General features: G+C 60.3%; 39 protein-coding genes and 4 pseudogenes. 23 read left to right on the top strand and 20 right to left on the bottom strand.

The window, feature by feature from the left end:
• Nucleotide 1 precedes the first annotated feature (1 nt).
• The 12 genes and pseudogenes from DMB86_RS20200 to DMB86_RS20145 form a co-directional block, all read left to right on the top strand.
• Nucleotides 2-214, top strand: a pseudogene (locus DMB86_RS20200) (2-oxo acid dehydrogenase subunit E2); the annotation flags it as partial.
• A 467-nt stretch (nt 215-681) separates the two neighbouring features.
• Nucleotides 682-957 (top strand): annotated as a pseudogene (locus DMB86_RS21720) (acyl-CoA dehydrogenase family protein); the annotation flags it as partial.
• The gene (locus DMB86_RS20195) at nt 949-1,767 is read left to right on the top strand and encodes an acyl-CoA dehydrogenase family protein (protein ID WP_418202343.1); all 819 of its coding nucleotides are present in this window, start codon (nt 949-951) and stop codon (nt 1,765-1,767) included. The pseudogene DMB86_RS21720 and the gene DMB86_RS20195, both read left to right, overlap by 9 nt.
• An 87-nt stretch (nt 1,768-1,854) precedes the next feature.
• The gene (locus tag DMB86_RS20190; protein ID WP_113719722.1) at nt 1,855-2,610 is read left to right on the top strand and encodes an SDR family NAD(P)-dependent oxidoreductase; all 756 of its coding nucleotides are present in this window, start codon (nt 1,855-1,857) and stop codon (nt 2,608-2,610) included.
• A 35-nt stretch (nt 2,611-2,645) separates the two neighbouring features.
• The gene (locus DMB86_RS20185; protein ID WP_113719721.1) at nt 2,646-3,863 is read left to right on the top strand and encodes an acetyl-CoA C-acetyltransferase; all 1,218 of its coding nucleotides are present in this window, start codon (nt 2,646-2,648) and stop codon (nt 3,861-3,863) included.
• 85 nt (nt 3,864-3,948) lie between these two features.
• On the top strand, nt 3,949-5,469 hold the full coding sequence (locus DMB86_RS20180) for an MmgE/PrpD family protein (protein ID WP_113719720.1): 1,521 nt from the start codon (nt 3,949-3,951) through the stop codon (nt 5,467-5,469).
• Complete coding sequence (gene prpB, locus DMB86_RS20175) at nt 5,470-6,375, top strand: methylisocitrate lyase (RefSeq protein ID WP_113719719.1); 906 nt, start codon at nt 5,470-5,472, stop codon at nt 6,373-6,375.
• A 28-nt stretch (nt 6,376-6,403) separates the two neighbouring features.
• A complete protein-coding gene (locus DMB86_RS20170) occupies nt 6,404-7,564 on the top strand; it encodes a bifunctional 2-methylcitrate synthase/citrate synthase (protein ID WP_113719718.1) in 1,161 nt (386 codons plus the stop codon).
• Between the two features lie 31 nt (nt 7,565-7,595).
• On the top strand, nt 7,596-8,369 hold the full coding sequence (locus DMB86_RS20165) for an enoyl-CoA hydratase (protein ID WP_227878808.1): 774 nt from the start codon (nt 7,596-7,598) through the stop codon (nt 8,367-8,369).
• 1,796 nt (nt 8,370-10,165) lie between these two features.
• Entirely contained in the window at nt 10,166-10,444 is a 279-nt protein-coding gene (locus DMB86_RS21300; protein ID WP_227878807.1) for a hypothetical protein, read from the top strand.
• Nucleotides 10,441-11,523 (top strand): transposase, encoded by a 1,083-nt coding sequence (locus tag DMB86_RS21295; protein ID WP_227878806.1) that lies wholly within the window; start codon nt 10,441-10,443, stop codon nt 11,521-11,523. Before DMB86_RS21300 ends, DMB86_RS21295 begins: the two co-directional genes overlap by 4 nt.
• A 304-nt stretch (nt 11,524-11,827) precedes the next feature.
• Nucleotides 11,828-13,120, top strand: a complete 1,293-nt coding sequence (locus DMB86_RS20145; RefSeq protein ID WP_113719816.1) for an ISL3 family transposase — start codon at nt 11,828-11,830, stop codon at nt 13,118-13,120.
• Between the two features lie 249 nt (nt 13,121-13,369).
• Here the strand turns inward: DMB86_RS20145 and DMB86_RS20140 are convergent, their stop codons facing one another.
• The 4 genes from DMB86_RS20140 to DMB86_RS20125 form a co-directional block, all read right to left on the bottom strand.
• On the bottom strand, nt 13,370-14,713 hold the full coding sequence (locus tag DMB86_RS20140) for an MFS transporter (protein ID WP_113719815.1): 1,344 nt from the start codon (nt 14,711-14,713) through the stop codon (nt 13,370-13,372).
• 76 nt (nt 14,714-14,789) lie between these two features.
• Nucleotides 14,790-15,731: a hydroxymethylglutaryl-CoA lyase gene (locus DMB86_RS20135; RefSeq protein ID WP_113719806.1), complete on the bottom strand. Its 942-nt coding sequence runs from the start codon at nt 15,729-15,731 to the stop codon at nt 14,790-14,792.
• Entirely contained in the window at nt 15,731-16,645 is a 915-nt protein-coding gene (locus DMB86_RS20130) for an SMP-30/gluconolactonase/LRE family protein (RefSeq protein ID WP_113719814.1), read from the bottom strand. Before DMB86_RS20130 ends, DMB86_RS20135 begins: the two co-directional genes overlap by 1 nt.
• The gene (locus DMB86_RS20125; RefSeq protein WP_171814630.1) at nt 16,642-18,300 is read right to left on the bottom strand and encodes an AMP-binding protein; all 1,659 of its coding nucleotides are present in this window, start codon (nt 18,298-18,300) and stop codon (nt 16,642-16,644) included. The genes DMB86_RS20130 and DMB86_RS20125 overlap by 4 nt, the downstream gene beginning before the upstream one ends.
• Nucleotides 18,301-18,789: 489 nt before the next feature.
• Between DMB86_RS20125 and istA the strand changes: the two genes are divergently transcribed.
• The 5 genes from istA to DMB86_RS20100 are packed head-to-tail and all read left to right on the top strand — an operon-like array spanning nt 18,790 to nt 24,899.
• Nucleotides 18,790-19,899 carry an IS21 family transposase gene (istA, locus tag DMB86_RS20120; protein WP_129545617.1) on the top strand — a complete coding sequence of 370 codons (1,110 nt, stop codon included), beginning with the start codon at nt 18,790-18,792 and terminating at the stop codon, nt 19,897-19,899.
• Nucleotides 19,883-21,046: a tyrosine-type recombinase/integrase gene (locus DMB86_RS20115; RefSeq protein ID WP_113716834.1), complete on the top strand. Its 1,164-nt coding sequence runs from the start codon at nt 19,883-19,885 to the stop codon at nt 21,044-21,046. The genes istA and DMB86_RS20115 overlap by 17 nt, the downstream gene beginning before the upstream one ends.
• Complete coding sequence (locus DMB86_RS20110; RefSeq protein WP_227878548.1) at nt 21,043-23,502, top strand: tyrosine-type recombinase/integrase; 2,460 nt, start codon at nt 21,043-21,045, stop codon at nt 23,500-23,502. The genes DMB86_RS20115 and DMB86_RS20110 overlap by 4 nt, the downstream gene beginning before the upstream one ends.
• Nucleotides 23,454-24,125: a Mu transposase domain-containing protein gene (locus DMB86_RS20105; RefSeq protein ID WP_418202342.1), complete on the top strand. Its 672-nt coding sequence runs from the start codon at nt 23,454-23,456 to the stop codon at nt 24,123-24,125. The genes DMB86_RS20110 and DMB86_RS20105 overlap by 49 nt, the downstream gene beginning before the upstream one ends.
• 6 nt (nt 24,126-24,131) lie before the next feature.
• The gene (locus tag DMB86_RS20100) at nt 24,132-24,899 is read left to right on the top strand and encodes an ATP-binding protein (RefSeq protein WP_113719810.1); all 768 of its coding nucleotides are present in this window, start codon (nt 24,132-24,134) and stop codon (nt 24,897-24,899) included.
• Nucleotides 24,900-25,217: 318 nt separating this feature from the next.
• On the opposite strand, the gene DMB86_RS20095 is transcribed toward DMB86_RS20100, so the two are convergent.
• From DMB86_RS20095 to ltrA, 5 genes are all read right to left on the bottom strand, one after another.
• Nucleotides 25,218-26,750, bottom strand: coding sequence for a tripartite tricarboxylate transporter permease (locus DMB86_RS20095; protein WP_113719809.1), 1,533 nt, complete (start codon nt 26,748-26,750; stop codon nt 25,218-25,220).
• Nucleotides 26,751-27,314, bottom strand: a complete 564-nt coding sequence (locus DMB86_RS20090) for a tripartite tricarboxylate transporter TctB family protein (RefSeq protein ID WP_113719808.1) — start codon at nt 27,312-27,314, stop codon at nt 26,751-26,753. It abuts the gene before it with no gap.
• On the bottom strand, nt 27,311-28,228 hold the full coding sequence (locus DMB86_RS20085) for a tripartite tricarboxylate transporter substrate binding protein (RefSeq protein ID WP_113719807.1): 918 nt from the start codon (nt 28,226-28,228) through the stop codon (nt 27,311-27,313). Before DMB86_RS20085 ends, DMB86_RS20090 begins: the two co-directional genes overlap by 4 nt.
• Nucleotides 28,229-28,325: 97 nt before the next feature.
• The gene (locus tag DMB86_RS20080) at nt 28,326-29,759 is read right to left on the bottom strand and encodes an IS1380 family transposase (RefSeq protein ID WP_113719834.1); all 1,434 of its coding nucleotides are present in this window, start codon (nt 29,757-29,759) and stop codon (nt 28,326-28,328) included.
• A gap of 55 nt (nt 29,760-29,814) precedes the next feature.
• Nucleotides 29,815-31,620, bottom strand: a complete 1,806-nt coding sequence (gene ltrA, locus DMB86_RS20075; RefSeq protein WP_335645041.1) for a group II intron reverse transcriptase/maturase — start codon at nt 31,618-31,620, stop codon at nt 29,815-29,817.
• A 1,098-nt stretch (nt 31,621-32,718) separates the two neighbouring features.
• On the opposite strand from ltrA, the gene DMB86_RS20070 reads away from it, so the two are divergent.
• Nucleotides 32,719-33,562 (top strand): IS5 family transposase gene (locus DMB86_RS20070; protein ID WP_418202341.1). Its coding sequence is split into 2 segments (ribosomal slippage): nt 32,719-33,045 and nt 33,047-33,562, totalling 843 coding nucleotides; the frame shifts between segments, so codons are not numbered across the junction.
• A gap of 134 nt (nt 33,563-33,696) precedes the next feature.
• On the opposite strand, the gene DMB86_RS20065 is transcribed toward DMB86_RS20070, so the two are convergent.
• The 4 genes from DMB86_RS20065 to DMB86_RS20050 form a co-directional block, all read right to left on the bottom strand.
• Nucleotides 33,697-34,638 (bottom strand): hydroxymethylglutaryl-CoA lyase, encoded by a 942-nt coding sequence (locus DMB86_RS20065; RefSeq protein ID WP_113719806.1) that lies wholly within the window; start codon nt 34,636-34,638, stop codon nt 33,697-33,699.
• Entirely contained in the window at nt 34,638-36,065 is a 1,428-nt protein-coding gene (locus DMB86_RS20060) for an MFS transporter (protein WP_113719805.1), read from the bottom strand. Before DMB86_RS20060 ends, DMB86_RS20065 begins: the two co-directional genes overlap by 1 nt.
• A gap of 389 nt (nt 36,066-36,454) precedes the next feature.
• Nucleotides 36,455-37,270 carry an enoyl-CoA hydratase/isomerase family protein gene (locus DMB86_RS20055; RefSeq protein ID WP_113719804.1) on the bottom strand — a complete coding sequence of 272 codons (816 nt, stop codon included), beginning with the start codon at nt 37,268-37,270 and terminating at the stop codon, nt 36,455-36,457.
• Entirely contained in the window at nt 37,270-38,460 is a 1,191-nt protein-coding gene (locus DMB86_RS20050) for a CaiB/BaiF CoA transferase family protein (protein ID WP_113719803.1), read from the bottom strand. The genes DMB86_RS20055 and DMB86_RS20050 overlap by 1 nt, the downstream gene beginning before the upstream one ends.
• A 1,400-nt stretch (nt 38,461-39,860) precedes the next feature.
• Between DMB86_RS20050 and DMB86_RS20045 the strand changes: the two genes are divergently transcribed.
• From DMB86_RS20045 to DMB86_RS20035, 3 genes and pseudogenes are all read left to right on the top strand, one after another.
• Complete coding sequence (locus DMB86_RS20045) at nt 39,861-40,943, top strand: thiamine pyrophosphate-dependent dehydrogenase E1 component subunit alpha (protein WP_113719802.1); 1,083 nt, start codon at nt 39,861-39,863, stop codon at nt 40,941-40,943.
• Nucleotides 40,940-41,925: pseudogene (locus DMB86_RS20040) on the top strand (alpha-ketoacid dehydrogenase subunit beta). The gene DMB86_RS20045 and the pseudogene DMB86_RS20040 overlap by 4 nt, the downstream one beginning before the upstream one ends.
• Before the next feature lie 119 nt (nt 41,926-42,044).
• Nucleotides 42,045-43,469, top strand: coding sequence for an IS1380 family transposase (locus tag DMB86_RS20035; protein WP_113719801.1), 1,425 nt, complete (start codon nt 42,045-42,047; stop codon nt 43,467-43,469).
• 538 nt (nt 43,470-44,007) lie between these two features.
• Here DMB86_RS20035 and DMB86_RS20030 read toward each other — a convergent pair.
• The 6 genes from DMB86_RS20030 to DMB86_RS20000 form a co-directional block, all read right to left on the bottom strand.
• A protein-coding gene (locus DMB86_RS20030; RefSeq protein ID WP_418202341.1) for an IS5 family transposase occupies nt 44,008-44,851 on the bottom strand; the annotation gives its coding sequence in 2 pieces (ribosomal slippage) (nt 44,008-44,523 and nt 44,525-44,851; 843 coding nt in all).
• An 848-nt stretch (nt 44,852-45,699) separates the two neighbouring features.
• Nucleotides 45,700-47,655: an MFS transporter gene (locus DMB86_RS20020; protein WP_113719799.1), complete on the bottom strand. Its 1,956-nt coding sequence runs from the start codon at nt 47,653-47,655 to the stop codon at nt 45,700-45,702.
• A 157-nt stretch (nt 47,656-47,812) separates the two neighbouring features.
• Nucleotides 47,813-48,238, bottom strand: a complete 426-nt coding sequence (panD, locus tag DMB86_RS20015) for an aspartate 1-decarboxylase (protein ID WP_171814628.1) — start codon at nt 48,236-48,238, stop codon at nt 47,813-47,815.
• Between the two features lie 574 nt (nt 48,239-48,812).
• Nucleotides 48,813-49,238, bottom strand: coding sequence for a GlcG/HbpS family heme-binding protein (locus DMB86_RS20010; protein WP_113719797.1), 426 nt, complete (start codon nt 49,236-49,238; stop codon nt 48,813-48,815).
• A gap of 15 nt (nt 49,239-49,253) precedes the next feature.
• A complete protein-coding gene (locus tag DMB86_RS20005) occupies nt 49,254-51,458 on the bottom strand; it encodes a malate synthase G (RefSeq protein WP_418202339.1) in 2,205 nt (734 codons plus the stop codon).
• Nucleotides 51,455-52,936: an FAD-binding oxidoreductase gene (locus tag DMB86_RS20000; protein WP_113719796.1), complete on the bottom strand. Its 1,482-nt coding sequence runs from the start codon at nt 52,934-52,936 to the stop codon at nt 51,455-51,457. The genes DMB86_RS20005 and DMB86_RS20000 overlap by 4 nt, the downstream gene beginning before the upstream one ends.
• Before the next feature lie 749 nt (nt 52,937-53,685).
• Between DMB86_RS20000 and DMB86_RS19995 the strand changes: the two genes are divergently transcribed.
• Both DMB86_RS19995 and DMB86_RS19990 read left to right on the top strand, forming a co-directional pair.
• Nucleotides 53,686-54,243, top strand: coding sequence for a gamma carbonic anhydrase family protein (locus DMB86_RS19995; protein ID WP_113719795.1), 558 nt, complete (start codon nt 53,686-53,688; stop codon nt 54,241-54,243).
• 140 nt (nt 54,244-54,383) lie between these two features.
• Complete coding sequence (locus DMB86_RS19990) at nt 54,384-55,139, top strand: IclR family transcriptional regulator (protein WP_113719794.1); 756 nt, start codon at nt 54,384-54,386, stop codon at nt 55,137-55,139.
• A 36-nt stretch (nt 55,140-55,175) separates the two neighbouring features.
• Here the strand turns inward: DMB86_RS19990 and DMB86_RS21290 are convergent.
• Nucleotides 55,176-55,375, bottom strand: a pseudogene (locus DMB86_RS21290) (recombinase family protein); the annotation flags it as partial.
• Between the last annotated feature and the right edge of the window lie 915 nt (nt 55,376-56,290).

Raw genomic sequence — 56,290 nt, 5'->3', positions numbered from 1 at the left:
CTTGAACCCAGGGGAGGCCGCGATCCTGGCGGTAGGAACAGTTCGTCGGGCCCCCTGGGTCGTAGAGGACGAAAAAGGCGAAAGAATCGAGCCGCGATCCGTCCTCCAGCTGGCACTGTCCTTTGACCACCGGATCATGGATGGACAGCAGGGCTCACAGCTATTAGCAGACACAGCCGCGCTCCTCAGAGAACCCGGCCTGGCGCTGCTCTAAACCACCACAGGTAACAACCTAAATCCCGAGTACGGCCGCCATGATAAGGCCGCTCCCTAGTGGCAGATGACCGGCCATCCCGATCGGATCGTGGGTTGAAGTCAGCCAACATCGGCCCTCCCTCCAAAGGGGTGTGACAGCGGGCCAAATAGTGTTGCCGACGGCAGCATCCGTTGGCTCCCAAGGCGAAGGACTCAGCCGGCAGCTCGTAAACCAAGATTCGGGCTAGAAGCGCTTCATCCCATCGAACTTTCAAGTCCATAGGCAAGCTCCCCATAAACGTGGCCGGGCTTGAACCAGACCGTCAAACAACAAACCGAACGTCAGAGAAGAGGAACCATGCCGGTGCTCCAGAAAGGGCCGGGGCCTGCATCCGCAGCGCCAGAAGTTCAGGATGACTTGCCGCCTACCCCGAGGCCGATCTTCTTTACCTTTCGGGCCTTCTCACCGCAGCCGAGCAGACCCAGCTCGCCCAGGCCCGCAACTTCTTCCAGCAAGAAGTACGTCCAATCGCCGTTGATTTTTGGAATCGAGCGGAATTCCCATTTGAGCTCCTACCCAAACTGGGCAAGCAGCAACTGACCGGATTGAATAGCCGTGGGCATCTGTTGGCCGGTCTGATTCAGATGGAATTCGCACGCGCGGATACCTCTGTGTCCACGTTTTTTGGCGTCCATGACGAACTGTTCACCACAGCAATCCGCGAATTGGGCTCCGATGAGCATCGTCAGACCATGCTTCCAGACCTGCTATCGCTCAAGAAAGTAGGAGCCTTCGCCCTTACGGAGCCCCTGCACGGGTCCGACATTTCCAGGCAGATGGAAACCACCGCAACCCGAAGCGGAGATGAATGGATTCTGAATGGCCACAAACGATGGATCGGCAACGGTACCTTCGCGGATTACGTCCTGGTCTGGGCCCGCGATACAGCCGACGACCAGATCAAAGGGTTCATCGTCGAGAAAGGCACCGAGGGCTTCCGCACTGAAGCCATATCGAACAAGACAGCTGTCCGCATCATTCAGAACGCCAATATCACCCTGAATAACGTCAGAATCCCGTTCACCAACTGGCTGCCAGGAACACGAACGTTCCGGGATGCCAACTCCCTCCTCCTGCACTCAAGGGTGTGGGTCAGCTGGCAGGCCGTAGGCCAGCAGTTTGCAGCATTCGACGTTGCGAGGGCATACGCACTCCAGCGCAAGCAATTCGGCAAACCAATCGCTTCCTTCCAGCTCATTCAGGACCAACTGGCGCGAATGATCGGAAACGCCACGATGTCCCTTTCCCTGATGATCCAACTCGCACGCCTAACAGAGTCGGGCCTTCTCACCATGGACCATGCTGCGCTGGCAAAAGCAAGCTGCACAGAGCGGATGCGCAAGACCGTGGCGCTCGGCAGGTCAATCGTCGGAGGCAATGGAATCAGCACCGACTTCGAGATGGCGAAAATTTTCGCGGACGCAGAAGCGATCTACTCCTATGAGGGCAGCTACGAAATAAACGCTCTCTTAGTCGGGCGGGCACTGACCGGGATCTCGGCGTTCGCCTGATTCAATGCCGCTGCCATCCACACCAATAACGGCCGCATCATCACATGCACTGTCACGGGACCAAACGCCCCACGGAGGAGCAATCAAATGGAGCTCAGCAATACTGCAGCAATCGTTACCGGTGGCGCGTCAGGCCTTGGCGCAGCCACCGCCCGGGTTCTCGCCGAACAGGGCGCATACGTGTTTGCCGTCGACCTCGGCGACTCCATCGGACAGAGTCAGCCGGTAAACGGCGTGGAGTACCTCGAGGCCGATGTAACCGACGTTGCCCAGATCCGTGACGTCGTCCTAAAAGCCTCGGCCGACAAGCCCCTGCGGACAGTAATCAATTGCGCAGGGATTCTCCCGACGATGCGAATCCTCGGCAAAAGAGGTGTGCATGACCTCTCACTCTTCGCAAAGGTCATCGAAGTCAACCTCGTCGGATCCTTCAACGTTCTCGCCTCCGCGGCTGAAGCCATCTCGCGCACGGCCGCGGATGAACACGGTCAACGCGGTGTAATTATTAACACCGCCTCCATCGCTGCCTTCGAAGGCCAGATCGGCCAAGCCGCCTACGCCTCGTCAAAAGCCGGCATAGTAGGCCTCACCCTTCCTGCCGCCAGGGACCTAGCCCAGTATGGAATACGGGTAAATGCCATTGCACCGGGCATTGTGGAGACCCCCATGATGGCCTCCGTGAGCGACGAAGTCCGCCGAGGACTTGCCGCCGGCGTCACATTCCCCAAACGCCTAGCCCGTCCCGGGGAATTCGCTCAACTGGCACTGTCGATCATCGAACACGACTATCTCAACGGGGAAATCATCCGAATGGATGGGGCGCTGCGAATGGCCTCCCGGTAGCCCCGCAGATCAGCACTGATTTCAAAGGACAAAGCATGCACAACAATCCAGCACATGAAATTCCCTCCCATCCGGAGGATGTAGTGATTATCGGTGGTGCCCGAACTCCCCAGGGCAAGCTCAACGGCCAGTTGGCGGGATTGACCGCGGTAGAACTCGGTGCAGCAGCAGTAAGCGGAGCACTTGAAAAGGCCGGCATCGATCCGGGCCTGGTAGATGCCGTCGTGATCGGCCAGGTCGTGCAGGCGGGCTCCGGACAGAATCCGGCCCGCCAGACCGCACTAAAAGCCGGAATCAGCGGGACGGTACCTGCGACCACAATAAACAAAGTCTGCCTGTCCGGGCTTACCGCCGTCATAGATGCTGCCCGCCTCATCCGCGCCGGTGATGCGGAAGTAGTTGTTGCCGGGGGGCAGGAATCCATGAGTCATAGTCCGCACCTGCTGCCTGGCTCGCGCCAAGGATGGCTATACGGCGGCGGCAACATGATCGATTCACTCGTCAGCGACGGACTCAGCGACGCGCAAGAAGGTGTCTCTATGGGCCTTCTGACTGAACGAGGCAACCAGGTGCACAGCATAGGGAGACGCCAACAGGACGAGGTGGCAGCAGCGTCCCATCGGCGAGCTGCTCAGGCAGCCGACGAAGGAGTGTTCAAGGACGAAATCGTACCCATCACTGTTCACGGTAGGAAGGGACAGTCCCTGGTTCTTGACAGGGACGAACAAATAAGACCGGGCACGGACCTCGAGGTCCTGTCCCAATTACGTCCCGCATTTGCCGCGGATGGCAGCATCACGGCAGGAAACGCCTCGCCCCTCTCCGATGGAGCTGCAGCCCTTGTCCTCACTAGCCGCGCCAACGCCGAACGACTCCAACTTGAGATACTTGCCGTCGTCAGCGCCCCGGGCCAAGTAGCTGGTCCCGACAATTCACTGCATTCACAGCCCTCGAACGCTACCCGTGCGGCGCTGGCACGGGCCGGGTGGACCGCAGAAGATCTCGACTTCATCGAGATCAATGAGGCTTTCGGCGCCGTCGCGGTTCAGTCGTTGAACGAGTTGGGAATCCCCTTGGACCGCTGCAACATACACGGCGGGGCCATCGCTTTGGGCCATCCCATCGGAGCTTCCGGTGCGCGCCTAGCACTTCATGCCGCCAACGAACTGCTCCGCCGGGGAGCGGGCCGCGCGGCGGTCGCCCTCTGCGGGGGCGGTGGACAGGGCGAAGCGCTGCTGCTCTACCGGAACTAGCTCCACCTCCTCCTCAACCACATCGCGAAGTGTCACACCTGCGCGGTCCATAAGCCGTCATCCGCAATCCTTTGAAAGAATCAACGTGAAAAATAAACATTCCGTCCGTGTCTACAAGAGCGAAGAGAACCTCGCCCGTGAAGACCAGCTGGCCCACAAGATCGCAGCAGTGGCCGCCGACGCCGTCGAGGTCACACCGGACGTTACCGAGATGGTCATCAACCGGGTCATCGACAACGCTTCGGTTGCCATCGCTTCCCTGAACCGCGGGCCCATTGTCGCCGCCCGCGCCCAGGCTCTGACCCATGCACCGACCACTAACGGCAAGGGTGCCGGTGTTTTTGGCATCACCGACAGGGTTTCGCCTGAATGGGCTGCCTGGGCCAACGGCGTAGCGGTCCGCGAACTCGATTACCACGACACGTTCCTCGCGGCGGACTACTCGCACCCCGGGGACAACATTCCGCCTATCCTGGCAGTCGCGCAGCACGTTGGCGCCAGCGGCAAGGACCTGATCCGCGGCATCGCTACCGGCTACGAAATCCAGGTCAACCTGGTCAAGGCCATCTGCCTGCACAAGCACAAGATTGACCACGTGGCGCACCTCGGCCCGTCCGCCGCAGCCGGCATCGGCACGCTCCTCGGCTTGGATGTGGAGACGATCTTCCAGTCCGTTGGCCAGGCGCTGCACACCACCACCGCCACCCGCCAGTCGCGCAAGGGCGAGATTTCCACCTGGAAGGCCCACGCTCCGGCGTTCGCTGGCAAGATGGCCGTTGAGGCCGTGGACCGCTCCATGCGCGGCCAGACCTCTCCGGTGCCGATCTACGAAGGCGAAGACGGCGTCATTGCCTGGATGCTGGATGGCCCCGAGGCCTCGTACGAGGTTCCGCTGCCCGAAGCGGGCGAGGCAAAGCGCGCCATCATGGACACGTACACCAAGGAACACTCCGCCGAGTACCAGGCCCAGGCCTGGATCGATCTGGCCCGCAAGCTGCACAAGGAGCACCCGGAAGCCACCGACTCCGCGAACGTGAAGTCGGTCCTGATCAAAACGAGCCACCACACGCACTACGTCATCGGTTCCGGGGCCAACGATCCGCAGAAGTACAGCCCCACGGCCAGCCGCGAAACTCTGGACCACTCCATCCCGTACATCTTCACCGTCGCCCTGCAGGACGGCTCCTGGCACCACGTTGATTCCTACGCCCCGGAGCGTGCCGGCCGGGCCGACACCGTCGAGCTGTGGAACAAGGTCAGCACCGTTGAGGATGCCGAATGGACCCGCCGCTACCACTCGCTGGACATCGCCGAAAAGGCCTTCGGCGGCTCCGTGGAGATCACCCTGAACGATGGCACAGTCATCACCGATGAGATCTCCGTGGCCGACGCCCACCCCCTCGGCGCCCGGCCCTTCGCCCGCCAGCAGTACATCAACAAGTTCCGCACCCTCGCCGCCGGACTCGTCGCCGAGCAGGAAATCGAACGTTTCCTCGCCGCCGCCGAAAGCCTCCCGGACCTGGGCCCGGGCGAGCTTGACCAGCTGAACATCACCGCCGCCCCCGGCGTCATCGACCTCGATGCCGCCCCACAGGGACTGTTCTAAATGCTGTATTCAAGAACAACGCCCGAGTGGAAACGCGTTAAACTGCGGGAAATCCTGTCCTCGGGAACCATCGTCCAGTTCCCCGGCGCTTTCAGCCCGCTCTCGGCGCGGCTGATCGAGGAAAAAGGCTTCGCCGGCGTGTACATCTCCGGTGCCGTGCTGGCCAATGACCTTGGCCTGCCGGACATCGGCCTGACCACCCTCACCGAAGTTGCCACCCGTGCCGGGCAGATCGCCCGCATGACTGACCTGCCCTGCCTGATGGACGCCGACACCGGATTCGGCGAACCCATGAACGTGGCCCGCACCGTCCAGGAACTCGAAAACGCCGGCGTGGCCGGCTGCCACATCGAGGACCAGTTCAACCCCAAGCGCTGCGGCCACCTGGACGGCAAGAACGTAGTGGACCTGGACACAGCCACCAAACGCATCCGTGCTGCAGCGGATGCGCGCCGGGACCCGAACTTCCTCATCATGGCCCGCACCGACATCCGGGCCGTGGACGGACTCCAAGCCGCCAAAGACCGGGCAAAGGAACTGGTCGACGCCGGGGCTGACGCCATCTTCCCCGAAGCCATGCGTGACCTGCACGAGTTCCGGGCCATCCGTGACGCCGTCGACGTGCCCATCCTCGCCAACATGACCGAGTTCGGCAAAAGCGACCTGTTCACCGTGGACCAACTGCAGAACGTGGGCGTCAACATGGTGATCTACCCGGTGACCCTACTCCGCAGCGCCCTGGGCGCCGCTGAACGGGTCCTGGACACGCTCAGGAGCCTCGGAACACAGCAAGTGAGCGTGCCCGAAATGCTCACGCGGGCGCGTCTCTATGACCTCGTGGACTACGAGGCCTACAACAAATTCGATTCCGACGTCTTCAACTTCGAGATCCCTGACATCCGCTAATTCACGTACTGCAACGAAGGAGTTCAGCATGACTGACACAAACATCAGAAAAGGCCTCACCGGAGTCGTGGTGGACTACACCGCCATTTCCAAGGTCAACCCGGATACCAACTCCCTGCTGTTCCGCGGCTACCCTGTTCAGGAACTCGCCGCCCGGTGCAGCTTCGAAGAGGTCGCCTACCTCCTCTGGAACGGTGAGCTTCCCTCAGAAAGCGAACTAGCGGAATTCACCGCTCGCGAGCGTGCAGGCAGGAGCCTCGAACCGGCTCTCAAAATGATCATTGATGCCCTGCCGAAGACGGCTCATCCCATGGACGTCTGCCGCACCGCAGCATCCGTCCTCGGCGCGCGTCACCCTCTGGCCGAGCACTCCTCACCCGAAGCGAACATGACAAAGGCCATTGACCTGTTCGCGGCCATGCCCGCCGTGGTTGCCTACGACCAGCGCCGTCGCCGCGGGCAGGATGTCGTGAACCCCCGGGATGATCTGGGCTACTCGGCCAACTTCCTCTGGATGAGCTTCGGTGAACAACCCGCGGACGAGGTCGTCGAGGCCTTCAATGTGTCCTTGATCCTCTATGCGGAGCACTCCTTCAATGCCTCCACGTTCACCGCGCGTGTAGTTACGTCCACGCTTTCGGACCTGCATTCCGCCGTTACAGCCGGGATCGGGGCCCTTAAAGGTCACCTGCACGGCGGCGCCAATGAAGCAGTCATGCACACCTTCAATGAAATTGGCATACGCCCGGAGGAGTCCCTCGACGAAGCCGCGGCCCGGGCCAAATCCTGGATGGAGCAAGCCCTGGCGCAGAAGAAAAAGGTCATGGGCTTCGGACACCGGGTCTATAAGAACGGCGATTCCCGGGTGCCCACCATGAAGACGGCCCTGGACAAGCTGATCGACCACTACGGCAGGCCGGAAATTCTGGGACTGTACAACGGCCTCGAACAGGCCATGGACGAGGCCAAAGCCATCAAACCAAACCTTGACTACCCTTCAGGTCCGGCTTATCACCTGATCGGCTTCGACACCCCAATGTTCACACCAATCTTCGTCGCCAGCCGCATCCCCGGCATGACAGCCCACATCATGGAGCAGGCCGCCTCCAACGCCCTCATCCGCCCGCTAAGCGCCTACAACGGGCCCGAAGAGCGGCCGGTACCAGTTGGAAACCACACCCACTCCTAGTTGCCTAGCGCAGCCTCCTTCGAGGAAGATCATGAATTTGCGAACCATCACCGTAAAGCAAAGTGGACGCGTAGGCGTCATCACACTGAATCGACCGGAGGCCCTAAACGCACTGAACCTTCAACTGATGGAAGAAGTCGTGTCCGCTGCCAGAAGCTTAGACAAGGACCCTGATACAGGTGCCATCCTTCTGACCGGATCCGATCGCGCCTTCGCCGCAGGCGCCGACATCAAGGAGATGTCTTCCCGGACTTACATGGATATGTACTTGGACGATTGGCTGCAGGGCTGGGACGGCCTTGCCGCCGTGCGGACCCCAGTAATTGCTGCCGTCGCTGGCCACGCGCTGGGCGGAGGCTGTGAACTGGCAATGATGTGCGACTTCATCATCGCAGCTGACTCAGCGCGATTTGGCCAGCCGGAAATCAAACTGGGCGTGATACCTGGCATGGGCGGTTCGCAGCGCCTGACGCGCGCCGTTGGAAAGGCAAAGGCTATGGAGATGATCCTCACGGGCCGCACCATAGACGCGGCCGAGGCTGAACGCATCGGTCTCGTAGCAAGGGTCGTCCCTCACGACAGGCTCTTGGAAGATGCCTTGGAAACTGCGAAGGCGATCTCCGAGAAGTCCGCGCCAATCGTAATGCTGGCAAAAGAGGCAGTGAATGCTGCATTTCAAATGCCACTGGACAGCGGCGTCCTCTTCGAACGCAGGATTTTTCATTCTGTGTTCGCCAGCTCGGACCAAAAAGAAGGTATGCGCGCCTTCGTCGAAAAGAGACAGCCCAACTTTACCCACGCCTGACGCCCTGCCAGCTGCGGGGCGACGCGCACACTGCATCGTCCCAGCAGCCCGCGACAACAAACCTGTCAAAAATTCCCGGCGCGGCAAGAAGAAGCGCAACGCACACACCCGACGGCCGGGTGCCGCGCCGGGATCCCTTACCTACAAACAGTCCGCGCGACTCGAGGCCAGCTCACCCTTCGGGACCCCAACCATGAAATCACCCTCGGTCACCACGCCGCCTCGGTAGACAAAGGCCAAGCTACGCAGTTCGGACGCGGCGCGGCCGAGCCCGGTGGTCAGGTATTTGTGGTCGGGCGCAATTTCCTGGGCACTCAGAATTGCAATCTGGTCGGCGCCGGTATGTGTCCCGACGGAGCATGTAGGGGGTGGGCCGGAGTCCGCTTTCACGACATAGCCTGCGGCCGCAGATATCGGCCCCCTCGTGCCGCTGTGGTCTTGTCGGTGGCGGCCGAAAAGTGAGCCCCCATTACGGCGGCGAAATGGCTCACTTTTGGACCATTGCTTACAGGGTTACACGCCGCACTGCGTAATCCCCGCCGAATGGGAACTATTCGTCGATTGGTGCACCAGCGATGAAGCTAATCCTCTACGGGCATCGACGGTCACTCTGGTCGAATCTTTGGACGACAATCTCCGGCGAAGACCAGCCGGATGGCTGTCCCGGGGCTGAGCTTGTCGCTGCCACACACCACGCGGTCTGCGAAGCATTTCGGCTGCCCGGCCCCGGCCCTTGACCTGCTGGAAGTGTTCTGCTGAGTCTCTGTCATGGCCTGGTTCGCCAACTAGACTCCATATCCCACCACTGCCAGCCGAGCAAACAATCCCCGGACACAGCAATCAGACAGCACCATGAACCCACATAGATCCAGCGACTTGGATCCGGTCATGGACCTCCCAGGTAACCGGGATCCGGGGTGCAATAACTCCAACACCACGCCGGGCTCCGCCGGAAAGAACGGGCCGTGCCAAAAGAAACAAACCCTCCTTGAGAGCCGGTGCTCAAAAGCCAGCCACGGAACGCGTCCAGCTCCACCCGCCGGCTCACATCCGGACGCTCTCGAGCTCGGCTCGCCCCGCAACCCCAACAGCGGCACTGCTGCTTACGGGCAGCCGTTCGTACACACGGTTGGTCCTAAAACCCGCTTTCGCGGCCCTTCCGGAACGCTGTGGAGGGAGCGATCGGGACGATTTCCCCGCCTGCCGCCAGCCTAAAAGCCATGTCCCGACTCCAGCCTATATCGATGCGCTCCCGGTGCAGCCACCGCTATTTTCAACCTGCCCGATTTCCACGTCGCCGGCGCTGAGGTGCATCCCTTTGGGCAAGAGTCGCTATGAGGACTTGTGGCGGCGGCAGACATACACCCGAATACAGCCCAAGTCGGCTTGTATCTCTTAAGTACCCCTGTTGACGTGGGGTGGTCGTCGTTTACGGTGGCCTTGGGAGGGGCCGGGGTGGTTCCGGTTTTCGGCTGGGCGTCATGGCTCGTGAAAGAGATCGTCGCCCCCGGCCTGTCTTCCAAGCAGACCCGATTGAGGGAATTGGTGGCCGGAAGAGAACGGTGCGCAGCACCGGGTTTCGTCCGGGCGGGCACCGGATGACTCACAAGCGCGGGAACTGTATCCGACGCTTCCTCAGCAGTTGCGGGCGTGTGAGGGAGGTCGCCGCGGGCGCTCAGAACAGTGCATGACGGTTCTCCCCAAGGATGGGGAAGCCCGGCCTGGTGACTCGGCTGGTGGACCGGCAAAGACGGGTTGTCCCATCGCACGTATTCGATGCGAGGAGGAGAACCATCATGCAAAATCAGGATAAACCCGCGGCGATCGTCCGGGCAGTGGCGGGTATCGACGCGGCCATCACGGCACGCCACCATATCGCGGTGCGGGAGTTTTTCGACGACGGAACAGAACACCTAAGCCGTTTCACGGTCGACCCGACACTGGCCGGGTTGGAGAGACTCTCGGCGCGGCTGGCCGCAGTTCCTGCACCTGTGACAGCGGTCGTGGAACCGACGTCGATGACCTGGCTGGCGCTGGCCCTCGCGGTCGAACGGGCCGGCGGCAAGATGGAATGATCGGCGCCCGCCACTCCTCGCGGCTGCGCGGAGCCATCATGGGCAAGAACAAATCCGACGTCATAGACTCCGAAGTCCTCACGCACGTCGGCGAGATCTTCGACCCGCCACCCTTGGTCCTTGCATCTCCGGGACAGTTGGCGCTGCGGCGGGCCGTGGTCCGCCGGGCCGGCGCCGTGATTGACGGCAACCGGTACTGGCGGCGGCTGCTGTCACTGGCGAGGTGGGCCTTTCCCGATGTGTGGACCGCGTTCGCCGGTTCCGAGTCAACGGCCCTGGCCGTGCTGGGTCGCTGGCCCCACCTCCGGTCCCTGGCATCGGCGCGGGCGGCGACCCTGACGGCTGTGGTCGCCGAGCACACCCGTGATGTCGCCGATACTCCCGCCCGCGCGACAGCGATCAAGACGGCAGCACGGGGATGGGCGGATTTCTGGGACGGACATCTGGACCTGGACGCGCTGGCCGTCGACGTGATGGAACACCTGACTGACCTGCAGGAGTCCCGGGCAAGGGTGGATCGCTTCACGTCGCATGCACGGCAGTGGTGGGAGCAGCTCTACGGCGATGACCCGCTGATCCTGTCCCTGCCCGGCGTGGGCCCGGCAACCGGTCCCTGCATCCGAGCCTACTTCGGCGACGGATCCGGGTTCGACAGCGCCAAGAAAGCAGCCAACTATGTCGGCATCACCCCTTCAAACTGGTCCTCCGGAACGATGAACCAGTCTCGCCGGGCCATCAGCAAGGAAGGACCGGCACCCCTGCGCCTGGCTTTCTACCAGGCCGGTAGCGTCGCCCGGACCATGGATCCCCAGCTGGCCGCGTTCGATCACCGGCTCATGACCGAACACGGGCACTGCCACACCCAGGCCACGATCGCTGTCGCCAGGAAACTGGCCGAAAGGACCTGGAAAACCCTCACCACCGGGCAAATGTATGAGCTCCGGGACCTCGAAGGCCAGCCGGTCACCAAACGGGCAGCGAAAGAACTCATAGCCTCCCACTACACCGTCACACCCAAGCAACGCAGCCAGTCGCGGTCCCACACGATCGAAGCAAAACGGGCCCGCCTGACACGGTAAATCGCGACCTGCACCATTTGTCCGGCCGGCCACTGGCGACCTTCCGCCTCACCAGCCCGGGGGGTGCAAACCAGCGGCCCAACGACCGGCCCCGTCCCGATGGACGCACATCCCGTCACAGCGGAACACAGGTGACGGTCCACTCACCCTGCCTGCCGTCCAGAGCCAAAAAAGCATTGACAAGCGTTAGGGAATCTCTTCGTGGTTCGTGGGGAATTGATCTCGTGTCGTAGATGACAGAAGGGCCCGTGGCCCTGCTGGGATGAGTGTGTCTAGCATTCAACCAGGAACAGGACCACGAGCCTTGACTGAGCCTACCGGGGTGGACTCCGACGCTGCCACCAGCATCTTCAACCTGCCCGACTACCGCGTCATTTCCGCCACCGTCCTGGACGACGGGAGCCGCCGGATCATTATCGAAACCGACCAGCCACCTGGCTGCCCGACCTGCGGTGTCGTAGCGACCAGGCGGAAGGAACGACGTGTCCAGCGCATCCGGGACATCCCGGTCGCCGGCGCCGTTGAAGTTCTCTGGTCCAAATACCGCTGGCACTGCGAGGAACGGACCTGCCCGCGGCTCTCGTTCTTCGAAGCCACAACCCAGGTCCCGCGTCGTGCCCGATCCACCGGCCGGCTCCGGGACCACGTCGTTGACGCGGTGATCCGCTCGGGACGGGCAGTGTCCGAGACCGCTGTGGCATTCGGTGTCTCGTGGTGGATGGTGAGGGCCGCGCTGAATGAAGCCTGCCTGCTCACACTGCCTGATGTCGATGAACTCAGTCCGCGGATGCTGGGCATTGATGAACACCGGTTCCGGTCCGTCCGATTCTTCCGTGACCCGGAATCCAGCGCCTGGATCCGACAAGAGCCCTGGATGACCACGATCGTGGACCTCGACACAGGGCAGGTCCTGGGCATGGTCGATGGGCGGGACCACAAAGGCGTCGGCGACTGGCTCTTCGCCCGTCCCCTGGACTGGAGACTGGCCGTCCAAGTCGTCGCCATCGACCCCTCGGCCGCGTTCCGCAAAGCGCTACGGATGTGGCTCCCACGCACCGCAGTCGCAGTCGATCATTTCCACCTCGTCTCCCTGGGCAACCAGGCAATGACCGAGACACGCCAGAACCTGTCCCAGCAGGTCAAGGGCCGACGCGGCCGCACCGTGGACAAGGCCTGGGCGCACCGGATGCTGCTCCTGCGCGCCGGCGACACTCTCAGCGACAGCGCAGCCCACCGCCTGGCCGACGTCTTCGCCGTTGACGACCCGACCGGCAAGCTCGAAGCGGTCTGGAAGGTCAAAGAACAACTGCGGGCACTGCTTCGCACGAGCTCCCTCGCCGACGCAGCCGTCGCGAAAGAAGAACTCCACGTCCTTGTTCAGGCCGCCGCGCGGCCCGAAACGAACAAGCTCTACCGCACCGTCTGCAGATGGTCGAACGAGATCGAGGTCCTCATCGTCACCGGCGCCACCACCGGCAAGGTCGAGGCCAACAACACCGCCATCAAACACATCAAACGCACCGGCCGCGGCTACCGCAACCCAGGCAATTACAAATCAGTTATTCTCATGAGAAGTGCCGTCCGGACGGCGGCATGACACTCATCAGGGATTCCAATTCCCCATGAACCGCGAAGAGCCCCCAAGTCCTGTGCCCGGCCTGGTCCACCACCCGATCCGTGATGCTTCGTTGCGCCATGATCGGAGGGGGCGCGCAGAGACGGTGGCTACGTCAGCAGGCCCTGGGACTCAGCAGCTCTCACTCGGCCCTCTCCCGATGTCCATGCCGTCACGTCACGTCACGTCACGTCAACTGGACCAAAGATTCGAGCTGTACGTGTAGTCCGGTTACCGAACTGCCGGCTGCAGGGGGGTGCGGTAGGTTTCCTTCATGAGGGTAAGGGCGACTAGAGCAATTACGGCCTCCAATCCGAAAAAGATAACGTACGCCCAAGCGTTGTTGTTAAACGCGGCGGCCAAGCTCGAAGCAATCAGAGGTGAGAATCCTGCGCCCAACAGCGTTCCAATCTGTTTTGCAATTGAGAACCCAGAGAAGCGAACCGGCGTCGGATAGTTCTCGGAAATGAGTGCTCCTTCAACGCCATACATCAGTGCTTGTGCCACCCCAATAGCTACTACCATTCCGCAACCCACAAGCAGAATATTCTGTGACGGCAGTAAGTACAGGAAATAGACCGTAACCGTTACCATGGCGAGCGGAATACCGATGTAGTAGTTGCGTTTTCGTCCTCCCGAGTCGGATAGGCGGCCACTTAGGGGAATAGTAATCAGCGAAACAACGCCCGCGACCATGGTGGCGACGGTTAGTCCGGTCACTGAGAGACCGTAGTTCCGAGGCCCAATCGACAGCGCAAAAGTCGCAACGAGGTGATAGAGAGTGGAAGCAACCATTGCCAGGGCAATCCCGGCAAGAGTAGGCCGCCATGCAGTTCGGAAGACTTCGAGAGCAGGAACCTTTTTAATCTGTTGTTTTTTCGCGAAAGCCGGCGATTCGGTGATACGGCGCCGGATGTAAGCACCGATTACAACTAGGATGACGCTGCCCAGAAATGGCATGCGCCATCCCCAGGAAAGTAGATCGTCCCGCGGCATCAGACTCAGCAGCGCGACGGAGCCAACTGAAAGTATGACCCCGACGCTGGCGGTTGCCATGACGATTGAGCCATACAGGCCGCGTCGGTTATCCGGAGCCGTTTCAAGGGTGAGAAGCGTGCCAGCCCCCGTTTCACCGCCTACGCCAATTCCTTGAATAAATCGAAGCGTGACCAAGAGTATGGGTGCCCATACGCCTATGGTTTCGTAGGTGGGCAGCAGACCAATACCTATCGTTGAAGCCCCCATCAACAGAAGAGTCACCATGAATATCTTCTTCCGACCAACTTTGTCGCCGAAGTGGCCAAATACGATACCCCCAATTGGCCGTGCACCATACCCCACGGCCAGTGTTGAGAATACGATGATTGTTCCGACTACAGGATCGAATGTCGGGAAGAACAGTTGATTGAACACGACGGGCGCGAGGAAGCCGTACAGGAGGAAGTCGTACCATTCTATTGTGGTGCCCAGCGCACTTGACACCACTGTTCTTCGACGGTTGGTCCGACTGTCCACTGGCGCGTCATGCTCGGAGTTCGGTCCTGCGTCTGAAGTAGATAGATTGTATTGCGTCATGTCTGTTCCTGACCGTGTTCTAAACGTTTTACATCGCGAAAGTTTTATACGAAAGCCTTGTGTTAGTGGACCTAACTCAGCGATAGGTGTGTAGTGCGCGTCCGCGCATTATTTTCCCGGGAAGGGAATGTCCCACAATGGATTCGGATTGGAGGGCGACGTCGATAAGGCGGTCAAGGTCGACCCCGGTGTCGATTCCCATTTCATGGCACATGTGCACGAACTCCTCGGTGGCGATGTTCCCGGCGGCGCCGTGGTCCCCACCGAACGGGCATCCGCCCAACCCTGCGACCGAGGCATCGAAGTCACGTGCTCCCAGCTGCATCGCCGCGTAGGCGTTGGCGATACCCATGCCACGGGTATCGTGCAGGTGCATCCGAATGTCGTGTTCGGGCCAACGCTCCCGAACTTCACCGACCGTGCGGCGAATCTGTTCGGGATTGGCCCATCCCATGGTGTCCGCCAAAAGCAAGGTGGGGATATGGACACCTGCGTCCGCTGCTACTGCAAGCGCACGCGTAAAGCGATCGATCACAGCGCCCAGGTCGACGTCTCCTGCGTAGTTACAGCCGAAGGCCGCCGCGACCGACAAGTAGGCCACAGGCACGTTCGCCTCCCGAGCAACCGCGAGAGAATCCGGGATGTCGGCAAGCACCTGCTCGGTGGACCGTCTCATGTTCTTGTGGGAAAACTCCTCGCTGGCCGAGACGATCACCGCGGCCTTGACGTCCAGAGTGTCGACCGCGAGTGCGCGTTCGAGACCCTGCCTGTTCAGGTAAACACAGGTGTATTCGGTGCCCGGCTTCCGAGTGAACCCTGTTGCGACCTGCTCGGCGTCCGCCATTTGCGGAACCCACTTCGGTGAGACGAAAGAGGTAACTTCGATCTCCGGGAAGTTGCACTCGGACAGAAGGTTCACCAGACGTATCTTCTCCGCCGTCGGGATTGGTCCCTTCTCGATCTGCATACCCTCACGCGCGCCTACTTCACGCACAACGACAGACTTAGGCAGTGTCATTAGTCATCCTCCTTTGGGGACACAGCTGGGGGCGCCGCTCCTATCAGCACGGGGCATTTTGCTTGATGGGTTTGCAGTCCAGGGACGTCGTTAGACAAGTGATACACAGCACCAACACGCTCGGCCGGGTTCAAGGACCCCGTGGTGATGAATACCTCGTCCATTGCAGTGCCGCCGAAGCAAACGTTGGTCACGATTTCCTGGGGTATGTTAATGGTGCGCTGCAGACCTCCGTCAGGACCGAAAACAAGCACACGGGATGCGAACGCGTTTGCTACCCAGACACTTCCATCAGCCGCAACCGCTAGCCCATCAGGGATGCCAGCGTCCATCGTGGCGAACAGACGTGGTTCGCCGACACGGCCGCAGGCAACGTCGTAGTCATATACGAAGACAGCCCGCTGACCAGAATCTGCATAGTAGAGGCTGGTGTCGTCTGGGGAGAACGCCAAACCGTTGGTGTGCCGAACCTTAGGTGACGGTATTAGACATCGGGCGGATCCGTCCAAGTCGATGAGCCAGAGACTCCCGTGGTCGGAGAGATGGTTCTCCTCGGTGGGCCGTGATCCTAACATACCGGCTAGCACGCGACCCGCTGCATCGGCACACATATCGCTGAATCCGACCATGCCACTTATTTCAGGGGTGTTGTCTAACAGAACGACCGTCGACGATATATCGGTTCCCTTGTATGCGACATTGCGACCGGATACGACAAGACCGCCCGCCTGATGACGCACTAACCCGCCGATTCCTCGTCGGTGTTGCACGATAATGGCGGGGCCAGTTCCAGTCTCGTTGAGACCAAATACCCCGCCCCCCTCGGCGTCTGCGAATACCAAGCCGGAGGTTGGATCCCAGACCGGCCCCTCTAGTAAACGAAAGCCTGCGGCTATCTTTTCGAGACGGGTCATAGCCGACCAACCTCGATGCCTTCCGACACGCGATCCCACAACTGCTTGACGTTGGATTGCGCATCCGTGCGAAGCGAATGCTTTTGAATTTTTCCGCTCTCAGTTCTCGGCAAGTCTTCGCGTGTATCGATAAATCGCGGCACCATGAAGTACGACATTCGTCCCTCACACCACTTAATCAGATCAGCCGGCACAAAGTTATGGCCTGGCGTAGTAATAAGAGAAACGCCTACTTCTTCGTCTCCGTCAATCGCCACCGCATAGGCGCAGACTTCCGCAATGCCCTCGTAGTCCATCAACACCTGCTCGACCTCGAACGCAGATATATTCTCACCGCGCCTGCGGATTGCGTCCTTCTTTCGATCCTTGAAGTACAGAAATCCGTCTGCGTCGCAAATTCCTAAATCTCCGGTGTGGAACCATTGATTCCGCAGACTAGCCGCTGTTTCGGTCGGCATCTTGTAGTAGCCCGAGGCACTATGCCATGGCGTCTTTGTGCGCAAGACAATCTCGCCAAGTTGTCCGTCAGGTACCTCGAAATCGTTATCGTCAACGATTCGTACCTCAAAATGCGGTGACACCAGTCCGCAAGATCCGAACTTACTAGGAGGATCATCGACCGTCGAAAAGTTTGAAACTCCGAAATCGGTTAATCCGAAACAGGACACTAGCTGGACGTGCCAGCGTTCTTCCATTTGGCGACCGCGGTCTGGTATGGGTCCCGCCATAATTTGGCGAAGGGTGTTCTTGCGCTCATATTCGGATGGATCAAGATTCCAGAGAATGTCACCCATTGAACCTAAAAGGTTTGTCAGAGTGGCACCGTAAGTATATATGTCACGCCAAAACTTGGATGCTGAAAATTTGGGCTTTATAACGACCGTGGCTCCGACCAATAAGCACCCATAAGTGGCGGAATGCAAAGCATTCCCGTGAAACAAGGGCATAGATACGTACATGATGTCGTCGCTGCGATAGCTGTGTGCATCGGCGAACCCCCCGGCCCACGTAAGGGCGTACGCGTGTGTGTACATAACGGCCTTCGATGGGCCGGTCGTCCCTGACGTGTACATCAGGAAGGCTTGATCGTTGTATTTCACGTCAGTTGTGGGCGCAAGTGTATTGCTGGACCGCAGATCGTTGAACTTCAAGACAATGAGATCAGCAGGCAGGTCAGCGCCAGAGGGCGGTTCACCGACGATGATCAAGCGCTTCAAAGAGGAGGTTAGGTGGATGATCGCCGCGATATGCGGAAGGAACTGTGCGTCAGTAATCAGCGTGGTGGCATCAGCGTGATCAAGATTGTAGGCCAGCCCCTTGCCTCTCGCCGATGTGTTCAGCGGGACGGCTACGGCGCCTAGTTTCCCTAAGGCGAAAATTGAGAGCAAAATCTCGGGACCATTACCCAACATAACCGCTACGTGTTCGCCGAAATCAACTCCAGCTGAACCCAGGCCGTTGGCGAGTCTGTTGGTTTCCAGCTCTACCTCCTGATAAGTGAAACTGACTGTTTCGAAGACCAGGCACGGCTTGTCACGGTGTCGTGTGGCTTGGGTCGAGAGAACCTCTCCGATCGTCAAGTCTCGAAGGGCGAACTGCATCAGAACCTCACTTACATAGACTGCGCTCTCTGGATCCAGAACTTCCGAAAGCATGGATAAACTGTGACTCAGAAGACACTGACTGTCAAGAACCCGGGGATTAGTGGCCCTACTGGCTAGCATCCGCATCCAATGCCAGGGAGGGTCGAGCTGCGATCATAGACGTACTGGCCTTACCGGTGGCGGGACTGTGTAAGTCAGCCGTAGAACCCTTGGACAAGGTGACTTGTCCCCGAATTTCGCTACTTGGAGGGAGCCTCGGAGCTGTGCAAAGGATGCATTACGGTGACTGACCTTTCGAGCGATGCTGCATAGCCGCCCGATGTTTAGCCTGGACATGCCCATGGTCGATAGTGGGCACGACCCCGCTTCTCGAGCGGACCAGCAAAATGCGCGATCTTTCCGTGGTGGCAAATACGGCTTTAGGGTACGGCCAGTCCGGGTAGGTGGTACCGCTCGTTTCGGCTAGGTGGTACCGCTGTGGTCCTCTTGGAATACCGGCGGCACATTCGGTGCCGCTGCGTTGAATGGGAGGGCCCTTTGGTGGCGGATTACAGTGCGATCATGGCGTTGGTGTTGGAACGCCGGAGTTACAGCGAGATTGTTCAGCTGGTGGGGTGTTCACGCCGGGAGATTTCCCTGGTGAGCAAGACCGTCAAGGCCCGTGGAATCACGGCGGAGCGGGCGGCGTCGTTGGGCAGGGATGAACTGGCGGAGTTGTTCCCTGACGGTCGGAAGAACATCTCGGCCGGGTTCATGCAGCCGGACTTCGCCGGAATCGTTGCGTCGATGAAATCCAACCGGCACTACACCTTGCAGCAGGCCTGGCACCGGTATGTGCAGGCGCCGGCGGTGCAGGGAAAGAAGTACGGGTATACGCAGTTCTGCCAGTTGTTCAATGACTATGCGGCGGTTCATGAGGTCGTGGCGACGTTGCATCATGAACCTGGGCGGGCCATGCTGGTGGACTGGGCCGGGGATACGCTGCCGCTCGTTGACGCCGTGAGCGGCGAGGTGAGCAAGGCGTACCTGTTCGTCGCGGTATTGCCGTATTCGGGCATGGTTTTTTGCAAGGCGTTTACCGATATGAAGCAGGAAGCGTGGAACAGCGCCCACGTTCAGGCCTTTGAGTCCTATGGCGGTGTCACCCCGATCGTCGTTCCCGATAACGCCGCGACCGCAACGAACCGGCACAGCAAGGGCGATAGCACCCGCATCGTCAACGCCAAATACCAGCAATTGGCGGATCACTACGGCACGGCGGTAGTGCCGGCCGGAGCAAATCGCCCCCGCCACAAGGCCGCTGCCGAGTCCGCGGTGAACGTGGTCAACAAGCGGGTCATCGGGTACCTGAGCGAGGAACTCTGGAACACCCTGGCGGAATTGAACGCGGCCATCGACGAGCGCGTCGATGAGATCAACGAGCAGATCAGGCGCGTGGACGGCACTACCAGGAGCGAGCAGTTCATCGCGGAGGAAGCGTCGCTGTTGCAGCCCTTGCCGGCGGATCGCTTTGAGTCCGTGGAATGGAAGCAGCTGAAAGCCGGTCGGAACTACCACCTGTTGACTGAACAGCCTGCCGGGTTTGGGCATGTCGCAGAGGGACGGGTCAGCTGGGGACATAGCGTCTTGGATCATGGTCGAAGAATCTGATTGTTCCAGGGAGTTGGAATATCTGCGTGTGCCTGCGGTCGGTTCGCTGGAGGCAACCGGGTCGCGGTGGGAGCCGTATCGGCTGGTGGGCGCGGACGGCGGAACAGTCCATGCCGTCGAGGCGTTTTTCGCTGATCTGCTGGCGGCCGGGCGCAGCGAGGCAACCGTCCGCTCGTATGGCATGGATCTGCTGCGCTGGTTCCGTTTCTTGTGGGCGATTGGCGTGGCCTGGGATCGTGCATCCCGGATCGAGGCGCGGGATTTCTGCCGCTGGCTGGCGGTAGTGGCCCGGGAAGGCCGCGGGTATTCAATTTCGGCCCGGCTCCACAGCGAGACGGTGCTGCGGGGCTTCTACGATTTCCACCGCGATGTCGGATCGGGCCCGTTGGTCAATCCGTTCCCGCTTGCTCGGTCCCGACGCACCGGACGGGCGAACGCCCATCACAATCCTATGGATCCCTACCGGCTGGAAAAGTCGGGCTTGTACCGGCCCAAGCCGCAGCGCAGGATTCCACGGAGCATCCCTGATCGGGTTTTCGACGACATCTTCGCGAAGTTGCGCTCGAACAGGGACCGCGCCATGGTGGCCTTCTACGTGTCTACCGGTGCGCGCGCCTCGGAGTTGTTATCGGCCACTCAGGGAGGCGTGGACCCCGGAAGGCAACTGATAACGGTGGTGCGCAAGGGAACCCGGGAAGTGCAGGAATTGCCGGCGTCACCAGACGCGTTTGTGTGGCTACGTTTGTATCAGGTCGAGATGAAAGATGCGATCGGGCAGGGTCCGCTGCAGCCGTTGTGGTGGACGCTGGACCGGCCGGCGCGGCCATTGACCTACCACGCGGCACACCGGATGTTTGAGCGTGCCGGCCAGGCGGCCGGCCAAGAAGCAACGCTACACGCGCTTCGGCACACCGCTGCCTACCGGATGGCCGAGGACCCCTCGATGCCGCTCACAGACGTGCAATACGTCCTTGGTCATGCCCGGCTGACGACCACCCAGATTTACATCACGCCGCGAAAGGAGGACGTGATCGCCCGCGTGTTGGCGCACCACTCCGCCCGCGACCGCATCGAGCAGCCGCCCCCGGCGGCGCCGGGCTACTCGCCAGAAACCCTCGCCGTGCTCTTTGGAAAGGCCACACCATGAGCATCAGCGCCGTTATGGCCCCGGCAGAACAAAGCAAAGACACCAACGGCGACTGGCCACCACAGTCGGATGACACCAGGGACGTGGCCGCATGGCGGGCACGGTTTCCCCCGAGGCCCACCGTCGATCGGTGGCCGGCCACCGGCGTTGACAGGCGGACCTTGGATCAACGGGCGTCGGAAGCGCTGTGTGCCCCGGTATCGAAATCGATGCGGCTGCTGGGCCTTCGCGGATTGTTGATGCTCCTGGACTGGTTGTCAGAGCACCCGGGCGACACCTGGCAGGAACGATGGCTGGCCAGCGGAGCGGACGCGGCGGGCGACGACTGGGCCGAGCTGCCCGCCCGGTGGCTACGTGAGCGCGGCGACTACTCGCCCTCCCGGCTGGAGGTGATGACCAGTTCCTTCCTGATCGCCGTCGGACTCGATGTGGTTCGCCCGTCCTTGCGGTGGCTGCTGACCGGAGGAAAGAAACGCAAGCTGGTCCGTCACCTGACCCGTACCCGCGACGGTGAAGGATTCGCCCGGCTGGGCGACCACTGCGAGCGTGACGAGACAGTCGGCACCGACGTGGGCAAGCACGTGCTGTTTCGTTGCGCCGTGATCGTCGCCGCAAAAGGCGGCACAGTCGAGGACATCACCGTCGGTGATGTCCTCGAGGTCATCGACCTGGAGAAGGAGATTCGCGCCAAAGCACCCTCAGCCGGGGCGAGCATCCGCGTCCTGCGGCAAACCGGGATCATTACAGCAGACGTACCGAGCCTCAAACAGATCCACAGCACCGGGCAACGCACCGTCGAACAACTCGTCGACCGCTACAACATTGCCTGCATCCCAATACGCGACCTGCTGGTCGACTACCTGCGTGAGCGGCAGCCGTCCGTCGACTACTCCACACTGCTGTCGCTGGCCTACGCGCTGGTCCGCTGCTTCTGGGCCGACCTGGAACGCCACCACCAGGGCATCGAATCGTTGAACCTACCCCGCAATATTGCCGGGGCGTGGAAGCGACGACTGAGCACCAAAATTCGCACCATTGTCCGCGACGGCAAGGAAATCCAGATCGAGACCGAGCGACTGTCGCACCTGGATATTCTGGCAGCGGTCCGGGCGTTCTACCTCGACCTGTCCCAGTGGGCATTAGAAGACCCTAGCCGGTGGGCCCCATGGGTGGCACCGTGTCCTATCAGCCAGGACGATCTGTCACGCCGGAAAATGGTGCGGCACCGCAAGGCGCGCATGGACAGCCGCACCCGCTCCCGATTGCCGGTAATGCCCGTATTGACCAACTCCACCACCACCTGGCGCCGTCAATCAACAGCGCTCCTCGCCGCCGGGCTACGCGCCGCGCCCGGCGAACCGTTCACCTCCGACGGCATCACCATGACCAGGATTAAACGTCCGCACGGCACGCAGGCCAACGTCTGGGTCACCAACCCGGACACCGCCAAAAAAACCCTGCTCAACCGCGATGAAGACCATGCATTTTGGGCGTGGGCGGTCATCGAGGTGCTGCGGCACACCGGCGTCCGCATCGAGGAACTGCTTGAGATCAGCCACCACAGCCTGATCCAATACCGGCTGCCGGACAGTGGGGAACTCGTTCCGCTCTTGCAGATCGCCCCGTCTAAAACCGACACCGAACGGTTGCTGGTGGTCAGCCCCGAACTGGCCGAGGTGCTTTCCACGATCATCAGCCGCCACCGCAAACCCGAGGGCACCATCCCCCTGGTCAGCGCCAGAGACGAACACGAACTGGTTTGGCGCCGACCTGCCCCGCTCCTGTTCCAACACCTCGTCAACGGCGAACACCGTGCCATTACCGCACGATTTGTCTCCACCCTGCTCGACGAAGCGCTGGCACGCACCGGCCTGACAGGCCCTGATGACGGGCAGCCGCTCCGGTTCACCCCGCATGATTTCCGCAGGATCTTCATCACCGATGCAATCATGAACGGGCTTCCGCCGCACATCGCGCAGGTCATCGCCGGCCACCAGGACATCGGCGTCACCATGGGATACAAGGCCGTCTATCCAGAGGAAACGATCACCGCCCACCGGGCGTTTATAGCCCGGCGCCGCGCCCTGCGACCGAGCGAGGAATACCGCGAGCCCACCGACGACGAGTGGCAGCAATTCCTTGGCCATTTCCAACGCCGCAAGGTATCGGTCGGGACCTGCGGCCGCGCGTTCGGCAGCAACTGCATCCACGAACACGCCTGCATCCGCTGCTCCCTGCTCTGGCCCGATCCGAACCAGCAGACCCGCCTACTCGAGATCCGCGACAACCTCAAAGCCCGCGTCGTCGAAGCCCATGAGCAAGGCTGGCTCGGTGAAGTCGAAGGCCTCGAAGTCAGTCTCGCCGGCGCCGAAGACAAACTGGCCCAAGTGCAACGGCGCACCAACACATCCGTCGCCCTCGGCATCCCGACCATCGGCCACCAGCCCGCTGGCTGACGCCGGCGATTCGCGATGATATATATGACTCATTCGAGTTCAGAGAACATGTCACCGCCGATTACCAGCACTACTCGGTGCCCTACAAACTCACGGGCAGGATTCTGAAGGTCCGCCTGACCGGCGTGAAGGTCACGGTCTTTGACGGCGAGGCGGTGGCCTGTGAGCATCCGCGCAAGCACGGCCGCAAGGGCCAATACTCGACCCTGGCCGAGCACGTTCCCAAGCAGCACCAGGACATCGACGGGTTATGGTCCCCGAAATGGTTCCTGGACCGTGCCCGCCCCTTCGGTCCGGCGACCGTCACGGTGATCACGGCGATCCTTGAACGAGCGAAAATTCCGGCCCAGGCCTTCCTGGACTGCCAGAACATCCTCGGCGGCCTGGGCAAGAACAACAGGCAGCGCTTGGAAGCGACCTGCCAGCAAATACTCAACCAACACGGGTATCCGACCTACACCACACTCAAACGGCTGATGGCCTCGATGAACAGCGACAGCCAACAAGCGGCGCCGCCACTGCCGGCGGCACCCAACACGAAGAAAGAAACGGCCAACACCCACTCCGGTAACACCAGCGACGTGTTTGTCCGCGGCGCCGACTACTACCAGGAAGGCCGGTAACCGGCAATGTTCACCAGTGCTGACTATGAGAAATTCCGGACCCTGCGCATGACCCAGGTCGCGCTCCAGCTTGAGGGGCTCCTCAAGGACGACGGCAATGACTCCCGGACACCGGAAGACTTGTTCCTCACCGCCGTTGACGAGGCCCTGGAAATCCGGCGTGCCAATCGCATTGACAAGCTCATCGGCAAGGCCCGGTTCCCGATCCCGCACGCATCGATCGAGGAAATCCGGTACCTGCCCGACCGCGGCGTCACATCGGTAAGAATGCAAAGATACGCGGCCCATGACTGGGGTGCGGATCCCACGAACCTGCTGTTGATTTCCCCCACCGGGGCCGGGAAAACCTATATCGCCTGCGCCATCGGGATCGCGGCCTGCCACGCCGAACACACGGTCCACTACACCCGCATGGACGAACTGGCCCGTGAGCTGGTCATCGCCCGCGGCGACAGGATCGCCCACCAAAACCTGCTCAACAAGCTCAGTGAGGTGGATCTGCTCATACTCGACGATTTCCTCACCATCGGCATCGACGAGACCGCCGCGAACGACCTCTTCACGATCCTGGTCAACAGGGACCAACGCCTGCCCACCATGATCGCCAGCCAATCAGGCCCCCGCTACTGGGTCGAGAGCCTGCCGGAGAAAGTCGCCGCCGATTCCATCGTGAACCGGCTCGCCAGCCGGGCCCGCACGATCAACCTCGGCGACATCGACATGCGCCGACTCCACGCCCAAGAAGCCCGCGCAACCCAGGACCACTGGGAATAACCACACCACCCGACAAAAGACCGCCGACCCTACCGGCGACGGCCACCACCCGGTCCTGGCCAGAAATCAAACCCAGCCGCTCCTGGCCAGTACCGGGTCCCCGAAACCAGCGGTACCACCTACCCGGACCGCCCGTACCATCAGGCCGAATTTGCCACGTGGCGCAAGCCGCCAAGACGTTGGTGACATCGCCAGTAGGGAAGACCTCTTAGATTGGTGGTTGCCATAAACTACCAACTGAATCTAAGAGGTCTTCATGTGTCCCACCGTGGGGACTGCCTGACCGAGACGGGGTCCAACTAGATGAGAAGTCGCCCCCTAACTCAAGGCGTCTATTCTGGTCGGTTCCGCTGCAGGGGTTTGATACCTTGCGCGTATTGTCCTGATGATGAACGGCACAATCGTGCCGAGCGCGATGACGATGATTAAGATGAGCGACAAGGGCCTGCTAATGAACGTTGTCCAGTCGCCGTCTGATACGAGTAGGGATCTACGGAGATTCACCTCGAGCATGGGAAGCAGTACGGCTGCCAGGATTGCCGGCGTGAGCGGGAAATCGTTCTCCTGCATTACGTAGCCGAGCAAGCCTATGGCGATAAGCAGCAACAGTGAATAGAAGCTGAATGTCAGGGCATACGCGCCCAGCATCACAAATGCCAATACTCCGCCGTAAAGCAGCGGCGGTGGTGCTTTCAGCATTGGCGTGAAGATGCGAACCATCGGCATGTTCAACGCCAGCAGCATGGCGTTACCTATCAGCATCGACGCGACGATCGTCCAAACGAGTGGACCATCGTTCACGAAAAGTTGAGGTCCCGGCTGCAACCCATACATCTGGTAAACGAAAAGAAGAAGCGCCGTTGTCGCCGATCCTGGTATCGCTAAAGCCAGCATGGGAACCATGGCACCGCCGACTGCAGCGTTGTTTGCAGTCTCAGGACCGGCGACCCCTTCAATTGCTCCCTTGCCAAAGAGTTTTTTCCGCTCGCCCCGGGCAACACTTCGTTCCAATGAGTAGGAGGCAAACGAGCCAAGTGTCGGTCCGAGGCCAGGTATCACTCCGGCCAAGAATCCAACTACGGATCCTCGGGCGTAAGGTCCCACTGATAGGCGAAGGTCTTCCTTATTCATCCAAGCCCGTTGGATATGCGTCGTAGACGAGGGCTTCCGGTCACCGACTGCGAGGTGACGAAGCGCCTCTGGCACGGCGAAAAGGGCCATGGCAACTAGAGCGATGTCGATACCGTCGGAAAGCTCGATAGCCCCTCCGGTCCAACGTTCCACTCCGTTTTGCGGATCGAGCCCGACCACGCCGAATGACATTCCGATAAGCACGGAGATACCGGCCTTCAGCTTAGACCCACTCATCAAGGATGCCGTGAGTGCAAGTGCTCCGAGGAGCAAAACAGTGTATTCAGCGGCTCCGAACGTTGTGGCGAGGGTGACCAGAGCCGGAGACAGAAAAACTAGACCGATGACGGCTAATGTGCCGCCAATGAACGAACCGACGGCGGCGGTGGCCAGGGCAGGACCAGCGTGTCCCTTTTTGGCCATCTGATGGCCGTCGAGCGCTGTGACAGCTGATGCCACCTCGCCGGGTGTTCGTATGAGTATGGAAGTAATTGATCCGCCGTACATCGCACCGTAGTAAACACCTGAAAGCAGTATCAGGCCGCTAGTGGGTTCGAGACCGAATGTAAGCGGAATCAAAAGTGCAATGGCCGTGATGGGACCGAGTCCAGGGAGCACTCCGACGATTGTGCCGATGAGAACGCCCAGGAAAACGAACATCAGATTGGTCGGGGTTACTGCAGACCCGAGGCCAGCTAGGAGAGAACCGAACGCGTCCATTCAGCCTCCTACCGGTAGTCCGAGCACGCCTACAGGAAGCGGTACGCGGAGGAGTTGGGTGAAACCCAGATAAACAATGGCTGAGAAGCCTATGGCGAACAGCACGTTCCGCTTCCATTTAGCCGGGTCGATGACAGTAACTACGATCCCGAGAAAAACCGCCGTCGACAGCACGTAACCCAGAGGGATAAAGGCGAAAGCATAGCCGACAAAGAGGAGGACCATGACAAGGAGTTTCTTTAGCGGGACGGGTGGTTCGGACTCCTTCAAAAGCGCTTCTACGTCGCTTTCGGCTTGGGAAAATGTTTGCGTACCGGTGTGGGACGCCCGCGCCGTCCGAATACCGGCGAAGAGAAGCACGGCACCGCCGGCCATAAGCAGGGTCGCTAGGGCAACAGGCAACGTCCCCGGACCAATTCCCGCTTTAGTCCCAACAGTAGTGTCTATGCCGAGCGCGCTGACAAGTAGAAGTGAGCCCGCAACAAGCACGCCGAGTCCACACAGCAAGTCGGAGCGCCTACGGGATAAAGCGGTGGTCTTTTCAGCTGACACTGCTGTGGTCACCCCTTCTCAATTTTCGTGAAGGCATCGGTCACCTGCTGGTTCGTTTCCTTCAGAAAGGTATTGAGATCCTCACCGGTCCGGTAGCTCGTTACCCACTGGTTCTTCTCCGCGGCATCACGCCATTCCTTTGTCTCGAGTGCTTCCTTAATCGCGTTCTGCCAGTACTTGACGGCGTAATCAGGCATGTTAGGGGGGCCGTAAATCCCGCGCCAGTTTGCGATCGTGACGTCATAACCCAGCTCAGTTGTAGTCGGAACATCGCTCAGCTTTTCGTAACGCTCCTTGCCCACTACAGCCAGAGCTTTGAGATCCCCAGATGTGATGAGGGGAAGCAATTCGCTGCTGCCAGCAATAGCGACGTCTATGTCTCCGGAAAGCAGAGCGGTGGATTGTTCCCCGCCACCCTCGTAGGCCACAAAGTTGATTTTGGACGCGTCACCGCCCGCAGCTTCAACCAGCAACGCGAAGGGCATTTGATCATCCGATGCAGCGCCAACGGGTACCGACCCCGGGTTGGAAACGACCGCCTCGAGGACCGACGGCAGGTCACGATAGGCCGAGTCCGCGTTTGCGACAACGGCAAAATTTTCGGTCATCAGCTGCGCGATCATGGTGACATCGTCATAGTTGAACTCAGACTTGCCACGAGCATGATTCGTCATCATCACCAATGATGTGACGGAAAGGCGATCGTCAGCGCCGGAATACTTATCGATCATTTGCGAAGCCCAGAGCCCGCCGTCTGCCCCAGGCCGGTTATCGATAGGGGTGGGGACATCTACAATCTTATTTTTCCCCAGTACTTCTGTAAGCGTTCGCAGCGTTAGCCTCGATTTTTCATGACTCGGGGATTTTCGTGGATCAGGGCTTACCGGCTGCCTGATGGTTCTGATTTTGGCATGTGGGTGTGACAACGTGGCCGCTGCCGTGGCGGTTGGTGGTGACGGGTTCCACGCCGGTCACGGCGGTGCTGGTGTTTTCTGAATGGGTTTGGGCGGGTGGCGGTCCCGGTTATGGCGGGCTCAGTGCCGCGAGGCGTTTAATGCCTTTGATCAGGAGTTGCACGTCCGGTGCCGTGGAGGCCAGGTGGAGGGTGGTTCGGCGGGCGTGGCTGACGATCCTGCCGGCGATTTCAAACAGCCTGGCGCGGAGCTTTTTCGGTTCCCAGCGCCTGGCCTTCGTCCCGGTGAACGCGACCATCTGGGTCCAGGCCATGATCTCGGCGGCGAGCATGACCACATGGCACCAGAGCTCGTTGGCGGCGAAGGACTTGAAGGGCAGGTTCGCGAATCCGGTGTCCTTGGCGTTGCGGATCCGGTCCTCGCACCGGGCCCGCAGCCGGTGGCGGACTTCCAGCACGGCCAGCTGGCCCTTCTTTTGGTTCGTTGCGATGGCCGTGTAGCGGTGCCCGTCGATGTCGGTGATCCGCAGCTGCGCCCCCACGTGCGGGACTTCCTTGCGGACAATGACCCGCATCCCCTTCGGCCAGGCCGCGAGGTCCAGCATCCCGGTGATGTCGGCGACCCAGGCGCCGTCGCGTTCAAACCCGTCGCTGTCGTAGGCCCTGGTCCACCCCGTCTTGGGGATCAGGGGCAGCATCTTGGCCACGGCGTCGGTGATGGTGAACCCGACGGAGTAGGAAAAGTTGCGGTGCTTGGCGGTGAGCCAGTTCAGGAAGTCGTGCGTGCCGCCCGCGGAATCGGTGCGGATCATGATCTTCCGCCCGGCCCGGTACCCTTCCGGGAGCTGCTTCAGGGAGTCCCTGACGACCTGAATATGGTCGGTGGCCGTGTTGGATCCGGCATTACCGGGCCGCAGCAGCGTCACCAACGGCTCCCCGGTCCCCGACAGGCCGTGGTCCACGAAGGAACACAACGGGTGGAAGCCGAAACCCTTCTTCCACGTCGGACGTGCGTCTTCCTTCTCCGAGTGAGAATTCAGCAGCGACGCATCGATGTCGATGGTGAGGGGATTCTCCGCGCTGACGCCGTGCAGCGGGGAATCCTCCTCGGCGTGCGCCCACACATGGGCACGGGCCTTGGCGCGGGCCTCATTGACTACGGCCAACGCCTGTGCCGGCTTGACCGTTGACAAGACCTTAACCAGCCGGCTGATCGTCGGGTCGGACGCGACGAGCCCGTACACCTCGGGCTGGTTGCGGAGCCGGTCCACATCCGACACGGCGTCCCCACCCGTGGCCAGCGACAAGGCCAGGTCCGTGAGGATCTTTCCCGGGTCGTGCCGGGCGAAGGGCTTGCGCCACGGTCCCAGCGCTTCCGACAGGCCGGCGCCAAGGCCGGAGCCCCGGAGCATCGAGGCCAGGATCGCCCCGCCGGCCTGGGACACGATGCCGTCCCCGGCGCCATCCACTCGGACAGTCGGGTAAAAGCCGGTAAAGTAGTTGTCGGGTAGCCCGAGCCCATTGCTGAGCCCGGGCCCCCTCAGAACCGGACGTGCGACTTTCACCGCATCCGGCTCAAGCAAGTCCCGAAGGACGTCTTCACTGATTTTTTGCTTGAGGTGCTGCCTGCCGTTTTCTTATTCGATGAAGGCAGTCAGCGTGTAGGAGTTGTTGCGTGGTTAGATCGCCATTGCCTCCGGATACTGCCGTTACGAGTGCTTTCTTTCTTATGGCATTCGGCACGGACCTGGCCCACGTTTCCCATTGTTGCGGGGTTTGTGGACTTTCGTCGGCGTAGAGCAAGAGCGCCCCACAAGCAGTGCAGCGCCCTTGTTGACGGATCAACAAAGACGCTGTTCTGCCGTTGAGCCGGGAAAAGCTCTTGTTTCGCCGCAGATTCCAATACTGTTCAAGGGCTGGGTCGTCCGGAGATGCCATGCCCATGACCAAGTTGTGACGGACGATCTTGGTCCAGGCAAAACAACGCAGGAAGAGACCGGTGTTCCGGTCGCCAAATACCCAGTTGTCCTGCCTGGCCTCGTTGAACCTTCCGAAGTACCGGTCTTTAACCCAGCGCTTCGGCTTGTTCGGGTGAGTGCGTAACGCCCACCGGTAGAGGCAGCTCCATAGATGATGATCAAGGAGAGAAAACACCTCCGTTGAAACCACGCCCCTGTAGTACGCGGACCAGCCCCGAATAATCGGGTTGAGCCGCCGGATCACAGTTTCGGCATTGAATCCTCGCAAATCATGAACCTCCGAGGTCAGCCTCTGTCGCATCCGATGTACTGCTGCAGGGCTGGGCTTAATAAGTAGCTTTCCGCCATATCGTCGGATGTTGAACCCCAGAAAATCAAAGCCCTGATCAATATGCACAATATGGGTTTTGTCCATGTTGAAGGCAAGGCCCCTTGGGGCAAGCCACTTATCCAATCGTGCCTGAGCAGCCTCGGCCTGCTTCTTGGTATGGCAGATGACGAGAAAATCGTCAGCATACCGAGTCAGCACCGGTGATTCCCTGGCTACGCGTGCATGATGAGCATTGCGCTCAACGTATTGCACCCCTGCAGCGTCCTCCATCCCATCTAAAGCGACGTTAAGCAGCATTGGACTGATCACCCCGCCCTGAGGAGTGCCCTCCTCAGTCCGCGAGAAGCTGCCCTTCTCCATCACCCCAGCTGACAGCCAATCGGCAATCATGGCCCGCGCGGGAAATGACCCTATTTTGGCCATCAGATAGTCGTGATCGATCCGATCGAACGCGGCAGACAGATCCGCATCAAGAACCCATAAACGTCTGGCCCTGCGGCCACGCAACGTGAGATAGATTGCTTGAATTGCATCGGCACAGCCGCGCCCGGGCCGGAACCCATAGGAGCGCGGTTCGAACCGCGCTTCCCATTCTGGTTCCAATGCGTTGGAAACACGGGCTTGTTGCACCCGGTCCCGCAGCACTGGAATTCCCAGTGGGCGCTGCTTTCCATTCGCTTTCGGGATATACACCCGTTTGACCGGCAAGGCTTTCCAAAGAGCCCTCTGGTGATGGATGTCCGCCACCAATGAAGCCCTTTCCGGGGATGTCAGTGCAACTTCCCCGTCGATGCCTGCCGTCGCATGGCCCGCATTTCGCTGCGCAACCCGTCGGACGCTGTGAAGCGTGTTAGACCAGCTACGCAGCATCAGCTTTTGCAGATTTCGGACCTGTTTCAAGTCCTCCGTCTGCGACGCCTTGAAGATTCGCTGCCTCAACCTCCGTACGTCGGCATCAACCAGTTCCCAATTGATGGCATCCCAGTCAATGTCTTCGCCTCGCGGTCCGTTCACCACGGCGGCGACCGCAACGGACATGTCCGCCACCTCCACAGCCATGGTGTCTAACTTGTCCACGAGTTCCAGCGCATCCACAGTCACTACCTCCAAAGACTCACCTGGCCCACGTCAGCACCGCCCCCAAAAAAAAAGGGCGTCCGGGCAGATTGCCCGGTATCCAGCCAGTTATACGGGCCTGCCGCAGAAGGAAACGGCACTACAGACCCGGTTTTCCTGTCGCCTTTCGGCCACTGGCATTAAGCTTCTTGAGCCATCCTGTTCCCGCCACCATGATCGGCTTTCCTTACGGTTAGCCCACCGGAAAATGCCCGGATTAGGACGGGGTTTCCACGTTCCACATGCGTAAGACCCGGCCGGGGTGGGTGCCGCCTATATCCCGGGGCGGCGGTGTTCCCACGACCGGCCAGATGCCACCGGTCGCCGCCTGCCATTTCACACTGGCCAGCCCTGCACCCCGGTACCAGCTCCATCTTCCGAGGTTCACCCTGACGGGACGTCAATAGCGGTTCACTTTCGTTCACCCGTCCGGCCTTCCCCTTGCCTGTGGCTCCCGGATGGAACGGGCGCCCTTGGGCTTCTCCTCCGAGCTTCACACCCCGCCGTTACCAGCAACGCATGTCAGAGTGGGGACAGGCCACGAACACTAGCCTGAGCTACGTCACCGACAACATCGCCGACCTCCTCATAACGAGCCACTTAACACATGCGACCTCGTGTCGCACCACCTGCAGGGTGCTCCTGATGTGTCTAGAAAATGGTGTGTGGTAACAACATTTTCCCACGTCAGAGGCACCTTTCAGGCATTAATGACGCCAGCCCGACACGCCCTCATGAAACACCGAGGTTAGATCGAAGCCGCTGCCGGGTGCCCCGCCCACAGTCATGTTGATGGGACCGTCGGGATATTTTTCTTCACCGCCCGTAGTCGAGGCGTTGCCGGCGCCTCAGCCTGTGGCTGTGAGACCGAGGATCAGGCATAGTGCTGCAAACGAAATCTTTTTCATTGAGACTCTTTCTATGATTGTGGCCTTCCTCGGAAAGGCCGTGCCGAACACCCTCATTGGTGCTAGGGCGTGTCTCCTAATGCCTGGTTCCGGGCTTTGACATAATTTTCGGGTGTCTTCTCGTTACTCTGTTTTGTCTGATGCCCAGTGGGAGTTCATTGCCCCGTTGATGCCGAGCTCGTCGGGGAAGGCTGGGCGGCCGTTCAATGACCACCGGCTCACGACGGAAGGCATCATTTACCGGTACCGGGCCGGGATTCCCTGGCGGGATCTGCCACCACATTTTGGTGCGTGGCAGTCGGTGTGGAAGCGTCACCGCCGCTACAGCCTGGACGGCACGTGGGACCAGGTCCTGGCCGCCTTGCTGACCCGTGCCGATGCGGTCGGGCTGATCAGCTGGGAAGTCTCGGTGGATTCCACGGTCAACCGCGCCCACCAGCACGGCACGAACCTGCCCCGCCACACAGGGGGACCTGTCGAATTACAAGAACCTGCTGGATGAGCCCGCCGACCATGCCATCGGCAAGTCCCGCGGCGGACTGACCACCAAGATCCACGCCTTGGTCGACGGCAACAAACGCCCGCTGGTGTTGCTGCTTGGCCCCGGCCAGGGCGGGGACGCGCCCATGTTTGAAAACCTCATGGAAGCGTTGAGAGTAGAGCGGGCAGGTCCCGGGCGGGCGCGAACCCGCCCGGACCGTGCCATGGCCGACAAGGCCTACTCCTCCAAAGGGATCCGCAGCTACCTGCGCACCCACGGCATCCAATGCGTGATCCCCGAGAAGGAAGACCAGAAAGCCAACCGCAAGCGCAAGGGATCCGTCGGCGGCCGGCCCGTCACCTACGACAAGGAAGCCTACAAACGCCGCAACGTCGTCGAGCGCAGCTTCAACACCCTGAAGCAATGGCGCGGACTGGCCACACGCTACGACAAACTCGCCCAAACCTACCGATCAGCCGCCGTCCTGCAAGCAGTCGTCATCTGGACCGCAGCATTAGGAGACACGCCCTAGCGGCATGCTGATTGGTCGAGAGATCGGCTTCTTGCTGAGAGATCTGGACGTGGGAGACGTCGATACTTCCTGTAGTGCCTGGAGCGTAGGGCGGTCAACGCCGCGCCACCGGATTCGGAGGCAGCCGGATGCGATCAGCGATAGGTGTGTAGTGCGCGTCCGCGCATTATTTTCCCGGGAAGGGAATGTCCCACAATGGATTCGGATTGGAGGGCGACGTCGATAAGGCGGTCAAGGTCGACCCCGGTGTCGATTCCCATTTCATGGCACATGTGCACGAACTCCTCGGTGGCGATGTTCCCGGCGGCGCCGTGGTCCCCACCGAACGGGCATCCGCCCAACCCTGCGACCGAGGCATCGAAGTCACGTGCTCCCAGCTGCATCGCCGCGTAGGCGTTGGCGATACCCATGCCACGGGTATCGTGCAGGTGCATCCGAATGTCGTGTTCGGGCCAACGCTCCCGAACTTCACCGACCGTGCGGCGAATCTGTTCGGGATTGGCCCATCCCATGGTGTCCGCCAAAAGCAAGGTGGGGATATGGACACCTGCGTCCGCTGCTACTGCAAGCGCACGCGTAAAGCGATCGATCACAGCGCCCAGGTCGACGTCTCCTGCGTAGTTACAGCCGAAGGCCGCCGCGACCGACAAGTAGGCCACAGGCACGTTCGCCTCCCGAGCAACCGCGAGAGAATCCGGGATGTCGGCAAGCACCTGCTCGGTGGACCGTCTCATGTTCTTGTGGGAAAACTCCTCGCTGGCCGAGACGATCACCGCGGCCTTGACGTCCAGAGTGTCGACCGCGAGTGCGCGTTCGAGACCCTGCCTGTTCAGGTAAACACAGGTGTATTCGGTGCCCGGCTTCCGAGTGAACCCTGTTGCGACCTGCTCGGCGTCCGCCATTTGCGGAACCCACTTCGGTGAGACGAAAGAGGTAACTTCGATCTCCGGGAAGTTGCACTCGGACAGAAGGTTCACCAGACGTATCTTCTCCGCCGTCGGGATTGGTCCCTTCTCGATCTGCATACCCTCACGCGCGCCTACTTCACGCACAACGACAGACTTAGGCAGTGTCATTAGTCATCCTCCCGCGGAAACACCTGTCGAGGCGCCGCCTCCGCCGTTATGGGGTATTTTGCTTGATGGGTTTGCAGTCCAGGGACGTCGTTGGTCGTCCTGGAGACGCTGCCGACGCGTTCGGCATTTGGGGCTTTCCCAAGGTCGCGAAATCGCAGTGCGATGAGAAGTCCCGCAAGCAGCATGGCGACGGCGACGATAATCAGACCGCCCTTGTATCCGCCCGTGGCGTCACTGAGCACACCAAACGAGTATGGGCCAAGAAAGCTGCCAAAATTGGCAATGGTATTGATCAGGGCTATTACGCCGGCCGCGGCGGCGCCTGTATAGAGACGTGACGGAAGAACCCAGAACGTAGTAAGGGATCCAAGAACCCCGACCATGGCCACCGTTAGCGCTGCAAGAGCGATATACGGGTTATCCAAACCAAACATGGCAAGGAAAAAGAACCCTATTGAGCCGATAGTCGTGGCCACAACGAAGTGTTTGGTTACTTCCTTTTTCTTGTCCGACCTGGAGGCGAAAAAAAGCATGCCCGCGCCGCCGATAGCCCACGGAATTGCAGAGAGGAGACCCACCTGCACGTTGTCAAGGCCGAGAGACTCACGGGCATTAATATCTTTGAGCAGGGTTGGCAGAAAGAACGTCACGACGAACATAGAGTAGAGAACCAGGAATGGCGCAACTGCGAGTAGCCAAACTTGCCCATTAAGTAGGGCCTTGCGAATGCTGTGATTACCTGCTTTTTCCGGTGTCTCATTGGCCAATGCCTCGGTCAGCACGTAACTTTCCTCGGCTGTCAGCCAATGCGCATCCGCAGGCCGATCTGTCAGGTAGAACCAGCACATGACGCCGAGCAGCACTGCCAACAAACCCGTTATCAGAAGGATCACACGCCAACCGTCAAGCCCGAAGAACCCGTCCATATGGACACCAATCAGGGTCATAGACGGAACGCCGAAGGCGGCCGCGACAGGAATACCCAGCAAGAAAAAGGCGGTAGCCCGGGAGCGCATCTCGCGCGTGAACCAGTATGTCAGGTAGACCACGATTCCGGGTGCAAATCCAGCCTCGGCCATCCCCAGCAGTATGCGGAGACCGTATAGCCATTCTGCATTTGGAACAAAAGTTAGGGCCGTCGCCACGATTCCCCAGGTGACGACGATACGCGCAAGCCATCGCCGCGCCCCGAACCGGTGCAGGGCGAGATTGCTGGGAACTTCAAGTGTCATGTAGCCGACGAAAAAGAGTCCGGACGCAAGACCGAACTGCGCGGCAGTCAACCCAAGCTCGTCGTTCATACCATTGGGTCCGGCTACCGACATATTAATGCGATCGAGTTGGTTTACCACGAAGAGCAATGCCACGAATGGCATCAGCCGGCGAAATGCCTTCTTTTGAGCTCTGTCGAGCACAGTTTGCTTCATTACAAGCTGCCTTTCCATGTGCACCAGCCATCTTGAGCAAGGTGGCTAAAAGTTTGAATTGGTTTTGAAGTCTCAGGGGTCCTGCGGCGGTCGCGCTGCCGCGACTATTTGATCAATAGGCATATGTTCTATCTCGCTCAATGATGGCGGTTGGCAGTGATAGCAGATTTATCTTTCTAGGGAACTGGTTGGATTACGAAACCCTAGGCCAGTATCGGTACCTTTAGACAAAGGTGGCATGCGTTTTTCTAAGACATCGAAATTGGCCTCTAGTTGCAGAGTGAAGGCCGCTTCGGCATGGCTACCTTTAGCGCGCAGTTGTTAATTTGTTAGGCCAGCAGCGCTAGCTATGAATCAGCCCTAACAGCTTCGAGGGTGACACCCGTGGGCTATCTACTTGAGTCGGCTGTCGTCAGGTAGGACTGGGCTTTTCCTGGGTCCTCGTCAGCGAACGCTAATGCCTGTTGAAGCGCTTCGTGGGCGCCGGACAAGATCGTGTGTCGGTTTGTATCATTGGCGTTGTTGGTGAATCGCTTTGCGCGCCTTAGAGAGTCCACATTTCCACCCATCCATCCGGTGAAAATATCTGCAATGCCTTCTTCCGCTTCCTGGATCGAGGCGCAAAGGACGACATTATTGGCAAAGCTACTGATTTCTCTGCCAGAGAAACGCTTGCCTTGCCACATCATTCGAGCTCCGGTCGCGGCATGCCCCGACGCGTCCAAGACCGCTATTGCATACACGGGAACAAGTCCGTGCAGCAGTTCAGGCAGTGCGAACCAGGCCCGTTCCGTTGAAAACACAAGATCTGAACTAAGAGCGAGGGCACATCCGAACGCTTGAGCCGCGCCGTCGACCAGCGCTACTGCTGGAATGCTCCGTGACAACCACTGCTCGGTGAAGTCGTGAATCGCAGCGCTGTAATCAGGGTCACGCCTACCGCGATCATCAGCTATGTCGCCGCCCATGCAAAAAGTTTCGCGACTACTGCGAATGAGGAGCGCGCCGATGGAGGCATCGTTCTCCGCACCTCTTATTACTTCGGCCAGCTCACGATACATCGAAGCAGACAGAGCATTCCCGCGTTCGACCCGATCCAAAACTACCTCTAGAATCCGACCGTCTGCCTGCCTATTTATCATCAGGCCGTCCGGCATGTCATGCTCCCTTCTCGACCGAGCGGGTTGATCGCTTTCAATTGACATCAGACGATTCCATTAAGTTCGAGGTCGGCGATCTGCTCGGCGGTGTAGCCCAGCTCAGTGAGGACCGTTGTGGTGTGTTCGCCCATGAGCGGGCCCGCGCTCCGGATGGAGCCAGGGTTCTCGCTGAACTTGGGCACTACTCCAGGCAATGTGACTGAGCCGAGTGTGGGATGACTGACTTCTACGAGCATGTCGCGGGCTGCATAGTGCTCATCCTTGAAGATGTCGGCGACGTCGTAGACAAGGGAGTGCGGGACCGAGAAGTCGTCCAGCCGCTTTTGCAGTTCTTCGCGGGTGTAAGTGCCGGTCCAGGCGCTAACCAGCTCGTTCATCTCGGTCCTCCGCGCCAGTCGTTCCCGGTTGGTCGAGTAGCGTGGGTCGGTGAGCATGTCAGGCCGGTCCATCGCTTCGGCGAGTCGGGCGAAGGTGCGCTCTGTGCTGGTGGTGATGACGACCCAGTGTCCGTCCTTTGCCTGATAGATTCCTGCAGGGCAAGAGGCTGCTAGCTCGTTGCCGGTGCGTTCTCGGACTGTGCCGAGCACGTCGTACTCGGCGACAACTACCTCAAGCATCCGGAAGATTGATTCGTACAGAGCGGCGTCGACTTCCTCGGCCGGCCCGCCCGACACCTTCAGTTGATAAACGGCCGCCAGGGCACCTAGCGCGCCGAACATGCCGGTTAGGTAGTCCACCAGAGACACTGACGGCAATACCGGAGGACGGTCGGGGTACCCGTTGATGTGGGCGTAACCACTAAATGCGGTCGCAGGGGTCCCGAAGCCTGCCTTACTCCCGTAGGGACCAGTCTGGCCGTAGCCCGAAATGCGGACCACGATCAGGTTGGGATTCGCCGCCCGCAGCCGATCAATGCTAAGGCCCCACTTATCCAAAGTGCCGGGCCGGAAGTTCTCGATGAGAATGTCCTGCTCGGCGAGAAGGCGGATGAGAACTTCTTGACCCTCCGACGATTTCAGATCGAGAGTCATGCTTTGCTTGTTTCGAGCCGCTGCAGCCCAAGTAAGCGACGTGTCGCCCTGAAACGGACCGAGGGCGCGCAACGGATCGCCTACCCCGGGCATCTCGACCTTCAGCACAGTTGCTCCCATGTCGCCGAGCAATGCAGCGGCGAAAGGGCCGGCGAATACGGTGGCAATGTCCAGGACACGCATGCCGCTAAGTGGACCACTCATACAAATAGCTCCTAGTAAGGGTTGGTTACGCGACTAGAATCTGCGATGTCGGCGGCGACTTGCAGATCCGTTCAAGCGCGTAATTGCAGACCATTAGCGAGTCTGTTGGTTCCAGCTCGACCTCGTGATATTGAAAAACCGACTGTTTCGAAGACCAAGCACGATTTGTCACGGTGTCGCGTGGGCTTGGGACGAGAGAAACTCTCCGGTCGTCAAGTCCCGAAGGGCGAACTGCCTCAGAGCCTCGCTTACATTAAAATCTGCTCTCTGGATCCAGAAGGTCCGACAACATGGATAAATTGTGACTTAGAAGACAGTAGCTGTCAAGGGGACCGCGAGATCACGCCTAAGTTGGGTCTTTTTTGCAGCGAAACTAGAAGCGGGTCGGCTACGGGCGGCGGTGCACTGGTCTTACCGGTAGCCGTGCGAGTGCGCTGTCTCACCGCTGGACACGGGGGCTTGTCCAGATTTAACGAACTGTGGAGCGAACCCCGAGCTTGTGCAGGGATGCATCAGGGTGCCGGACATTCCGAGATGGTGCATAGCCGCAGAGCTCGCAGGGGAGGCGCTTGGTGCTCCAACACTGGCCCGGGCGGTGACGATGGGCTATCGACCCGCGTTACTGCTGAGCAGCTACTGCAGGGCTGGGATCGCCTGGAAGCACCGCCGTGATCATCCGCGCTGAAGCTACGATTCCTGGCGTCATCATGGGCGCACCTAGACCTACCCGCAGGTGGGCCTGAGGCCGGCGCATCGCCGGCCCGGGGCAGATAAGCGACATTGATGCATTTGGTCTGCCCATTCTCGGGGAAGGAACCGTAGCCGCGATGACCAATGTCGCACGCTTCCAGTCGTAGAAATTCACGCCAGCACACACACACACCTAGACCCTTCCGCTCGAAGAGGCCCAACTGGCTCTTCCAGGTTCTGAAGTTTGCCAATATCGGACTGCGCGAGTTACCAAATTCTGATGCAAGTTCGGCGGCACCTGTGCGGGCGTTGGCGTTGAGTCGTTTCAGCAGCTCTTAGTCGAGGCCGTCGGTGCTAATCGTATAGTCCAGCTCCGCATGCGTCTTCGAGTTCTTTATGAACAGATCGCTCAGTTGCAAGCGAACAAGTTGACCACAACACGCCACCTCTTCAGAGTTAGGTCAGCGATTCATTCAACGACAATCCGTCGGAAAACATTTTTAGGAGGGCGCCATGCTTGTGGCTTCGACTACCGGCCCCGGCACCGAACAGGGCTGCGTCTTAGATCTGACCGTGGCCCGGATCGTGTCTGGCTGCACAGCGGCAACGGTACGGCTTCGCCCAGTAACACGGCCTTCTGCCGCTGCGGGTTGTGCCGCACCAGCCCAAATGCTCCGGGCAGTCCAGCCCAAAGGAAAGGGAACCAGTTCATGACGGACGAGCCGATCTTTCTGATAAGCCAGGACGGATCTATCCATACGAATGAGGTGTTGAAGCTCGACGTCGGGACGGTCGATAGTCCTGGCCTGTATCGGGACATGGTGTTGGCGCGGAGGGTGGACACCGAAGCGATTGCTCTGCAGCGGCAGGGGGAGCTGGGCCTTTGGCCGTCCCTGTTGGGTCAGGAGGCCGCACAGGTTGGGGCTGCCCGTGCCCTACAGCCGGGTGACGTTGTTTTCCCCACTTACCGCGAGCATGCCGTGGCTTGGTGCCGGGGGGTGGATCCCGTGAATCTCTTGGGACTCTTCCGTGGCACGACCCTGGGGGGATGGGACCCAACAGCCAATAATTTCAATCTCTACACGCTGGTCATCGGTGCACAGACGCTGCATGCGGTTGGTTACGCCATGGGTATTGTCCGGGACGGCGACGTTGGCACCGGAGATCCGGACCGGGACCGGGCGGTGATGGTGTTCCTCGGTGACGGGGCGCTAAGCGAGGGCGAGACGAACGAAGCTTTCGTCTGGGCGGCAGCGCAGAACTTGCCGGTTGTATTCTTCTGCCAGAACAATCAATGGGCAATTTCCGCCCCGTACTCGGTCCAAAGCAGGGTTTCCGTCGCACAGCGCGCAGAAGGTTTCGGCTTCCGGGGTGTCCGCGTGGACGGTAACGACGTCTTTGCCTGTCTGGCTGCAGCCAGACAGGCTCTCGACAACGCCCGCAGCGGAAATGGCCCCACACTGATCGAGGCCCTCACCTACCGCCGCAACCCGCACACAACGTCGGACGATGACGGTCGATACCGCTCCGGCGCCGAGAACGATGAGTGGGCCGCCCTAGATCCGATTGACCGGTTCCGCCGCTATCTCGACTCCACTGGACAGATCGACGATGCCCTTCTAGACCAGATTGCCGAAGAGGAAAGTCTTCTGGCAGAGCGACTGCGGACCGGTTGCCGTAACCTGCCAAGCCCAGGTCCTGAGTCGCCCTTCCGAAATACCTACGTTGATCTGCCCGTAGAACTCGAACAGCAGATGGCAGAACACATCGAATTCGTGGAGGCAGGAGAATGAACCAGACGATAAGCAAGATGCCAATCGCGCACGCACTTAACCTCGGTTTGCGCCATGCAATGGAATCCGACGACAAAGTGATGCTCCTCGGTGAAGACATAGGGCAACTTGGCGGAGTCTTCCGGGTGACCGACGGCCTCCAGAAAACCTTTGGACCGCAGCGCGTGGTCGATTCACCGCTGGGGGAAGCCGGCATCGTCGGCGGCGCCATCGGACTCGCAATGGCAGGATACCGACCAGTTTGCGAGATCCAGTTCGACGGGTTCGTCTTCCCCGCCATGAACCAGATCATTACCCAGCTGGCAAAATACCGGCACCGGTCCGAGGGGACAATCACTGTCCCCGTGGTGATCAGGATCCCGGTTGGCGGGGGCATCGGCGCCATTGAACATCATTCGGAATCGCCTGAGGCATACTTCGCCCACACAGCCGGGCTCAAGGTGGTCTGCCCGTCCTCACCGCAACAGGCCTACGATATGATCGGCCTCGCTGTCCGCAGCCAAGATCCTGTCATTTTCCTTGAACCAAAACGCCACTACTGGCTTAAAGGAGACGTAGATCCGAACAGGATGCCGCAGGCACTTGAGAAAGCCGAAATTGTCCGGGCGGGGAACGACTTGACGATCGTTACCTACGGAGCGCTGGTGCCCGTCGCCCTCAAAGTCGCAGAAATATGCGATCAAGAGGGTCGAAGCATTGAGGTTATCGACCTCCGGTCCCTGTCTCCGATCGATGACGCCACGATAATCCGGTCAGTAGAACTTACCGGGCGGCTCCTTGTTGCCCACGAGGCATCGCGGACCGCAGGACTCGGAGCTGAAATTGCCTCCCGAATTCAGGAAACGGTCTTCCACTCGCTGTTGGCCCCAGTCGTCCGCGTCACCGGGTACGACACCCCTTATCCCCCAGCCGCCTTGAGGAGGACTGGCTTCCGGGCCTGGACCGCATCCTCGATGGAGTCGACCGCAGTTTCGCCTACTAACCCGGGGTTTTCATGGGGACGCCGCCGGGTTGGCGTGTTAATCAGGGAAAGGGTGCTCTGAGCTGGGAAAATAGTGGTTGTCGAGACCGTTATTTGCCGAGCGAGGGAGCACCCTTTCGATGCAAAAGTATAGTCGCTTGTTCCCGTCCGTTCCGGTCAGTTTCACCGGCCAGTCGCTGATCTCCCACGCCGGGGTTTCGGTACTCACCGGCTTCATGGACGCGCTGGGTTTCGGCAGGCTGTGCGAAGACAGGCTTGGCCAGTTTGTTCCCTCCGGCGCGAAGCACCGGCCTGGCCGGCTGGTCGGGTCCCTCGCCGCGATGCTCGCCGCCGGCGGCGAGCACGCCTCGGACCTGGATATCCTGCGGTCCTCACCCGGGATCTTCGGTCAGCTGCCCTCGAACGCGACCGTGTCCCGGTTCTTCGAACGCACCGTGGCGAACCCGGAGCTGTTCGGCTACGGGTTTGAGACCCTCACCCGGGAACTGCGCACCCGGGCCTGGAACGCCGCCGGGAACCGGAATCCTTCCCTGACGGCAACCGCCTTGGACCCGCTCATCATCGACATCGACGCGACCCTGGTGACCTCACACTCGGATAAGGAAAACGTCGCCGGCACCTACAAAGGCGGCTATGGGTTCGCCCCGTTCATCGCCAGCGCCGACTACGGCGCCGGCAACGGGTCCGGGGAAATCCTCGCCGCCGTGCTCCGGCCAGGGAACGCCGGAGCGAACAGCGCCGAGGACCACATCCGGGTCTTCCACACCGCCACCGCCCAACTCCCCGAGAGTTTCTACGACGGAACCGGGGCCTTGGCCGGGGAGAAGGTGTTGGTCCGCACCGACAGTGCCGGGGCCTCGAGGAAGTTCCTTTGGCACCTGCACAGCCTGGGCGTGCAGTTCACCACCAGCTACACCCTGCCGTCCGGGAAGGCCCACATGGTCGACTGGATCAGCGACAAGGAGTACTGGCAGCCGGCCCTGGACCAGGCCGGCAACGACCGGACCGATGCGTGGGTCATCAACGCCACCGACGTCATCCCGCTCACCGATTACCCGCCGGGCACGAAACTGTTCCTGCGCGCCGAGCCGCTGCATCCGGGCGCGCAGCCGACCCTGGTCGATGTTGACGGGCACCGGATTACTGCGTTCCTGACCAACTCGCCCCGCTGGCACGGCCCGTTCCTGGACGCCAGGCACCGGGCCCGCGGCCGGTGCGAGAACCGGATCAAAACCCTGAAAAACACCGGCCTGGGCAAGCTGCCGTTCTTCGACTTCGCCGCGAACCAGGCCTGGGCCAACATCGCCGCCCTCGCCTTCAACCTCGTCTCCTGGCTCCAACTCGCAGCCCTCCCGGACGGCCACCACGCCAAGGGCTGGGACATCAAACGCTGGCGCTACCGGCTCTTCGCGATCGCCGGGAAAATCATCACCCGCGCCCGCCACACCCAGCTCCTACTCCCGGAATCAGCACCGGAAAAAGACCTCGTGAGACTGCTCCTGGCCAACACCAGCCAGCTCAAACTGTTGCTTTCCCCGGGCTGAAACAGGCCTTAACGCTGTCCCGACGAGCAGCACGATCACCGGAAGTGGAACCGGCGCCAAACCAGGCGAACCAACAGGCCACACCAGACTGCCCGAAAACAGAAAACAAAACTCGGATCAACCGCGGGCACAAGCCTGCGACCATTCCCGACCGTCATGAAAAATCGAGGCTAAGGACCTGAACCCAGCCACGGGGTCGAAAAAGTCTTAACTGTCCGACGTGTCACCAGGAGGTGGTTGTTCGCCTCCTCCAACCCGTAACAGTAAGAGAGAGGGAGCGTGGTGGCCGCGGTGTCACTGGGAGGCCGCCGCAGGTATTGGGCAATCCCTGGGGTACTGGCCTCCACGGACCCGCCGTTCAAGCGGACAAGTACAGGTGAAGAGGTGGATCCTGAGGTGCTCAAGCACAAGCGCCGGCTCGGGTGCAGTTCATGGCGGCTTCTTCGGCAACGAGGGGCTCGGCCGCCGTCCCGCAGCCTGGGGCGCATGATAAGCATAGGATTGCCCGCAGACAGGGTTGCGAGGTAGACAGACCTACCTAGGGCGTGTCTCCTAATGCTGCGGTCCAGATGACGACTGCTTGCAGGACGGCGGCTGATCGGTAGGTTTGGGCGAGTTTGTCGTAGCGTGTGGCCAGTCCGCGCCATTGCTTCAGGGTGTTGAAGCTGCGCTCGACGACGTTGCGGCGTTTGTAGGCTTCCTTGTCGTAGGTGACGGGCCGGCCGCCGACGGATCCCTTGCGCTTGCGGTTGGCTTTCTGGTCTTCCTTCTCGGGGATCACGCATTGGATGCCGTGGGTGCGCAGGTAGCTGCGGATCCCTTTGGAGGAGTAGGCCTTGTCGGCCATGGCACGGTCCGGGCGGGTTCGCGCCCGCCCGGGACCTGCCCGCTCTACTCTCAACGCTTCCATGAGGTTTTCAAACATGGGCGCGTCCCCGCCCTGGCCGGGGCCAAGCAGCAACACCAGCGGGCGTTTGTTGCCGTCGACCAAGGCGTGGATCTTGGTGGTCAGTCCGCCGCGGGACTTGCCGATGGCATGGTCGGCGGGCTCATCCAGCAGGTTCTTGTAATTCGACAGGTCCCCCTGTGTGGCGGGGCAGGTTCGTGCCGTGCTGGTGGGCGCGGTTGACCGTGGAATCCACCGAGACTTCCCAGCTGATCAGCCCGACCGCATCGGCACGGGTCAGCAAGGCGGCCAGGACCTGGTCCCACGTGCCGTCCAGGCTGTAGCGGCGGTGACGCTTCCACACCGACTGCCACGCACCAAAATGTGGTGGCAGATCCCGCCAGGGAATCCCGGCCCGGTACCGGTAAATGATGCCTTCCGTCGTGAGCCGGTGGTCATTGAACGGCCGCCCAGCCTTCCCCGACGAGCTCGGCATCAACGGGGCAATGAACTCCCACTGGGCATCAGACAAAACAGAGTAACGAGAAGACACCCGAAAATTATGTCAAAGCCCGGAACCAGGCATTAGGAGACACGCCCTAACACGGCTGGACGACGCCCCGCTCCATGAAAGTTACGGAGGAAGAGTTCAATGCCCACTCCTTCATGCTGAGCCCAAGGCCAACAGATGTAGGCAGCTGGGCCGAACAGTAATGCTCATCTGGAGCGCGTCTCGCAGGGATCTGATGGGCTTACAGGTTGCCTCGGCAAACAGCCATTGGGATAGAAGGACTATTGACGTGCTACGTGTGCTTTTCAGTGAGCTGCTGCCGCGCAGTCGTCGATTTCCGTTTGGACGATGGCGCCGTAGTGTGCCACCAACTCGTCAAAATTCCAGCCGTCGAAGAGATCCAGCGTGCGGACAGTTTCGCCGATCCGGTCATCAAGGCTGCCACGGTGGACGCAAAACGGCGGCCTGGCGTGTCCCCAATTAACTGAGCGATGGAAGAGAGATAGCGTCCGCGGATATCTAACCGGGCAGCCGCAGGGTTGGGGGGAACCAAGTACGGCCATCGGAATGCCGGCCCCTGGCTCCTGCATTCCTCGTTCCCGGTCATTACTGCACAAGGGTTCGGCCGAGTGTGGCCGGTGGGACGCCCAGCTCGGTAAGCTGCGGCCCGTGGGGCCTCAGCGAAAAACTTTTCTTGGAAAGGAATAGTTTTATGACCAGGGCCGGGGAAACGCCAGCGTCCGCCGAGATGTCCCATACCGTGATACGGCGGTAGACGTGTGCCCTTAAAAGCCGCACGGCGGAGCTGAGAATTAAATCGTGGCCGGGGCCGTTCACGCTTCCGCCCGTTTGCCGGAACACCTCTGCACGGCCGGAGCGGCAAAATCTATGCGCATGGAGCGGGTATCCACGCTGATTTTCTGCGCCATGGCTACGCGAGTCCCGGAACTATGCATGGTTACTACGTAGCGGCCGGCGAGGGGGAGCGGGAAGGCATACCCGCCGTCGTCGTCCGTTCGGGTGGTGCCCAGATGCCCACCGCCGGCTTCAAGGAGTGTTATCACCGCGTCGGCTACTGTCCCGCTGCTGTCGTTGACCGTCCCGGTAATCTCTAGCCGGTCCAGGAGCAGAAAGTCTTGGTGGAGCGTGCGTCCGTCAACCTCAAAGACCTCGGCCATGGGCGACCAGCCAGCGGCGTTGGCTACCATCAGGTACTCGCCGGCGCTGGGGAGGGCGACTGAGTAGTTGCCTTCAGCGTCCACGCGGCTCCAGTCGACTTGTTCTCCGCTGGTTTTCAGGACGGTGACGACGGCGGGTGTGAGGGGCTGGTGGTCCGGTGCCAGGACGCGTCCTTGCAGCACGAGTTCAATAGCGCCGACGTCGGACAAGGGCGCACGGGGGATGAGTACTGCGGACAGCGCCGATGCTGCCGCCGCCAGCGCTGCTATCCAGAAGATGTCCTTGAATGCTTCGAAGGCCGGCAGTCGAGTGCCGTCGACCGTCATGGTGACCGAGGTGAAGACGGCGGCAATTGCCGCGCTTGATGTCGAAGTTCCTATGGCACGGACCAGGCTGTTTAGACCGTTCGCGGACGCGGTCTCGGTGATGGGTACGGCACCCATGATAAGGGTGGGCATGGCCGCGTAGGCGATAGCTGTGCCGATGCCCACGACAGTGGAACCGACGATCACCCAGGGTATGGAGTCGTAGAAGAACACGCGGCCCACGTAGCCCACGACCATCACAGAGGCACCAGCCATGAGGGCAATCTTGCCGCCGAAGATCCGGATAATACGACCGGACAGTGGTGCGAATACCACCATGGCCAACCCGGAGGGGATCATGCACAGGCCAGCGGCAATTACGCTGAGTTCGAAACTATAGCCTGTGGCAGGGGGTAGTTGGAGTTGCTGGGTAGTGAGTAGCATGTTGGCAAACATGGCGAAGCCGATGAGCAGCGAGGCGAGGTTGGTGAACAGAACAGGCCGGAAGGCGGATGTCCGAAGGTCAACCATCGGCTGGCTGACTTTTAGTTCGTACGGCACCCAGACTGCCAGCAGTATGGCCGCGGCAAGGAACAGCAATAGGACTGGCTCAGACCCCCAGCCCCAGGAACCGCCCTTTGAGATAGCCAACAACATCGCGGTCAGCGCAGCGGACAGCACCAACGCTCCTGTGTAGTCGAAGGTCCCGGACGTGCGGACCTTCGATTCAGGGATCACCAGCACCACGGCAAGGAGCAGCAGGAAACCTGCTGCAGCCGAGACCCAGAAGATCCAGGCCCAGCCCAAGTTCTCGTACAGTATCCCCGCTAAGGGAAGGCCCATGGCGCTGCCAATGCCCAAGGTGGCGCTCATCAGGGCCACGGATGAGCCCATCTTCTCCTTGGGCAGTTCATCCCGCATGATGCTGATTCCCACCGGGATCAGGGCCGTGGCGAAGCCCTGAAGCGCCCGCCCAATGACCAGCCACACGAAGGAGCCGCCCACCGCTGCCAGCACCGACCCCCCGACCATAGTGGCTAGGCACACCACCATCATCTTGCGCTTGCCGTACATGTCCGCGCTGCGGGAAACAATCGGTGTTGCCACGGCGCTGGTGAGCAACGTGGCGGTCACTAGCCAGGAGGCGTCGTCGGATGTCACCTGCAGGATGCCAGGGAAATCGGGAAGGAGCGGAACTACCAGCGTCTGCATGAGGGCGACAACCGTGCCACTGAGTGCCAGGACGGCGGTGACTGCGGCAGGGGACTGGCGTCGCTGTGGCCTTGGAGCGGGCGAGTGGGGCATAAGGTCCTCCAGAAATCCGGGGGAGGGGACGGCAAGCGTATAAGCGCTTGTTTGCAACGTATGTCATAAGCACCAGCCACCCGCACTCGCACTCGCACTCTTAGCAAGGGTTTCGCCTGTGCGCGCAGCTGGGATAGTCCTGCCGCGCACGGTGCGATTAGATTGCGGAGTTATTAAGGGCGTGTGGCGGGCGCAGGAGCCCGGGCGTGAGACCCTCTACGGGGTCGTTGCCAACCTGGATCATCTTGTTGTTCTCATCTACGTGGACTACCCGGGGCTCATAGGCTTTGGCTTCCCCGGTGGTCATTTCGGCGTAGGTGATCAGGATGACGATGTCGTTTTCCTGTACCAGATGGGCGGCCGGGCCATTGATGCCGATCACGCCCGAGCCTCGTTCGCCGGCAATAGTGTAAGTCTCCAGTCGGGCGCCATTGGTTACGTCCACGATGGCCACAAGCTCGCCGGGAAGGATGTCAGCAGCATCGAGGAGGTCAAGGTCAACGGTAACTGAGCCTACATAGTGCAGGTCAGCGTGCGTGACTGTTGCCCGGTGAATTTTGGACTTGAACATTGTGCTATTCATAGGAAGCTCCAGGATTTCGCTCGGCGGCGGTATTCGGCAAGACGCATCCCGTTGCGGACCTGCCGAACTCCTACTGATTGTTCTCAGGCCCCCCCGGGGGCATGAAATGTGTGAAAACCTGATTTCCGTCGAAACGGAAAATCATCTGCCGCGACGAGGCTCCGTCCGCTGAAATCCAAAGAAGCGTCTCATCTGGCATGACGACCTCCACAGTTCCTTTGCGTACCAGCTTCCCGTTATTCCAGATTTCTACACGCTGCCCGACTGTACGTTGCCAATTTGATTGCAGGTGAAGGTCCATCGTTTACTCCTGAATATACGCGGCTCAGATTGGGGCAGGTGACTGGTCGTTTGGCGAGCCTGCGATGAGGTGTCATGCGTTGCGATCGTTGATGATCCCGGTGACCATCGACACCCCACCGCAGGAATTGTGACTGCAGGGATTGCAGGTAAACGAAACCATGCCGGGCCCGTGGTACGCGCTGAGAGGTGGCTAAAGAGCCGCTTATGGCGGCGCCACCCGTATTACCTAGTGCGATTCCTGTGCCAACCGGCAGGTATGTAGCAGCAAGAATCAGGTCGCCGCTAGGGTGCTGCCCAAAGCTTCCAGCACTGCAGAGCCGATCTCGGCGTCCTGGTCAGGCGTCCCGCCCGCGACACCAAGGCCACCTACGTGCTTTCCCGTGAACACCAAGGGGAATCCCCCACGAATGTTGGTCAGGAGGTTATCGGTGCCCATCGGAAGGGCAAGGGCGAAGTCTCCCTGCATCCAGCCGCTGGGCCTCCGAGAGGAAGCCGCCGTATTGGCTTTCCGTCGACTGGTCTCCACGCTGTGAGGCATAGAACCGTCCGCCCGGCCGAAAGCAACGAGGCCCATCATCGGGTCGACAACAGTGGCTGCTACCAGGACACCTCGCTTTTCCCCTTCTTCAAGGGCCAATACAACAGCCCGGGCGGCCGCCGCGTAGCTTACCGATAGTGATTCAACATAGTTCTGCATGAGGTTCCTTGAGGTCTATGACTTAGCCGCGTGGATGGCTACTGAGCGGGTGACGCGCTTTTGCTCACGTCGTCGTTTGTGCAGAAGGGGTTCGGTGTAGCCGTTTGGCTGTTGGGCCCCTTGGAACACCAGGTCAGCGGCGCACTGGAACGCGATGCTGTCCTCGAAGTTGGAAGACATAGGGCGGTACGAGGGGTCCTTAGAGTTCTGTGCGTCTACAACCCCGGCCATCCGCATCATGCTTTCATGCACGTCCTGCTCGCTCACCACTCCATGACGGAGCCAATTGGCGATGTGTTGACTTGATATGCGCAGGGTGGCCCGGTCCTCCATGAGTGCAACGTCATGAATGTCCGGCACCTTTGAGCATCCCACTCCTTGGTCGATCCAGCGGACGACATATCCGAGCAGCGACTGCATGTTGTTATCTAGTTCTTCCTGGCGCTCGGCTGCCGACCATGACGGATTAGCCGCGATGGGGAGAGTAAGGAGTCCTTCAAGAGTGCCGCGGCGGCCCTGAGTGGCGATGTCCTGCTGCCGGGCAGGAACATCTACCCGGTGGTAATGGATGGCGTGAAGAGTCGCTGCCGTGGGTGAGGGGACCCAAGCAGTGGCGGCGCCGGCTAAGGGGTGAGCAATCTTTTGCTCGAGCATCGCAGCCATGAGGTCCGGCATCGCCCACATGCCTTTGCCGATCTGGCCGTGGCCGGGCAGCCCCACTTCGATGCCGACATCGACGTTTTGATCCTCGTAGGCGGAAATCCATGCTTGACTGCGCATGTCAGCCTTGCGGACGAAGGGTCCGGCCTCCATGGACGTGTGTATTTCGTCACCGGACCTGTCCAGGAAACCGGTGTTGATGAATACCAGTCTTTCCTTGGCTTCCTCTATACAGGCCTTCAGGTTGACTGTGGTCCGCCGCTCTTCGTCCATGAGGCCGAGCTTGAGCGTGGTCGCCGGCAGTTTGAGAAGTTCCTCCACGCGCCGGAAGAGTTCCACTGTGAAAGCCACTTCGGCTGGGCCGTGCATTTTCGGTTTGACGATGTAGATGGAGCCTTGGGACCCGTTTCGCATGGGGTTGGAGGGGTCACGACCGGGCAGCGCGGTTAGCGTGGTGAGGACGGCGTCCAGGATGCCCTCGCCGATCTCATTTCCCTGGGTATCGAGTACGGCGTCGGTGCTCATGAGGTGGCCGACGTTCCGGACGAAGATGAGTGCCCGTCCCGGCACCGTTACCTCTCCCGCGCCATTTGGAGATGTGTAATGCCGATCGTTTGCCAGCCGCCGAATCATCACTTCGCCTCCCTTTGTGAAGGTGTCTGCGAGGTCGCCGCGATTGATTCCGAGCCAATTGCGGTAACAGAGGATTTTATCCTCGGCGTCCACGGCGGAAACGGAATCCTCGAAGTCCATGATCGTCGTAATGGCGGATTCGAGGAGCACGTCGGAGATGCCTGCCGGGTCCGTCTGTCCTACCTGTGTGACAGGGTCGATAGTGATCTCGACGTGGAGTCCATGGTGGCGCAGAAGAATTGCCGATGGCGAGCTGGCCTCACCCCGGTAGCCGACGAGCAGTTCAGACTGAATCAGGCTGCTAAAGGTGCCGTCAGCCAGTTTCACCGTCAAGATGCCGTCGCGTACGGTGTATCCCACTGAATAGGCGTGTCGCCCTTCGTTTAGCGGAAAGAATTCGTCCAACAGCTCGCGCACATATGAAACCACCAGCTTGCCGCGTGCTGGATCGAATTCCTTTGCTCCCGTTGCCGGGCCCAAGGCATCGGTCCCGTACACCGCGTCATAAAGTGAGCCCCACCGCGCGTTTGCGGCGTTTAGTGCATAGCGGGCGTTCGAAATGGGCACAATCAGCTGAGGTCCTGCCACGCGGGCAATCTCCTCATCCACTCCGAAAGTGTGTACTTGTACGTCTTCGGGTTCGGGAAGGATGTAACCGATGTTCTGCAGGAAGGATTGGTACTCATGTTGATCGAATGGAACTGGGTGCAGTGCGTGCCAGCCGTCAATCTTGGCTTGGAGTTCATCGCGCCGGGCGAGGAGCTCACGGTTTCGGGGCGCCAAGTCCTGAACAATTTGTTCAAGACCACTCCAGAAGTCTGCCGCTTCGATGCCCGAGCCAGGCAGTGCCTCCTGCTCGACAAAACAGTGCAAAGCTGCGTCGACGGAAAGCCCTCCGCTTTGGATGCGTCCTTCCTGGTCCATCATGAATGTCCTTTCTTCGCAGCGCGGCCGGCAGTACCTGAAGCAGCAAAAATGGTTCCAGGGTTGAGGATTCCTGCTGGATCCAAAGCCCGCTTTACATTGTGTGAGATTTCAAGGAGGTCTTCTCCGATCTGATCAACGAGCCAGGGCCGCTTGAGTCGGCCTACGCCGTGCTCGCCGGTGATGGTGCCTTCCAGTTCTATGGCCAGGTCCATTACCTCACCGTAGGCGAGGTATGCGCGCTCCTTCATGGCGGCGTCGTCCGGGTTGAAAACAATCAGCGGGTGCGTGTTGCCGTCACCCGCGTGTGCAATGAATGCGATGACCACATCGCGGGCTTCAGCGATCTTCTCTACTCCGAGAATGAGTTCTCCCAGTCGGGGGATGGCTACGCCCACGTCCTCAAGCAGCAACGTGCCCAAACGTTCGACGGAAGGGATGGCGATTCGCCGGGCGTGGGCAAACCGCTCACCTTCCTGTTGGTCTGCGACTTCAAATGCCTCGAACGCGCCGTGCTGTTGGAAGGCTGCCAGCATGGTCGTGACTTCGGCCCCACTGGGGCTTTGATCATCAGAGCGCGCTACGACAAGGGCGGACGCGTGGCGGTGCAAGCCCATATCCAGCACGTCTTCAACGGCGTTGATGGACGTCGCATCCATGTACTCCAGCATTGATGGGCGGATGCTCGAGGCGACCTCAAGGATTGCGGCTGCAGCATCCCCGCTGCTGGAGAACCATCCAACTACTGTCCGCGCGGGAGGCGCTGCTGGCAGGAGCCGCAGAGTGAGTTCCGTGATAATGCCCAGCGTTCCCTCGCTGCCGACAAAGAGCTTGAGCATGGACAGTCCCGCAACGTCCTTAAGCCGCGGTCCGCCAATGCGTACGACCCGGCCGTCAGCCGTGACCACTTCCATGCCCAGGATGTAGTCAGAGGTGACACCGTATTTGACGCAGCACAGGCCGCCGGCGTTGGTCGCGGCGTTGCCGCCGATGGTGCAGATTTCGTAGGACGCGGGGTCTGGCGGGTACCACAGTCCTGCCTGAGCGGCTGCCGCCTTAACCTCAGCGTTGAGAAGTCCTGGCTGGACCACCGCAATGCGGGTGACTGCGTCCACATTGATGCTGCGCATCCGCTCGGTGCTCAACACTATTCCGTCACTTACAGCGGTTGCTCCTCCGGATAGACCCGTTCCGGCACCCCTGGGCACGACGGGAATCCGATGTTTGGCCGCCCACTGCATTGTGACCTGGACGTGCTCGGTGGTCAGGGGAAGCACGACAGCAATCGGCATACCAGCGTTGGGATCGAAGGCGCGATCCTGTTGGTACGGCCCCATGGCTGTGGGATCCGTGATTAGGGCTTCGGGCGGCAGTACCGCGCCGAGTTCATGGATGGGCTCACCGGCGGTACTTTGTTCATCGGTTACTCCAAGTGGAGAACTTTGCAACTCCGCCTCCCGCTCAATGGCTGGGTATGACATGTCGTCGCTCCTTTTCAATCATAGTTAGGTCGAGAGAGTTCCTGAGGTCACTCACCGCGCTGCTCTCGTCGACTGCAGCGCTCCATTCACTCGGACCGCTGGCCGCACATCAGGACTTACTTCCGTATGCGGACAAGGTCCGAGGGTGTTAGATCATCCGTGCCAGTTCCGCGGGTAGCTCAGCGCAGGTTTTGTAAAGCCTGTTCAGGCCGGGTGATTGGCAAGTCCCCAGAGCCGGAGCGGAGCTGCTCCGAGCATTCACTACGCTGGTTCCCGCCGCAACGTCACCATGTCTCAACAGAGGCCCCACCAGTCGACGCTTCCAACATCCAGCCTCAGAGCGGTGGGTTCGGCGATCATGAAGCGACGTTCTTCTGCTCGCGTCCCGTGTTCCCGTGGTCTGTCTGCCTACGCAGGGGGCGAAATTCGGTTGCTAGTAGAAATATCTTGTGGTCGAGTGCCGCCTTGAGGCCTGCGGTTCGAAGCTCCAAGACGGGCACCTCCTGGGTTGGATCATCGGCTGTTTAATGAATGAATTGATGCACTAACTTTGAGGAATACGTGTGATTTGGTCAATTCGTTTCCTCGCAACTGAGCAATCCGACAACCATAGATGCATAGAACATGTGTGGATCTGCACGAAATGATTAGCATCGATCCCCTCCACTACCTGTGCGGCAAGACTGGCTGCCAGAAGGTACTAGGGTGGTGCCTTATTCCCACACCCTGTAGCCCTTGGAGAACCCATCATGAGCAATAACGTCATCACCATAAATGGCCGAACGCCGCGTCTCGCTGCCGGCACTTGGATCGCCCCGACCGCCACCGTGGTCGGCGATGTCAGCCTAGGGCAGGCGTCGGGAGTCTTCTACGGTGCTGTATTGCGCGCGGACATGGAAAACATCACGATCGGTTCCGGCAGCAACATTCAGGACACAGCCGTCGTCCACGCAGATCCGGGATACCCCGCCCATCTGGGCGACCAGGTCAGCGTGGGTCACGGAGCGGTCCTGCACGGCTGCACCGTGGAGGCGGGCTCGCTCATCGGCATGAACGCCACCGTCCTCAATGGCGCAGTTATTGGGAAGGGATCACTCGTAGCCGCCAACGCATTGGTGCTGGAAGGCACTATTGTTCCTGCGGGTTCCCTCGTTGCGGGTGTCCCCGCCAAAGTGCGCAGGCCCCTTACGCCTGAGGAAATCGAGCATTGCCGAGCGAACGCCGAAAACTACAAGGCGCTCACTAGTCAACATCTCGAAGCAACCGGCAAAATTCATGCTTCAGCCCATGATGCCCATGGACTCTGATGCACCAATCCAACATGTCGGAGGCGGGCCATTGCCTGAACAGCTACGGCACTCTCGCGCCTCACAGTCCACTATCTGGGCGTGCGGACGCGCGCCTGAAACGATGCCCTGGCCGCTGAAGAGTCGCAGGAGACAGTCTCATGGCTGAGAAATCCCCCGGAGGCGTGCAGTCTGTTGAGCGCGTTTTTGAGTTGTTGGAACTGATTACTTATGCAGGCGGCGACGCCACGCTCAGCCAGCTCTCCATATCGACCGATCTTCCGCTACCCACCATCCACCGTCTCCTGCGTACGCTGGTCACTCTCGGCTACATCCGACGGCTTCCCCACCGCCGCTACGCCCTGGGACCCCGGTTGATCAGGCTCGGCGAAGTAGCAAACAAGCAGTTGGGCGCCATGGCCGGGACGCAGCTAAAATCCCTCGTGGATCAGCTCGGGGAGACCTCCAACATGGCCGTGCTCGATTCGGACATGGTTATCTTCGTAGCCCAGGTTCCCTCCCGGCATTCCATGAGGATGTTCACTGAGGTCGGACGCCGTGCCCACACTCACGACACGGGCGTCGGCAAAGCCATCCTGGCCCAGCTTAATGACGAGGTCGTCCGCGGCATCGTGCAACGCACCGGCATGCCCACTCCGACTTCCAAGAGCATCGGCGATATCGAATCCCTCCTGGCAGACCTGGGCAGGATCCGGGAACGCGGCTACTCCATTGACGAGGAAGAGCAGGAGCTGGGAGTCCGCTGCTTTGCCATGGCAGTTCCCGATGCACCTACTCCTGCCGCCATCTCGGTCTCCGGGCCGGTGTCCCGCGTGGACCAGTCATTCGCCGGGCGTGCCGTCCCGATGCTGCGCAAGGCCGCCCAGGCCATCTCGAACGAGCTCAACCGCAACTGACCGCGCCGGCGCAACGGCCCGACCTATGCGCTGACGTCACTGGCGAGGCAGGTACTGGAAACCGGTCTTTCTGCTGGTCCTGTACGCAGGCACGGGGGACCTTAGGAACGCCGGTGCCGGCGCGCCGGGCCCAGTTCGGCGGCACGCTCCGGTGAAGGGGTCTTCTTTCGTCCCTTGTACGCACCGCGCTGCTTCGCCAGCGCAATGCCTTCCCGTTGCCGCTCCCTGATCCAGGCCGCGAGCACGTCGTCTTAGGGCATGGCGGGCGACGTGCGGGAACGCTTAATTCTTCAGGGAACGGGAGTTCTCGCAGCCACTTCTACTCCCGTACTTTAAGCGCCGATAATAAAGATTATGTCAAGTAGCGATATATCACGATATATCACTATATGATCGGAGCTGTGTCCCATGTCCCATCTCAGTTTTGTTGGCCAGAATCTCAGTTAATCTGGCCACCTACGGTTCGAGGCTTCCTGTCTCACTCAAGTTGGCCACGGGTAACAGACGACTTCCCGGTCCTCGCAAGGGCGATCAGCTTGCGCCACCAGCCGGAACGCATACGGAATGGCCAACAAAATTGAGACGACTGCGGCGCGACGCGTCTCAATTTATCTGGCCAAGCCGCAGGTCAGCATGGCCAAGTAAATTGAGACCGGACATCCCATCTCAGTTTTGTTGGCCAGAATCTCAGTTAATCTGGCCACCTACGGTTCGAGGCTTCCTGTCTCACTCAAGTTGGCCACGGGTAACAGACGACTTCCCGGTCCTCGCAAGGGCGATCAGCTTGCGCCACCAGCCGGAACGCATACGGAATGGCCAACAAAATTGAGACGACTGCGGCGCGACGCGTCTCAATTTATCTGGCCAAGCCGCAGGTCAGCATGGCCAAGTAAATTGAGACCGGACATCCCATCTCAGTTTTGTTGGCCAGAATCTCAGTTAATCTGGCCACCTACGGTTCGAGGCTTCCTGTCTCACTCAAGTTGGCCACGGGTAACAGACGACTTCCCGGTCCTCGCAAGGGCGATCAGCTTGCGCCACCAGCCGGAACGCATACGGAATGGCCAACAAAATTGAGACGACTGCGGCGCGACGCGTCTCAATGGCTGCGTCCCTTAGTGTGGTGTCAATTCCTGCGGGGCTCTCGTACG

Source organism: Arthrobacter dokdonellae (assembly GCF_003268655.1).
GTDB classification, from domain to species: domain Bacteria; phylum Actinomycetota; class Actinomycetes; order Actinomycetales; family Micrococcaceae; genus Specibacter; species Specibacter dokdonellae.
This window is presented reverse-complemented; position numbering and strand designations above follow the sequence as displayed.

What these genes read in the sequence shown, in the direction of transcription:
- DMB86_RS20195 (WP_418202343.1), top strand. Translation starts at nt 949, where the DNA reads ATGCTTCCAGACCTGCTATCGCTCAAGAAAGTAGGAGCCTTCGCCCTT.
- DMB86_RS20190 (WP_113719722.1), top strand. Translation starts at nt 1,855, where the DNA reads ATGGAGCTCAGCAATACTGCAGCAATCGTTACCGGTGGCGCGTCAGGC.
- DMB86_RS20185 (WP_113719721.1), top strand. Translation starts at nt 2,646, where the DNA reads ATGCACAACAATCCAGCACATGAAATTCCCTCCCATCCGGAGGATGTA.
- prpB (WP_113719719.1), top strand. Translation starts at nt 5,470, where the DNA reads ATGCTGTATTCAAGAACAACGCCCGAGTGGAAACGCGTTAAACTGCGG.
- DMB86_RS20170 (WP_113719718.1), top strand. Translation starts at nt 6,404, where the DNA reads ATGACTGACACAAACATCAGAAAAGGCCTCACCGGAGTCGTGGTGGAC.
- DMB86_RS20165 (WP_227878808.1), top strand. Translation starts at nt 7,596, where the DNA reads ATGAATTTGCGAACCATCACCGTAAAGCAAAGTGGACGCGTAGGCGTC.
- DMB86_RS21300 (WP_227878807.1), top strand. Translation starts at nt 10,166, where the DNA reads ATGCAAAATCAGGATAAACCCGCGGCGATCGTCCGGGCAGTGGCGGGT.
- DMB86_RS21295 (WP_227878806.1), top strand. Translation starts at nt 10,441, where the DNA reads ATGATCGGCGCCCGCCACTCCTCGCGGCTGCGCGGAGCCATCATGGGC.
- DMB86_RS20140 (WP_113719815.1), bottom strand. Translation starts at nt 14,713, where the DNA reads ATGACGCAATACAATCTATCTACTTCAGACGCAGGACCGAACTCCGAG.
- DMB86_RS20135 (WP_113719806.1), bottom strand. Translation starts at nt 15,731, where the DNA reads ATGACACTGCCTAAGTCTGTCGTTGTGCGTGAAGTAGGCGCGCGTGAG.
- DMB86_RS20130 (WP_113719814.1), bottom strand. Translation starts at nt 16,645, where the DNA reads ATGACCCGTCTCGAAAAGATAGCCGCAGGCTTTCGTTTACTAGAGGGG.
- DMB86_RS20125 (WP_171814630.1), bottom strand. Translation starts at nt 18,300, where the DNA reads ATGCTTTCGGAAGTTCTGGATCCAGAGAGCGCAGTCTATGTAAGTGAG.
- DMB86_RS20115 (WP_113716834.1), top strand. Translation starts at nt 19,883, where the DNA reads ATGGTCGAAGAATCTGATTGTTCCAGGGAGTTGGAATATCTGCGTGTG.
- DMB86_RS20110 (WP_227878548.1), top strand. Translation starts at nt 21,043, where the DNA reads ATGAGCATCAGCGCCGTTATGGCCCCGGCAGAACAAAGCAAAGACACC.
- DMB86_RS20100 (WP_113719810.1), top strand. Translation starts at nt 24,132, where the DNA reads ATGTTCACCAGTGCTGACTATGAGAAATTCCGGACCCTGCGCATGACC.
- DMB86_RS20095 (WP_113719809.1), bottom strand. Translation starts at nt 26,750, where the DNA reads ATGGACGCGTTCGGTTCTCTCCTAGCTGGCCTCGGGTCTGCAGTAACC.
- DMB86_RS20065 (WP_113719806.1), bottom strand. Translation starts at nt 34,638, where the DNA reads ATGACACTGCCTAAGTCTGTCGTTGTGCGTGAAGTAGGCGCGCGTGAG.
- DMB86_RS20060 (WP_113719805.1), bottom strand. Translation starts at nt 36,065, where the DNA reads ATGAAGCAAACTGTGCTCGACAGAGCTCAAAAGAAGGCATTTCGCCGG.
- DMB86_RS20055 (WP_113719804.1), bottom strand. Translation starts at nt 37,270, where the DNA reads ATGTCAATTGAAAGCGATCAACCCGCTCGGTCGAGAAGGGAGCATGAC.
- DMB86_RS20050 (WP_113719803.1), bottom strand. Translation starts at nt 38,460, where the DNA reads ATGAGTGGTCCACTTAGCGGCATGCGTGTCCTGGACATTGCCACCGTA.
- DMB86_RS20045 (WP_113719802.1), top strand. Translation starts at nt 39,861, where the DNA reads ATGACGGACGAGCCGATCTTTCTGATAAGCCAGGACGGATCTATCCAT.
- DMB86_RS20035 (WP_113719801.1), top strand. Translation starts at nt 42,045, where the DNA reads ATGCAAAAGTATAGTCGCTTGTTCCCGTCCGTTCCGGTCAGTTTCACC.
- DMB86_RS20020 (WP_113719799.1), bottom strand. Translation starts at nt 47,655, where the DNA reads ATGCCCCACTCGCCCGCTCCAAGGCCACAGCGACGCCAGTCCCCTGCC.
- panD (WP_171814628.1), bottom strand. Translation starts at nt 48,238, where the DNA reads ATGAATAGCACAATGTTCAAGTCCAAAATTCACCGGGCAACAGTCACG.
- DMB86_RS20010 (WP_113719797.1), bottom strand. Translation starts at nt 49,238, where the DNA reads ATGCAGAACTATGTTGAATCACTATCGGTAAGCTACGCGGCGGCCGCC.
- DMB86_RS20005 (WP_418202339.1), bottom strand. Translation starts at nt 51,458, where the DNA reads ATGATGGACCAGGAAGGACGCATCCAAAGCGGAGGGCTTTCCGTCGAC.
- DMB86_RS20000 (WP_113719796.1), bottom strand. Translation starts at nt 52,936, where the DNA reads ATGTCATACCCAGCCATTGAGCGGGAGGCGGAGTTGCAAAGTTCTCCA.
- DMB86_RS19995 (WP_113719795.1), top strand. Translation starts at nt 53,686, where the DNA reads ATGAGCAATAACGTCATCACCATAAATGGCCGAACGCCGCGTCTCGCT.
- DMB86_RS19990 (WP_113719794.1), top strand. Translation starts at nt 54,384, where the DNA reads ATGGCTGAGAAATCCCCCGGAGGCGTGCAGTCTGTTGAGCGCGTTTTT.